The sequence below is a fragment of the Streptomyces sp. NPDC043854 genome (assembly GCF_056436005.1).
On record NZ_JBWKDK010000016.1, the window covers coordinates 110,079 to 159,407 of the forward strand.

General features: G+C 71.9%; 41 protein-coding genes and 5 pseudogenes (1 of these 46 cut by a window edge). 23 read left to right on the plus strand and 23 right to left on the minus strand.

The features are described 5' to 3' along the window. Positions 1–77: the 3' portion of a hypothetical protein gene (locus tag AC068A_RS16955; RefSeq protein ID WP_478585589.1), read on the plus strand. The gene continues 334 nt to the left of window position 1, outside the view; only the last 77 of its 411 coding nucleotides appear in the window; its start codon lies beyond the left edge, outside the window; the stop codon is at positions 75–77. Positions 78–102: 25 nt separating this feature from the next. Beyond that, positions 103–1,332, plus strand: coding sequence for a serine/threonine-protein kinase (locus AC068A_RS16960; protein WP_478585591.1), 1,230 nt, complete (start codon positions 103–105; stop codon positions 1,330–1,332). A 76-nt stretch (positions 1,333–1,408) separates the two neighbouring features. On the opposite strand, the pseudogene AC068A_RS16965 reads toward AC068A_RS16960, so the two are convergent. Both AC068A_RS16965 and AC068A_RS16970 read right to left on the minus strand, forming a co-directional pair. Further along, positions 1,409–1,648: pseudogene (locus AC068A_RS16965) on the minus strand (helix-turn-helix domain-containing protein); the annotation flags it as partial. A 77-nt stretch (positions 1,649–1,725) separates the two neighbouring features. Beyond that, complete coding sequence (locus AC068A_RS16970; RefSeq protein WP_478585593.1) at positions 1,726–2,667, minus strand: MerR family transcriptional regulator; 942 nt, start codon at positions 2,665–2,667, stop codon at positions 1,726–1,728. Between the two features lie 227 nt (positions 2,668–2,894). On the opposite strand from AC068A_RS16970, the gene AC068A_RS16975 reads away from it, so the two are divergent. The 3 genes from AC068A_RS16975 to AC068A_RS16985 all read left to right on the plus strand — a co-directional run bounded on the left by AC068A_RS16975 (position 2,895) and on the right by AC068A_RS16985 (position 7,290). Further along, entirely contained in the window at positions 2,895–4,532 is a 1,638-nt protein-coding gene (locus AC068A_RS16975) for a carboxylesterase/lipase family protein (protein WP_478585595.1), read from the plus strand. A 500-nt stretch (positions 4,533–5,032) separates the two neighbouring features. Continuing rightward, positions 5,033–5,515, plus strand: a complete 483-nt coding sequence (locus tag AC068A_RS16980; protein WP_478585597.1) for a DedA family protein — start codon at positions 5,033–5,035, stop codon at positions 5,513–5,515. Between the two features lie 818 nt (positions 5,516–6,333). Next, complete coding sequence (locus AC068A_RS16985; protein WP_478585599.1) at positions 6,334–7,290, plus strand: hypothetical protein; 957 nt, start codon at positions 6,334–6,336, stop codon at positions 7,288–7,290. Between the two features lie 270 nt (positions 7,291–7,560). On the opposite strand, the gene AC068A_RS16990 is transcribed toward AC068A_RS16985, so the two are convergent. The 4 genes from AC068A_RS16990 to AC068A_RS17005 all read right to left on the minus strand — a co-directional run bounded on the left by AC068A_RS16990 (position 7,561) and on the right by AC068A_RS17005 (position 10,852). Next, the gene (locus AC068A_RS16990; protein WP_478585601.1) at positions 7,561–8,874 is read right to left on the minus strand and encodes an NlpC/P60 family protein; all 1,314 of its coding nucleotides are present in this window, start codon (positions 8,872–8,874) and stop codon (positions 7,561–7,563) included. A gap of 117 nt (positions 8,875–8,991) precedes the next feature. Next, positions 8,992–10,242, minus strand: coding sequence for an aggregation-promoting factor C-terminal-like domain-containing protein (locus AC068A_RS16995; protein WP_478585603.1), 1,251 nt, complete (start codon positions 10,240–10,242; stop codon positions 8,992–8,994). A gap of 116 nt (positions 10,243–10,358) precedes the next feature. Then, positions 10,359–10,634 carry a hypothetical protein gene (locus AC068A_RS17000; protein WP_478585605.1) on the minus strand — a complete coding sequence of 92 codons (276 nt, stop codon included), beginning with the start codon at positions 10,632–10,634 and terminating at the stop codon, positions 10,359–10,361. A gap of 5 nt (positions 10,635–10,639) precedes the next feature. Then, a complete protein-coding gene (locus tag AC068A_RS17005; protein WP_478585607.1) occupies positions 10,640–10,852 on the minus strand; it encodes a hypothetical protein in 213 nt (70 codons plus the stop codon). A gap of 264 nt (positions 10,853–11,116) precedes the next feature. Between AC068A_RS17005 and AC068A_RS17010 the strand changes: the two genes are divergently transcribed. Then, on the plus strand, positions 11,117–12,103 hold the full coding sequence (locus tag AC068A_RS17010; protein ID WP_478585609.1) for a LuxR C-terminal-related transcriptional regulator: 987 nt from the start codon (positions 11,117–11,119) through the stop codon (positions 12,101–12,103). A gap of 212 nt (positions 12,104–12,315) precedes the next feature. After that, a pseudogene (locus tag AC068A_RS17015) lies at positions 12,316–12,456 on the plus strand (IS5 family transposase); the annotation flags it as partial. Between the two features lie 56 nt (positions 12,457–12,512). Here the strand turns inward: AC068A_RS17015 and AC068A_RS17020 are convergent. After that, a complete protein-coding gene (locus AC068A_RS17020; protein ID WP_478585611.1) occupies positions 12,513–12,788 on the minus strand; it encodes an isoamylase early set domain-containing protein in 276 nt (91 codons plus the stop codon). A gap of 602 nt (positions 12,789–13,390) precedes the next feature. Next, a complete protein-coding gene (locus AC068A_RS17025; RefSeq protein WP_478585613.1) occupies positions 13,391–15,790 on the minus strand; it encodes a hypothetical protein in 2,400 nt (799 codons plus the stop codon). A gap of 334 nt (positions 15,791–16,124) precedes the next feature. Between AC068A_RS17025 and AC068A_RS17030 the strand changes: the two genes are divergently transcribed. Beyond that, on the plus strand, positions 16,125–16,553 hold the full coding sequence (locus AC068A_RS17030; protein ID WP_478585615.1) for a hypothetical protein: 429 nt from the start codon (positions 16,125–16,127) through the stop codon (positions 16,551–16,553). Between the two features lie 631 nt (positions 16,554–17,184). Further along, on the plus strand, positions 17,185–17,631 hold the full coding sequence (locus AC068A_RS17035) for a hypothetical protein (RefSeq protein ID WP_478585617.1): 447 nt from the start codon (positions 17,185–17,187) through the stop codon (positions 17,629–17,631). Between the two features lie 505 nt (positions 17,632–18,136). Here AC068A_RS17035 and AC068A_RS17040 read toward each other — a convergent pair. Further along, entirely contained in the window at positions 18,137–18,646 is a 510-nt protein-coding gene (locus AC068A_RS17040; RefSeq protein ID WP_478585619.1) for a F0F1 ATP synthase subunit B family protein, read from the minus strand. Between the two features lie 348 nt (positions 18,647–18,994). On the opposite strand from AC068A_RS17040, the gene AC068A_RS17045 reads away from it, so the two are divergent. The 5 genes from AC068A_RS17045 (at position 18,995) to AC068A_RS17065 (ending at position 23,997) form a co-directional block, all read left to right on the plus strand. Next, the gene (locus tag AC068A_RS17045) at positions 18,995–19,879 is read left to right on the plus strand and encodes an RNA polymerase sigma-70 factor (protein WP_478585621.1); all 885 of its coding nucleotides are present in this window, start codon (positions 18,995–18,997) and stop codon (positions 19,877–19,879) included. Between the two features lie 105 nt (positions 19,880–19,984). Further along, on the plus strand, positions 19,985–20,884 hold the full coding sequence (locus AC068A_RS17050) for an NAD-dependent epimerase/dehydratase family protein (protein ID WP_478585623.1): 900 nt from the start codon (positions 19,985–19,987) through the stop codon (positions 20,882–20,884). Positions 20,885–21,012: 128 nt separating this feature from the next. Then, positions 21,013–22,287, plus strand: coding sequence for a hypothetical protein (locus AC068A_RS17055; RefSeq protein ID WP_478585625.1), 1,275 nt, complete (start codon positions 21,013–21,015; stop codon positions 22,285–22,287). Positions 22,288–22,659: 372 nt separating this feature from the next. Beyond that, positions 22,660–23,169 (plus strand): hypothetical protein, encoded by a 510-nt coding sequence (locus AC068A_RS17060; RefSeq protein WP_478585626.1) that lies wholly within the window; start codon positions 22,660–22,662, stop codon positions 23,167–23,169. Positions 23,170–23,310: 141 nt separating this feature from the next. Continuing rightward, on the plus strand, positions 23,311–23,997 hold the full coding sequence (locus AC068A_RS17065) for a hypothetical protein (protein ID WP_478585628.1): 687 nt from the start codon (positions 23,311–23,313) through the stop codon (positions 23,995–23,997). 384 nt (positions 23,998–24,381) lie between these two features. Here the strand turns inward: AC068A_RS17065 and AC068A_RS17070 are convergent, their stop codons facing one another. From AC068A_RS17070 to AC068A_RS17080, 3 genes are all read right to left on the minus strand, one after another. Next, the gene (locus AC068A_RS17070) at positions 24,382–24,672 is read right to left on the minus strand and encodes a hypothetical protein (protein ID WP_478585630.1); all 291 of its coding nucleotides are present in this window, start codon (positions 24,670–24,672) and stop codon (positions 24,382–24,384) included. A 234-nt stretch (positions 24,673–24,906) separates the two neighbouring features. Beyond that, on the minus strand, positions 24,907–25,509 hold the full coding sequence (locus AC068A_RS17075) for a DUF2867 domain-containing protein (RefSeq protein ID WP_478585675.1): 603 nt from the start codon (positions 25,507–25,509) through the stop codon (positions 24,907–24,909). Positions 25,510–25,611: 102 nt separating this feature from the next. Next, on the minus strand, positions 25,612–26,409 hold the full coding sequence (locus AC068A_RS17080) for an MOSC domain-containing protein (protein ID WP_478585632.1): 798 nt from the start codon (positions 26,407–26,409) through the stop codon (positions 25,612–25,614). Between the two features lie 405 nt (positions 26,410–26,814). Between AC068A_RS17080 and AC068A_RS17085 the strand changes: the two are divergent. Then, positions 26,815–27,574: pseudogene (locus AC068A_RS17085) on the plus strand (DUF2268 domain-containing putative Zn-dependent protease); the annotation flags it as partial. 276 nt (positions 27,575–27,850) lie between these two features. Here AC068A_RS17085 and AC068A_RS17090 read toward each other — a convergent pair. Continuing rightward, complete coding sequence (locus AC068A_RS17090) at positions 27,851–28,432, minus strand: TetR/AcrR family transcriptional regulator (protein ID WP_478585634.1); 582 nt, start codon at positions 28,430–28,432, stop codon at positions 27,851–27,853. A 61-nt stretch (positions 28,433–28,493) separates the two neighbouring features. On the opposite strand from AC068A_RS17090, the gene AC068A_RS17095 reads away from it, so the two are divergent. The 3 genes from AC068A_RS17095 to AC068A_RS17105 all read left to right on the plus strand — a co-directional run bounded on the left by AC068A_RS17095 (position 28,494) and on the right by AC068A_RS17105 (position 31,716). Then, positions 28,494–29,027 (plus strand): SRPBCC family protein, encoded by a 534-nt coding sequence (locus AC068A_RS17095; RefSeq protein ID WP_478585636.1) that lies wholly within the window; start codon positions 28,494–28,496, stop codon positions 29,025–29,027. 725 nt (positions 29,028–29,752) lie between these two features. Then, a complete protein-coding gene (locus tag AC068A_RS17100; RefSeq protein ID WP_478585638.1) occupies positions 29,753–30,625 on the plus strand; it encodes an SAM-dependent methyltransferase in 873 nt (290 codons plus the stop codon). Next, the gene (locus AC068A_RS17105) at positions 30,622–31,716 is read left to right on the plus strand and encodes a terpene synthase family protein (RefSeq protein ID WP_478585640.1); all 1,095 of its coding nucleotides are present in this window, start codon (positions 30,622–30,624) and stop codon (positions 31,714–31,716) included. The genes AC068A_RS17100 and AC068A_RS17105 overlap by 4 nt, the downstream gene beginning before the upstream one ends. 56 nt (positions 31,717–31,772) lie before the next feature. On the opposite strand, the gene AC068A_RS17110 is transcribed toward AC068A_RS17105, so the two are convergent. The 5 genes from AC068A_RS17110 to AC068A_RS17130 are packed head-to-tail and all read right to left on the minus strand — an operon-like array spanning position 31,773 to position 36,096. Then, entirely contained in the window at positions 31,773–33,176 is a 1,404-nt protein-coding gene (locus AC068A_RS17110) for a cytochrome P450 (RefSeq protein WP_478585642.1), read from the minus strand. Beyond that, positions 33,173–33,793, minus strand: coding sequence for a GTP-binding protein (locus tag AC068A_RS17115; RefSeq protein WP_478585644.1), 621 nt, complete (start codon positions 33,791–33,793; stop codon positions 33,173–33,175). Before AC068A_RS17115 ends, AC068A_RS17110 begins: the two co-directional genes overlap by 4 nt. After that, positions 33,774–34,133 carry a DUF742 domain-containing protein gene (locus AC068A_RS17120; RefSeq protein ID WP_478585646.1) on the minus strand — a complete coding sequence of 120 codons (360 nt, stop codon included), beginning with the start codon at positions 34,131–34,133 and terminating at the stop codon, positions 33,774–33,776. Before AC068A_RS17120 ends, AC068A_RS17115 begins: the two co-directional genes overlap by 20 nt. After that, positions 34,130–34,534: a roadblock/LC7 domain-containing protein gene (locus AC068A_RS17125; RefSeq protein ID WP_478585648.1), complete on the minus strand. Its 405-nt coding sequence runs from the start codon at positions 34,532–34,534 to the stop codon at positions 34,130–34,132. The genes AC068A_RS17120 and AC068A_RS17125 overlap by 4 nt, the downstream gene beginning before the upstream one ends. Then, on the minus strand, positions 34,534–36,096 hold the full coding sequence (locus AC068A_RS17130; RefSeq protein WP_478585650.1) for an ATP-binding protein: 1,563 nt from the start codon (positions 36,094–36,096) through the stop codon (positions 34,534–34,536). The genes AC068A_RS17125 and AC068A_RS17130 overlap by 1 nt, the downstream gene beginning before the upstream one ends. Before the next feature lie 518 nt (positions 36,097–36,614). Here AC068A_RS17130 and AC068A_RS17135 point away from each other — a divergent pair. After that, positions 36,615–36,743 carry a hypothetical protein gene (locus AC068A_RS17135; protein WP_478585652.1) on the plus strand — a complete coding sequence of 43 codons (129 nt, stop codon included), beginning with the start codon at positions 36,615–36,617 and terminating at the stop codon, positions 36,741–36,743. Positions 36,744–36,814: 71 nt separating this feature from the next. Then, complete coding sequence (locus AC068A_RS17140; RefSeq protein ID WP_478585654.1) at positions 36,815–37,144, plus strand: hypothetical protein; 330 nt, start codon at positions 36,815–36,817, stop codon at positions 37,142–37,144. Positions 37,145–37,477: 333 nt separating this feature from the next. On the opposite strand, the gene AC068A_RS17145 is transcribed toward AC068A_RS17140, so the two are convergent. From AC068A_RS17145 to AC068A_RS17155, 3 genes are all read right to left on the minus strand, one after another. After that, positions 37,478–38,656, minus strand: coding sequence for a cytochrome P450 family protein (locus AC068A_RS17145; protein WP_478585656.1), 1,179 nt, complete (start codon positions 38,654–38,656; stop codon positions 37,478–37,480). Positions 38,657–38,862: 206 nt separating this feature from the next. Further along, entirely contained in the window at positions 38,863–39,372 is a 510-nt protein-coding gene (locus AC068A_RS17150; RefSeq protein ID WP_478585658.1) for a hypothetical protein, read from the minus strand. Between the two features lie 561 nt (positions 39,373–39,933). Next, entirely contained in the window at positions 39,934–40,098 is a 165-nt protein-coding gene (locus AC068A_RS17155; RefSeq protein WP_478585660.1) for a hypothetical protein, read from the minus strand. Between the two features lie 316 nt (positions 40,099–40,414). Between AC068A_RS17155 and AC068A_RS17160 the strand changes: the two genes are divergently transcribed. Further along, on the plus strand, positions 40,415–42,958 hold the full coding sequence (locus AC068A_RS17160) for a LuxR C-terminal-related transcriptional regulator (RefSeq protein ID WP_478585662.1): 2,544 nt from the start codon (positions 40,415–40,417) through the stop codon (positions 42,956–42,958). Between the two features lie 123 nt (positions 42,959–43,081). Here the strand turns inward: AC068A_RS17160 and AC068A_RS17165 are convergent. Beyond that, a pseudogene (locus AC068A_RS17165) lies at positions 43,082–43,501 on the minus strand (alpha/beta fold hydrolase); the annotation flags it as partial. Between the two features lie 249 nt (positions 43,502–43,750). Then, a pseudogene (locus AC068A_RS17170) lies at positions 43,751–45,277 on the minus strand (LuxR C-terminal-related transcriptional regulator); the annotation flags it as partial. A 496-nt stretch (positions 45,278–45,773) separates the two neighbouring features. Between AC068A_RS17170 and AC068A_RS17175 the strand changes: the two are divergent. Together AC068A_RS17175 and AC068A_RS17180 are read left to right on the plus strand one after the other, a co-directional pair. Continuing rightward, positions 45,774–46,460: a thioesterase II family protein gene (locus tag AC068A_RS17175; RefSeq protein WP_478585664.1), complete on the plus strand. Its 687-nt coding sequence runs from the start codon at positions 45,774–45,776 to the stop codon at positions 46,458–46,460. Positions 46,461–47,038: 578 nt separating this feature from the next. Then, positions 47,039–49,222 carry a BTAD domain-containing putative transcriptional regulator gene (locus AC068A_RS17180; RefSeq protein ID WP_478585666.1) on the plus strand — a complete coding sequence of 728 codons (2,184 nt, stop codon included), beginning with the start codon at positions 47,039–47,041 and terminating at the stop codon, positions 49,220–49,222. The last annotated feature ends 107 nt before the right edge of the window (positions 49,223–49,329 follow it).

Here is a 49,329-nt window from a genome sequence, read left to right on the forward strand (position 1 = left end):
CCGCCACCTCCGACAAGGGCGCGGTGCAGGTCACGACCGGTGCCGACACCGTGGTGATCACGCTCGCCGACGCCTGACGGTCGGTCGGCGTACGCTTCCCGCATGCAGGCAGGGGGGATGCTCGCCGATCGGTACCGGCTGCTGGCGCCGGTGGCCCGGGGGGCTCAGGGCGTTGTGTGGCGGGCCGTGGACGTGCGTGCCGGGACCGAGGTCGCCGTGAAGGTGTACGGCGGCGCCGACGTCGAGTCGTTGCTGCGGATCGTGTGCGAGCAGTCCGTGCGCATCGGGCATCCGCACGTCCTCGCCCCGCTCGACTGGTTCGTGCGTGAGGGGGAGTCGTGGTCGGTGCTGCCGTTGGTGCGCGGCGGCACGCTGGCCGGGTTGCTTGCCGACTACGGTGAACTGCCGCCCGCTGTCGGACTGTTGGTTGCCGAGCAGTTGATGGATGCCCTGGCGGCCGTCCATGCGGCCGGGCTGGTGCATCGTGATGTGAAGCCGTCGAACATCCTGCTGGCGGCGACCGGCGCGGGTCGCCCGCACGCGCTGCTGACCGATTTCGGGGTCGCCCGGGTGCTTCCGCATCTGCAACTGACCTCGCCGGCACTGGTGGTGGGGACGGCGGACTATCTGGCCCCCGAGGTCCGGGCCGGGGCGGACAGCTCCCCCGCCCAGGACGTCTACGCCGCCGGGCTGGTCCTCCGTGACCTCGGTGCATCCCCGGCGCTGGTGGCCGCGATGGTGGCGGAGCGGCCGGAGGAACGGCCCTCTGCCGTGGCGGCCCGCGAGGAGATCGCCGCGGCCCGGCGGGCCCTGGGGCCCGAGCAGTGGCCGGTGATCTGGGCGGACGAACCGTTCCTCATCCCTGATCAGCTGGCCGAGTCGGTGGCCCAGGTCCCGGTCTCGACCTGTCCTCCGGTCCCGGTCCCGGTCCCCGCCACGGTCCCACCCCCAACCCCGGCCCTGCCGCCGGTCCCCGCCCCGCCGCTGGCCCCCGCCCCCTCCGGCAGGAGGGCGTACGAGGCCCGGGCCGCCCTGCTGGTCGCCGCTGCTGCGGCGGCCGTGGTGGCGTGCCTCGCGGCGCTGGTGATCGGCGACGACGGTGAGGACGACGACGACTCCGACGAGGGCCGTCCCGGCCTCCACACCCCGTCTGCAACGGCCCCCGGCGACCTCGTCCTCGGCCCACCGAACCCGGCCGGCCCGACCGCCTTCACCCCCTGCCCGGCGGAGCGGCACCTGACGGTCGAGTTCAGCCCCGAGGGCTACTTCCTCCGCTGCGCGCACGTACCCGGCACCACGCGCTACGAGTGGACCCCGAAGAAGCGCGGCTGAAGTCGGCCGCCGACTCCGAATCGGGGCTGCACCACGACTGTTTCCGCTACTACGGCCCCGAGACCGCCCGCTACCTGCGGTTCAGACCGTGTCGGACCGGGATCCGGTGGACCGTCGAGGCGGGCAGGCCCAGGATCGGGCCGATGCGGGCCAGTCCGGCCTCGCCCTCGGCCCGCCGGCGGCGGACCCGCTTGTGGGCGGTGGGCCGCGATGTGCCCATCCCGGCCGCCACATGCGCGACAGGACGACCGGCCAGGACACGTTCGACCAGGATCCGCCTGCCGTGAACGGTCAGCTGGGCATTACGGCGGGACACGAAGACCTCCGTGCGTGGTGCAGCTCAGACACCTCCACCACACCGGAGGTCTTCGCCGTGATCAAGACCTGCCGGCGTTAACACCGCTCGTGGTCAATACGCCTGGGTGTACTGCCGGCGATCGAGATCGACAGCCCGTCGGTCAGCCATCGATGGGCTACCGTCATGTTCAGGACGCGCCCGGCCGTCGCAGTGCCAACCAGGGCCCAGTACCGCTCCAGGCGGGGGTCGAAGCCGGATGACCGCGACACCAGTCCGTGCAGGTATGCGCGGAAGGCGGGGGTGTCCGACTCCCGCCGGGCCCGTGCGTGGGCGGACACGAACGCGTCCACCGCGGCCCCGGCGCCGGGCGGCAGCCCTTGGGCCAGGGCGGCTGCCGTCAGGGCGGCGGCCTCGTCGATCTCCGCGTAGAAGGCCGGTCCGTCCCTCATCTCTTCGTCGTGGTCCTGGGTCCAGCGGGTGAAACTGGGCGTGGAGATGAGCAGGTGCAGCTCGGCGTAGGCCAGGGCCGTAGCGGGGACGGGGTCCTGCGGCGGGGCCGGGGCCAGCATTGCGATCATGATGTCGAGCCGGTGCTTGGGCATGGCCGCGGACAGCTCGCGGTACCAGTGATCGGTGAGCGTGCGATGCGCCTCCGGGAGCCGCTGCACGCGGGAGAGTATCTCCAGACGCCGGAGCCGTTCCTCGCCCGGGCAGTCGTCCAGGGACTTGAGCGTGGCTTCGCGCCACCGCAGTTCGGTCAGTCGTTCCTGCACCGCTTCGAGCTCGGTTGCCACCAGCTCGCCGAGCGTGCACTCGCCCGTGACCACCTGCGTGATGGTCGCGATCGGGGTGTCCAGCGCCCGCAGGCGTCTGATGAGCCGGATCCGCTCCCACGCCTCGGGGCCGTAGCGCCGATGGCCGCCGGTGCTCCGGGCGGCCACGGGCAGCAGACCGCTGTCGGAGTAGTAGCGGAGCGTCTTGACGGGAACACCCGTTCCGGCCGCGAGCTCACCGATGCTCCATGTGTCTTGCGTCACAGTCCCTTGAACCTCCAGTGCGCGGGAGGTTCTAGCGTATTGATCACTGACGGCGTCGGTCCGCACCGTTCTCGCAGCTCAGACCTCGTTCCGGCCTGACCGGACCGGTGCGGGCGCGTGCGGCCCGGTACGGCCCGTCCCAGCCGTCCCCGACCCAAGAACGGTGGGTACGTATGTCCCCGACCATGACAGCACCGCGTCCATGCCGAAGAGCCGGACTCCGCGTGGTGCTCTTCCCCTTGCTGTGCGCGGTGGCACTGCTCGCGGCCACCGCCGTACCCGCGGCCCACGCACGCCCCGGTTCCGCTGACCCCGCCAGGCAGGGCGGTACCGTCGTGCGGACCGACCAGGGCCTGGTACGGGGTGTGGCGCACGGCTCGTACACCACCTTCGACGGCATTCCCTACGCCGCGCCGCCGACGGGACCGCTGCGCTGGCGTGCCCCCGTGCCCGCCGCCACATGGCAGGGTGTCCGGGACGCGACGAGCCCGGCTCAACGCTGTGTGCAGATGCCGACACCCGGTGCGGGCGGGGTCGTCGGCTCTGAGGACTGCCTCTACCTCAACGTCACGGTGCCGGCGACGAAGCCGGCCGGGAAGAAGCGGCCCGTGCTGGTGTGGATGCACGGCGGTGCGTTCCTGGGCGGTTCCGGCAGTGACTACAGCGCCGAACGACTGGCGGTCCGGGGTGACACCGTCGTCGTCACGGTCAACTACCGGTTGGGGATCTTCGGCTACTTCGGCCACTCCGGATTGGGCGCCGCCCCGCCGTTCGGCCTGGCGGACCAGCAGGCCGCCCTGCACTGGGTGCGGGCGAACGCCGCGCGTTTCGGCGGCGATCCGGGCAGTGTCACGCTGTTCGGTGAGTCCGCGGGCGCCCTCAGCATCTGTGCACACCTCACCTCGCCGACGGCCGCCGGACTCTTCCAGCGGGCCGTCCTCCAGAGCGGTTCCTGCCTCACGTCCTTCCCGCGCGGCGCGCTCGGGCCCGGGACACCGGCGTACGAGCCGTTCGCCCCACAGGCCGACGTCCAGGCGGCCGGAGCGGAAGCCGCCCGGCAACTGGGCTGCACGGCGGGCGGCGGGGACGAGGTGCTGGCGTGCCTGCGCGGGCAGAGCGCGGATCGTCTCGCCACCGCGCAGCTGATGCAGTCCTTCAACCGGCCCGCCTTCGGCAACGGGCTGCTGCCCGTGGCACCGGACCAGGCGTTGGCGTCGGGACGCTTCCACCGCGTGCCGGTCATCCTGGGCACCAACCACGACGAGATGCGGATGTTCGTCGGCCTGTCGCTCGCCGCGTTCCCGATCCGCACCGAGAGCGACTACCGCGCCCGTCTGACGGACGCCTTCGGGCCGGCGGCCCCGGCCGTCGAGGCGCGGTATCCGGCAGCACGCCACCCCTCCCCCGCACTGGCCTGGGCCGCGGTGCTGACCGATCGGTCCTTCACGTGCACCACGCTGGCAGCCGGCCGGGCCATCGCGGCGCATGCCCCCGGCCTCCCCCTCTACGGCTACGAGTTCAACGATTCCGACGCACCCGTCCTCGCCGGTCTGCCGGCGAACCCGGGCTTCCCCTACGGTGCGGCCCACGGCTTCGAGATGCCGTTCCTGTTCCCGTCCTTTCCCACCGAGCGACCGCTGACCGACAGCCAGCGCGCCCTGTCGGACCGGATGGTCGGCTACTGGACGAGCTTCGCGCGCACCGGCAACCCGAACACCGCCGGTGCCCCGCTCTGGCCCGCCCTCCGCCCTTCGTCACCTCCCGCGCCGTCGGTGCAGTCGTTGGTTCCGGGACCAGGCGGGATCCGCCCCGTCGACGCGTACTCCGCGCACGAATGCTCCTTCTGGGACCGCCTGCCCCAGTGAGCCCCAGACGGGCGCCGAGGCCGCGGGCCGACGGGAGCAAGCCAGGGGACGCGAAGCCGTACGGACCAGGCGGGCGGGGCAACGGGCTCTTCCGACCGCCTCCCTCCCGCGGGCGGCAGAGTCGGCCCCGCGTCGCTGCCAGGGGGGGCGGCGAGGGAGTGATCAGCCAGAGCGAGGCCCCTGCCGCACCGGCAGGGGCCTACGCTGTTGGTGGGCCGACCAGATTCACTGACCGCGCCTGCCGTTCCTCGGGTAGCCCGGCGCCCTGTATCCACCGTATGCACGTTCGGTTAGGCTGACCTTGCCTGGCGTGCGGACCCGGGCGTGCAGAGTCGGGTCCCGGTGCCGCAGGTGGGAACCCAGAGGACGGAACGGGCAGAGGCAGGGCGCAGGTGAGAGACGGTGATCGGGCTTGTGCGCGTCGTTCGCCCGCTCGGGCGGGACGCCCATGCGGGTGACGGGGGACGCGGGTTCCGGCCCGGTGCCCGGGACGAGGCGTCGTGAATAAGATCGTGCTCACGGCCGGAGCCCTGTACGTGATCGTCCTGCTCCGCGCCGGAGGGACGTTCGCCGTCGGGTGGCTCGCCGGCGCCGGTGCCCGGCGCAGCAGGTTCGCCGGGCGGATCTCCTCGGCGAAGTTCGGGCGCGCCGAGCGGGCGATCCAGCGGTGGGGCGCGCCGGTGGTGGCCGTCTCGTTCCTCACCGTCGGTTTCCAGACCGCCGCCAACTTCCTCGCGGGCAGCATGCGCATGCCGTTGCCGCGCTACCTCCCCGCCCTGTTCGTGGGCGGAGCGGCCTGGGCGCTGATCTACGCGACCGCGGGGCTCGGCGTGCTCGAAGTGCTGGGAAGGCTCTTCGCCGAGCGGACGGCCCTCGGGGTGTCCGCCGTGGCCGTCCTCCTCCTCGCGGTGTGCGGGGTGGTGGTGTACCGCAGAAGAAGGGCGGCCCAGTCCTCCGGCGACACCGTGGCCGAGGAATCGTGAGCCCGCCCCGCGGGGGCAGGTGCCGCGGCGGGCGAGACGTACGCACGGCCCCAGCTCCCCTCGGACGGGAGCCGTAGGGCGAGGTCGTGCGCTCATGGACCGCCCCCCGAGGCAGTGCGGGGGCGGCCGGCGGCCACTTCGACGAAGCGGATCACGGCGTCGCAGCGGGGGGTTTCAGGCGAGCCACGGAGCGGCAACCCCACATCGGCCCAGTTTTGGCAGGCGGCCTGCAGGGCGTCGGCGACCAGCTCGGTTCGCAGGTGGTCGGCAGTGGCCCAGCCGACGACGCGACGGGAGGCGATGTCACTGCACAGCAGCAGCCTCGGCCGTCGAGGATGCCGTGGCAGCAGGCATGAAGGTCAGCGATGGAGGAAACGTTTCCTTCGACTTCTCCAAGGTCGACGGGGCCGAAGCCCAGGCGATCAGACACGATCCGGATCTCCCCGAGGCGGAACGCTCCTGGGCCCGCCGCATCCACGACGCCGTCGCCGTCTTCGACGAGGCGGACCAGGGCGTCAAGCTCGCCCTGACCAACGCGGTGACAGACGCCGACTTCCGCGACGGCACCTTCAACGGCTTCAACGGAAGCCGCCCGTACCCCTTCCCTCCGGGAGGCGATCAAGGCCGAGAGCATGCCCAAGGACCGGGCGAAGATCGGCGACTGGTGGCGCAGCCTGGACCCGGTGACGCGGGGCATCCTCCTGTAGGAGCGCGGGGACGAGCTCCGCAAGGCGGGCATCTACACGCCGGCGTACCAGTGGAGAGCGCCGGACGCGGGCGCGGGTCCGTTCGGCGTGGAGGAGCCGGGCCTGCACGACATGTATCTGCTCGACAAAGCAGAGATGATCACGGCCAGCGGTGACTTCATCGGGAACACCGTGGCTTCGCGCAACCTGGCCCACTACCTGGACGGCAGCGGCACGCTGCTGGAACTCGACATCGACCGGGCCTTGAGCGAGGACCCCGCGATGCGGGCCGATGTCCAACGGGACATCCAGAAGAATCAGGATGAGTGGAAGCGGGAGGCTCTGGCCGCCTTCGAGGAGGCCGGTTGGTGCGCCCGTCTCGATTCCCGTGGAGTACCGGGCGCCCGGACCTCCTCTCGAGACGGGCCCGAACTTCAAGAACCGGGACTGGTATCTGGGTGTCGGCGTCATCAGCGGGTGGTTTCCGGCGAGGTGTCCGTCGTTCCGGGCGCGGACGGAAAGCCGAAGATCAGCATGGACTATCAGGTCAACATCTACGACCGGTACAACTGGGACGGCAGCAAGTCGACCCCGATCGGGCCGGTGGATGTCAAGGACTCGGAGATGGCGCGGCTCCACACCGTCGGCTGGATGCCGGAGCCGAAGGACAACCGGTCTGTGGCGCCGCAGTGGCTGGAAGGGGGGGGCAAGGAAGCGGCCGCGTCCCTGCGCGTGCAGATTCCGGTGGACGCCCAGGACGTGAAAGGGGCGGGAGTGGACGGCTGGGATGCCGACAGCTACCTGCTGTCCTTCACCGTGCCGCACGCCGAGGCCGAGGCGATCGCCGCCGATCTTCGCCTGGACCAGCCGCTGAAGTATCACCCTCCGCTGCCGCCGAGGGAGTACCCGTCCCCGGTGTCGTTCGAGCACCTGGGTCTGCCCAGTCCCGACACCGTACCGAGCGCGCGCACGGGCAGCGTCTGCCCGCCGTGCATCGGGGACACGCGCAGGTCGATGCTCCAGAGCATCGGCATCACCCTCCAGGACCTGGGAGGCGGGATCACCCGCGTCTACCTCGGGGGGCAGTGAGCGAGCTCGGCCGGTCGTCGGCCTGATGGCGAAGGCCTCGATCTGGTGGAGCGGACCGTATGGCGCGTGTACTGCGACACCGTCCAGTTGCAGGTGCCGTGCGGTCGGCGGGCAGGCAGCGGCCCCGGGCGGGGTAGGTGATCCGCTGCGGCGCTCGCGATCGGTGGTCTCGTCTTCGTCGGCAGCATCAGGCGCGCGCCGAAGCCACCACGGGCAACGAGGTCACAGCCCAGGGGCTGTGACCTCGTCACTGGCACTGCTGTTGCGGTTCTAGCCGTTGACGACCTTGTCGTAGCGCAGGGCGACGTAGCCGGAGGCCGCGTGGCCGGCGATGCGGCCGTCCGAACCGCCGTTGAGGTAGTCCTGGCCGCGCATCATGTCGTCGGACGGGTTGGACTCGTGAATGTACGAGAACTTGCCGGCGGCCTTGTCGATCCACCTCTCGAAGAGCACCACGTGGCCGTCCTGGGTGTTCAGCGCGTCGCCGGGCTGGAGGTCGGACTTGGAGATGGTGGTGCTGACGTTCGGGAGGCTGTAGGTCGTGTAGCTGCTGTTGGCGTGCCACGCCATGGAGATGAAGCCGGAGCAGTCGGTGCGGTAGGTGTGGTCACCGTCGGGGTCGGTGGCGTAAGCGCTCTGGCTGTAGGGGATGTCGCGGTTCAGCCAGTTCACGGCGCGGCTCATGATCTCGCTGCGGGCGATCTGCCCGCCCTGGCTGGAGGGCGTGGGGGTGGGGGGCGCCGGCGGCTGGTAGGTGCAGTCGTTGGCGAAGGCGGAGAGCAGGCTCTGGGTCCAGCCGCTCGCGTCGACCGGGTCGTCGGAGTGGTAGGCGATGTCGCTGCCCTTGCCGTCGGTGGGGTCTGCGTCGTGGTACCAGTACATGCCGCCGTTCGTGCGGCCGTAGTAGAGGCCGCCGCCGGGCGAGACGAGGCTGTCGACCGCCGACCAGCCGTCGCTCTTGAGGTCCGAGCGCTCCCAGTCCCCGACACCGTTGATCTGGTAGGAGACGAGCTTGCCCTCGGCGGTGGTGGCGATGAGGACGTCGTCGCCCGCCGCGGCGAGGGTCTTGAGGACGAAGCCCTCGTCGATCACCACGTGCTTGGCGATGTGCGCCGGTCCGGAGGGCTTGGCCTGGGAGACGTTGTAGCGGTGGAGCTGGCCGGCGACCGTGCCGTAGAGGTGGCCGGCGCCGTCGTAGGTCATCTTGTCGAAGGTCCAGCCGCTCTCCCAGATCCTGGTGACTCCGGCCAGGGCCAGGGCGTTGTCGTTGGTCTGGATGTCGACGCGGTACAGCTCGCCGGCGGTCGAGGTCACGAGGACGGTGTTGAAGTTCAGGGTGGCCATCGCCTTGGGTGTGAAGCCGAGGTTCGTGCCGATCAGCGTCTTGACCCGGTCGCCGGTGTTGGGGGATATCGCCGTGTAGGTGAGGCGTCCGTCTGGGAGGGTGCCGTAGATGGACACGTTGCCGCCGCAGATGGCGGCGGCCTGGGCCGGCGTCGCCGAGCTGAGGGTGACCAGGCCGAGGGACGTGGCGGCCAGGGCGAGGGTGGCGGTGAAGCGGAGCTTGCGGGACGACGAGAGCATGGGTTCTCCGTTTTCGGGCAGCCCTGACGTACTCGCGTCGGGCTGAGGGAAGGAGGGGAAGGGAGGGAAGAGGGGAGGGGAGGTGAGGGGAGGGGAAGCCTGGGCGTGGGCGGCGGCTCAGTACCAGTTGTTGTTCAGGAAGTGGTTCCAGGCGCCGCAGGGCGTGCCGTACCGGCCGTCGATGTAGGACAGGCCCCACTTGATCTGGGTGATGGGGTTCGTGCGCCAGTCGTCGCCGAAGGCGTCCATCTTGGAGCCGGGCAGGGCCTGGGGGATGCCGTAGGCGGTGGAGTTCGGGTTGTCCGCCCAGTAGCGCCAGCCGCTCTCCTTGTCCCACAGCTGCTCCAGGCAGTTCCACTGGGTGGAGCTGTTCCAGGCGCCGCCGTCGTGCTTGTTCATCAGGTCGCGGCCGGCCGCCTTCACCGCGGCGATGTCCCTGCCGTCGAGCGGATCGGCGGTGGTGGTGCAGCTGAACGTCTCCGGCTGGGCGGAGAGCAGCTTCTGCGTCCAGCCACCGGTGTTGACGGGTGTGTCGTTGTGATAGGCGATGTCGCTGCCGGTGCCGTCGGCCGGGTTGGCGTCCTTGTACCAGTACATGGCGCCCGTGGTTTCGATCCGGCCGTAGTAGAGGCCGCCGCCGGGCGAGACGATCTGGTCGAAGGCGGACCAGCCCGAGGACTTGAGGTCGTCCCGGTCCCACGAGCCATCGCTGTTGATCTTGTAGGAGTAGAGCGCGCCGGTCGAGGTGGTGGCGAGCAGCCGGTCATCGCCGGCCGCGGTGAGGGTCTTCAGGACGAAACCGCTGCCCATCTCCTTGCGCTGGCCGATGTGTGCCGAGCCGGTCGGCTTGGGCTGTGAGACCAGGTACTGGAGGAGGACGCCCCCGGCCGTGCCGTACAAGTGGCCGTGTCCGTCGTAGGTGAGCTTGTCGTGGGTCCAGCCGCTGTCGAAGAGCTTGACGGGCGGACGCTCCAGGACGAGGGACGTGTTGTTGGTGAGCACGTCGAGGCGGTAGAGCGCGCCGGTGGTCGACGTGACGAGGATGGTGTTGAAGTTGAGGGTGGCCATCGCTCTCGGCTCGAAGCCCAGGTCCACTCCGACCAACACCTTCTTCAACTCGCCCGTGGCGGGCGTGATGGTGCTGAAGGTGAGGCGGCCGTCCGGGAGGATGCCGTAGATCGAGGCGGATCCGCTGCAGGTCGTCGCCGCCTGTGCCGCAGGGGCGGCGGCAACCGATGCGGCGGTGAGGAGTCCGGCTCCGAGGGCACTGGACAGGACGGCGACTGCGGTCTTGCGGGCAGCCTGACTGAGGGTGGTGGTCACTGCGTTCCCCCTAGGAACGTTCGCTTGCGGGGCCGTGGACGGCATCGGTCGCCGGCGGTGGGCGGGAGGGGGTGGGAGGGGGTGGATCGTGGGCGCGGGTGGTGGGGGCGTTGCTCGGCCTGCGTTCCCGTGTGGGGTGCGTGGTACGTGTTGAGCTGCCGTCAGCGACCTGGTGTGGGCGTGCTGTAGCCGTGGGCGCGCAGAGGCGTCCGGGCAAGGTCGAGGATGGCGTGGGCCTGGTCGAGAGCGGCGGCTTCCGAGGCGGCACGCAGGAAGAGGTAGACGTCCACGCCGTCGTCCGAGGCCTTGGTCCGCACGTGCTCGAGTCCGTGCGCCGCGGGTGCGTGGGCCCAGATGAGATCGGAGAGGAGCGCGAGCACGGTGTCGCGGTTGGGGCCGTGGCGCGGGCCCTCAAGGGAAGCCCGGATGACGCGCACGCCTGTCAGTCCCAGTTGATGCTGTCGGTCGAGGACTTCGGTGCCGTGTCCCAGTTGATGCTGGGGTCGGCGGAGGCGCTGATGCGGTGGTTCGCGGCGGAGGCAGCCATCGAGGAGGTGGCGACCGCGCCGATGCCGGCGCCGGCGCAGAGGACGGTGGAGACGGCGGCGGCAGCGGCGAAGCGGGCGGTGCGGGCGGTGCGGGCGGTGCGGAACATGGTTCCCCCAGGATCGAGAGTCGGGAAGCGAGGCGTTCGGTGCTGCGTGCTGCGCGCTGTTCCGGACCGTCCTTGCGGCTCTGGCCTGAGTCGGGGACTTCCGCCCCGCCGTTCCGGTGATCACAATGCTGCTGTCCCTGTTGCCTGCGGGGAAGGGGTTCCAACTGTCACCAAGTGGTCTGGCACCTTGGTGACAGACCCCGTTTACGATCACGGACACGGCGCTCGTGGCGGGGGCCGGAGTACAGCTGGGGGGCTGGGGGCATGCTGCAAGCACTGGGGCTCGGGGCGGATGTGGAAGCCGTGTACCGGGGGATGCTCGCCGACCCGTCGGGAGGGATCGCCGAACTGAGCGCCCGCCTCGGCCTCACGCAGGCGCAGGTCCGCGAGAGCCTGGACCGGCTCGTCGACCTCGACCTGCTCAGACCGTCACGGGACAGCCCCGGTGCACTCCGGGCGGTGCGGCCCGAACTGGGCCTGGAACTGCTGCTTCGCCGCCAGGAGGAGGAACTCGTCCGACAGCAGCAGGAGTTGGCCCGCAGCAAGGCGGCTGCGGCTCAGGTGGTCTCCGAGTTCGCGGAGCTCCGTCCGAACACCGAGGTCGACGGCGCGGAACGGCTGGTGGGGATGGACGCCATCCAGAACCGACTTGAGCAGCTCGCCCACGGGCTGGTCCGGGAATGCCTGGCGATCTTGCCGGGCAGCGCACTGTCGGAGGCCAGCTTGGAGGCTTCCCGCCCGCTGGACCAACGCGCGCTGGCCCGCGGCATCGAGATGCGCTCGGTGTACCAGGACAGCGCCCGCAACGATCCGGCAACGCTGGCCTATGCCAGGTGGCTGACCGAACAGGGCGGCCAGGTGCGCACCAGCCCGCTGCTTCCGCCGCGCCTCCTGGTGTTCGACCGCACTGTCGCAGTCGTTCCCATCGACCCTGACAACTCCCGCCTGGGCGCTCTGTGCACCAGCGCGCCCGGGATCGTCGCCTCCCTGATCACCCTCTTCGAAAAGACGTGGAACTCCGCGGTCCCTCTCGGGGCGGACCGCCCCCGCACCACCGACACGCACCCCACAGCAGCCGAACTCGAACTGTTGAAACTCCTGGCCTCGGGCATGACCGACGAGGCGGCGAGCAAACGTCTCGGAGTATCGCTGCGCACCGTCAGACGGCAAATGGCCGCGCTGATGGAACGCCTCCACGCCACCAGCCGCTTCGAGGCCGGCCTCAAGGCGGCACGGCAGGGCTGGCTCTGATCGTCGCGCGGTCGGCGCATGAAACAAGGGCCTCTTGGCAGCTCGGGGTTGCGATCCCAACCGAGTATTACCAGGAGGCCCTGTTGTTACGGGCGTCGTTGCCGGTGCTGGCGTGGCCGGAGGGCCGGGGCGGCCGTCTCGAGGGCTATTGCCACCGTGTGATGCCGGACGCGGTCCGCTACGTGGTCGGAAAACGGTGTCGACCGGCTGCGGACCGCGTGCGGGTGAAGGAGGACCGCGACGTGGACCCGACGGCGGCGGTCGTGGATTCGCAGTCGGTGCGGGCCGCGGCGAACGTCCCGCGCTCGACGTCCGGGTGGGACGGCGGGAAGAAGGTGGGTGGGCGCAAACGGGCACCTGGTTTCACGGCCCGGCAGGCCACGCACAGCGGGTTTCGCCGTGGTGTGGGTCAGGTGTGGAGGAGGCTGTTGGTGCCGTCGTGGTGGTCGGCGTCGGTGTCGTCGAACCAGTAGTCGCCGGCGGCGAGGTAGCGGAAGGAGTGGGTGGTGTGCGCGGGGAAGGTGACGGTGGCCTCGCGTGTGCCGTCGCCACGAGGCTGGAGGGGGTGGGCGGCGGGGTTCCAGTGGTTGAAGTCCCCGACGACGCTGACGGGCCCGACCGGGGTGTGCTCGGGCAAGACGAAGGTGATCCGGACGCGGCTCTTGAGCCGCTTGCGTTCGAGCACCGGGGAACTCCAGCCGTGGAACGTGTGGGGGCTGGTACATCGTCGGCCCCGCCGCCAACGCAGCGCTGTCGTACGCGCCCGATCGGCAAGTGGCCGTCACCCGGCAGGTGGCCGCACTGTCGGCCATCTGGCCGCCGGCGCCAGGCGCAGTGACCGGCGGCCGTCCCTTGGCGCCACCACGCGCCGCAAGGGGCTGGCGAAGCAGGCGCGGCTGCGGATGCGGTGGCGGGGCGGGGTTCGACCGCTGGCGCTTCGCCGGGCCGTCCGCGCACAGCACAGCCGTTCTGTGCTCTGGAACTCACACCCGGTCGGTCGGCACCGGCCGAGGCCCCGGCGACCGCTGCGGCCGGCACTGAACGCGCCCGATGCCTCCTGCAGCAACCACCCGCGCTCGGCCGGGCGTTTCGCCTTCGACCGTGCTCCCTCGACCTTCGCCGCCACCGTAGCCTCGATCCCGCGGGCCGCCGCGATGCCCTCGGTCCGCATCGGCTCGTGGCCCGGCCGGTCCTGAAGCACGTACAGGCTCGCTGCTGGACGGGCAGGAACGGTGCAGGCCCTCGCCCGGGGAGGGCGAGGGCCTGCAAGGGTTTCGTCGACCGGCGTTACGTCGTGTAGTAGCCGGCGACGTCTGCGATGAGGTCCACCGAACCGGCGTTGTTGTAGAAGTTCACCTTCCCGTTCACGACCGGGACGATGACGAGGTTCGGGACAGTCTGACCCGCGACGAAGTTCAGGTTCGACGCACTCGTGCGCGTCGTACCGTCCGGATAGACCGACACATGGCTCGCCGTAGTCGGTTCCGTCGCCGTGACGTTCAAGACCACGGCCGTGACACCGGTTGCAGGGATACCGGCCGTGCCGGTGACCGGCAGCGTCACCGTTCCGCCCTGGCCCACCTTCGCCTTCGGCACACCCAAACCGATACGGCTGTCCATCAACCGGGTCGGCGCGACCGGCTTGTACGTGGAACCCGAACCGTCCGTCGTGTAGTAGCCCGCCACATCAGCGATCAGATCCACCGAACCGGCGTTGTTGTAGAAGCTCACCTTCCCGTTCACGACCGGGACGACGACAAGATTCGGGACGGTCTGACCCGCGACGAAGTTCAGGTTCGACGCACTCGTGCGCGTCGTACCGTCCGGATAGACCGACACATGGCTCGCCGTAGTGGGTTCCGTCGCCGTGACGTTCAAGACCACGGCCGTGACACCGGTCCCAGGGATACCCGCGGTGCCCGTGACCGGCAGCGTCACCGTTCCGCCCTGGCCCACCTTCGCCTTCGGCACACCCAAACCGATACGGCTGTCCATCAACCGCGTCGGCGCGACCGGCTTGTACGTGCCCTGGCCGGAGGTCGCGGGCGGCGCCACCGTCAGCGTGCCGCGCGGGTACTGGACGCCGAGCGCGCTGACGCTGATGTTCCAGTTGCCGGCGGGGGCCGTGCGCAGGTCGACGGTCGCCTTCAGCGTGCGGGCGTCGTCGGAGACCGAGACGGTCGTGGCCGTCAGCGGTGCCGGGCCGCCGGTCAGCCGGACGGTGGTGTCCATGCCCAGCGCCGTTCCCGTCACGGTGAGGGTGGCGACCGTTCCGCTCTGCGCGGTGTTCGGCGTGACCGTGCCGACGGACACGTTCTCGGAGCCGCAGGGGGCGGTGGTGCAGACGAGCTGGGCGCGGTACGCCGTACGGGCGGCGGCGTCCGGGAGCGCGAGGACGAACAGGCTCTGGCCGGCGGCCTGGCAGTTGTACGGGGACGAGTGGCCCGTACACAGGTTGCGCCCGGAGTCGGAATAGAGCTCGGGCTCCGGGATGTGCGCCCCGCCGTCCGTGGTGGTGATGTCCACCTTGAACTGGTCGTCGGAGGTGCTCGGCAGGGCGGCGCACACGCCGGTGCGGTCCTCGGTGAGCGTGCCGGTCAGCGGGCCGTACCCGTACGCGACCGAGCCGGCCCGAGTGCATTCGGGCGCGGGCCCGGCGGCCGTGGCGATCCGCCAGGCGTCGAGGCGGTAGGAGGCGGGCAGGGACCAGTTCTGCGGGACCTGGGTGACGACCTGGTAGCCGGTGGAGCCGCTGGGCGTGCACTCCCAGGTCTTCTGGTAGCAGGCGATGCGGCCGCTGTCGTCCATGACCAGCGTGTGCGTGGAGTCGTGGGTGTCCCGGACGTCGACCCGCAGCCGGTCGGTGGCGGCGGCCGTGGTGATGCGGTGGCAGCGCAGGGTGCCGTTCTGGCCGGACGTGCCGGTCGTGGCCGGGGCGCCGACCGCCGTCGCGGCGGAGGTGGTGCATCCGCGGGCCGTGGCGGTGACGTCCCGGCGGTCCAGGGTGTGGCTGCGCGGGGCGTCCTGGCCCTGCAGGAGGAGCGTGTACGCCTTGCCGGCGGTGAAGGCGCAGCTGGTGAGGCCGTCCGTGCGGAGCTGCTGGCCCGCGGCGGGGTGGTCGTAGCAGGAGGGCCCGTTGCCGTCGGTGTCGACCACGCGGAGCGTGTACTGCGGGAACAGCTCCGAGTCCTCCGGGAGGCCGTAGCGGATCCGGAGGAGCTCGGCCGTGGAGTGGGCGTCGGCCGGGATGGTCAGGCAGTGGGAGAAGACGCCGTTGCCGGTCTCGAGCCGCACGGCCGCCGCGTCGTCGGCGAAGCTTCCGGCGGGCAGGACCTGGCAGTCCTTCTGGAGGATGTCCGTTCGGACGAAGTGGACGCCGTACGGGCCGGTCTCCTCGGCGTCACCGGCGCGGACCAGCGCACGGAACGGTGCCGTTCCGGTCAGGGCGCACTCGCCGCGGCTGAGGTCGCCGGCGGTGCACTGTGCGGTGCCGTTCCGGTCGACGAGCTCGACCTGGACGGTGACGCCCGCGCCGCCGAGCGAGGTGAGGGCGGCGATCCGAGCGCCCTGCGGGCTCGGCAGCTCCAGGCAGTGCGTCTGTCCGGCGGTGGTGAACGTACCTGCGTACCGCCCCTCGGGGGCGCTGACGCAGTCCTCGGCGGCCGGCGCGGCCTGAGCGGCGCTCACGGGCAGGAGCAGTGCGGCGAGGAAAGCCAGCAGGCAGGTCAATACGGTGGAAATCGGGCGTCTTGTGGACACCCATGGCGTTGGCATGAGCCCCCCAGGGTGATGTGCGTCGAGCGATGGTCGCACACCGGTACGACGGGCTCGGAGGCGTGGTGGAGGCCAGTCCATGTCGTGCGGATCACGGGTGCTTGGTGCCGTTCTGTATGGCATCGGGCAGCACGGCGGCGGTTTCCGCAAGGCATCGCGCCCCCAGGTCAAGCTGCACCGGTCCCGCTGAGCGCAGCACCGACACGGTCAACTCTGCTGCCTCGCTTCCCTCAAGGGTGGGCCGCCGGTGGCAGGTCCGGGCGCGCCGCGGTGGGAGAGCTCGCCCGGCTGTTTCGCGGTGGCCGTCGGCTGCCGACCTGATGTCGCCGAGCAGCCGGTCAAGGCGACCGCCGCCGGCGTGCTGACCGCGGCCTTCACCGCCACGCCGGTCCTGCCGGCCTCGGACAGCCCGACCGAGCGCATCTCCCCGCTGACGAACGCGGTGGGCGCGGTCCTGAACGTCACCGCGACCGACACCACCGGCCCGGGCTTCCTGACGGCGTACGCCTTCGGCGGCACCCTCCCCGGCGCCAGCAGCCTCAACACGCTCCCCGGCACCACCGTCCCCAACCACGTGACCACCCCGGTCGGATCAGGCAGGGTCAGCGTCTTCAACAGCTGGGGCGGCAGCAATCACGTCATCGCCGACCTCCTCGGCTACTTCACCCAGCCGTAGACCCGCCGGCCACACGCAGCACACCCCGCCGCCCCGGCCCCCGCACGTCGTGTGCGGGGGCCGGGGCGGCGGTGCGTGGCCGGCCACCGGGCGGCCAGGCCGGCAGCACCTCGGGCGCGTGCGGCGGCTCGGCGCTGCAACGCGGGCGGGGCTGGCCGTCACTGCGGTCCTGGCGCTGGCCGGATGCAGCGCCGACGGGGAAGGGGCGCCCAAGCCGACGGTGCCGGGCTCGTCGGCGGCGTCCGGGGCTGCGAAGGGCCTTCCACCACCACACCCTTCAACCCGGCCAAACCAGACGACCGGATCAGAGCCGCCTCGGCCGCCGCCACCCGGCATGGGCCCGGGTGGAACCGGAACAGCTGCAGCGGCCGAGGCCTGGTGTGCCGGTCAGAAGGCGCGCGGTCCGTTGTCGGTGGCCCGCAGATCCACGTCCTCGTCTGGAGTTCACAGTCCGGCAGCAGAACGGCGTGCGCCTCGCCCCAGCCAGTAGCTTGTATCTGCCATGTGGCCTTTCCACAGCCGCCTCTGGGCGTCGGCCTGGTGGTGGCGCCAGGAGGAAGGCCGAAACATGCCTCTCACGAGGCGCAACCATCAGCGAGACTGCCTCCGACTGTCTCCTTCATGAGCAGGGGTGATCATGCGCATTGCACGTTTGGCATTCTCCGCCGGTAGTGCCGCAACAGGTCTGGCCCTGACACTGCTCGCCGCAGCTCCGGCGAGTGCCTCCGCGAACTGGACCGTCTACACGAAGCCGTCCGTGCCCAAAGGAGGGTACGGCAGCGCAAACGCGTACCTGAGCGGTGAGTTCTTTTTCCTCAGGGTCTGCGACAAGGGGCCAACGGATGGTTACCGCGCCGTTGGCAGCTTGTCCAAAGACGGAACTTCGTGGAAAGTGACGCGTCACGCCGCGGGCGGCACCGGTTCCTGTGTCGGTGGCGCCGAAGACGGCTGGACCAGCGGCTTCCTACCCCAGCCGTTCCGCGGTAACTACACGCTGAGGGTCTGCCTGCGAGACGGCGCGGGTGGTACGGACTTCAACTGCAACGACACGAGGTTCTACTACGACGGCTCGGCCTGACAGGCCCTGTGTCGGCTCACCGAACGTGCGAGGAACCGTCGCCGTGGCGCAGGTCTACGCATCGGCCCGTCGTCAGGCCAGCCAGCCAGCGAGCCGGCCGGTGCCCTATGCACCCACCGTGCCTTGCACGAAGCGCCTAAGGTGCGCACGCACGGCGTCGGGCTGCTCCAACCAGGGCTCGTGCCCAGCGCCCTCGATCCGCGTCAGAGGAAGATCGAGCCGCAGCGCGAGTGATTCAAGAGCCGACACAGGGCGCGGATCGTCGGCCCCACCGAGGAGCTCCGCTCGCGCGGGCAGGCACGCGTGCAGCCGGGTAGCGGGGTGGCGTGGGCAAGCCCGCCGTCCAGGGGCGGCTTGCCCGGGCTGCTCTTGGGCTTGCCCGGAGCTACCGGCGGGTCCCGATTCCGTGTCTGACCCGGCCCCGTCCCGCCCCAGGCGCAGCCACACCGCGCCCGCGGCCCCGCGTGGGTGCTGGGTGCGGGCGAAGCAGGGCCGGGCGGCGCACTCATTTCGTGGGGGTGGACTCTGCATCGACGTCGGCAAAGAACGCGTCAGCTATGACGCGGTTGCGCTCGACGTCGGCAAGCGGCTCGCCGAGGATGCGGCCGGCAAGCTCGGTGGCCAACTCGAGTACCCCCTCGCGAAGCTCGGCCTCGGCAATGACCCGGTCCGCCTCGAGCTGCGCAGAGGAAGCAGCGACCAGTTCGTCGCGCACCTTCTGGCCCTCTGCACGAACGGCGGCGAGCAGCGCCGCACCCTCCTCTTGCGCCGCCTGCCGGATCCGCGAGGCTTCGTGGCGGGCGGCGCTCAACTCAGCCTGGTACTCGGCACGAACGCGCTGCGCCTCGAGCTGTACTTCCTCAGCCCGTTTCAGCGTGCCCTCGGTGGCGGCCTCTCGCTCCGCAAGGGTCCGCCCAATCCGGGGCAGCAGGACCTTTGCCATGATTGCGAAGACCGACAGGAAGCAGAGCAGGCCGAGTATGAGCTCTATGAGATTCGGCTTCAGGGGTCCCATGATCTGATCGTAGGGACGGCTTGGGCGTTTGCTGGGCGAAGAGGAATCCATGACCGGAAATCTTCAGCTCAACGCCGGATTTGAGTTGTCGTCGGATCCGCTCTGCCGGATCCAGATGCCGGCGAACTCCCGGTCCGCAGCTACAGGGAAGGCGCCGGCCGCCTTCCGGCGAGGCGTTCAGGCCCTCCCGCAGTACATCGCCCGCGAAGGCCAGCACCGCGTCCCCCGCGGCCAGGCAGAGGAGATCACGACGACAGCCGCGCCGGTGGCGGCTCGCACGCCTGACCGGCCCGTCCGCCGGGGCGGCGGGCTCTTGCCGGCCGGTCGAGGCATTGGCACGATGCGCCGGTGATCACCGAGAACGCGCCCGGGCCCGGGCAGGACCCCTTCACCGAGCACCGACGCCTGCTGTTCGCCACCGCCTACCGGATGACCGGCACGGTCACCGACGCGGAGGACATCGTCCAGGACGCCTGGCTGACCTGGCACAAGGCGGACCGCTCCGACGTGCGCAACCCGCGGGCCTACCTCGTCCGCACCGTGACGAACCTGGCCCTGAACCGGCTCACCTCGGCGCGCGCCACCCGGGAGCAGTACGTCGGCCCTTGGTTGCCGGAACCTCTCCTGACCTCGCCCGACGTCGCCGAGGAGAGCGAGATGGCCGAGAGCGTCTCGACCGCGATGCTGGTCGTCCTGGAGACCCTGGCTCCTGTGGAACGCGCCGTGTTCGTCCTGCGCGAGGTGTTCGGCTACTCGTACGCCGAGATCGGCGGCTTCATCGACCGCCCCGAGGCGACGGTCCGGCAGATCGGCCACCGGGCCCGCAACCACGTCCGGTCCCGCCGGCCCCGCTTCGACACCGACAGCGCGCAGCGGGAGGAGGTCACCGCCCGGTTCATGACCGCCTGCGCCGGCGGCGACCTGAATTCCGTCATGGAGCTCCTCGCCCCCGACGTCACCGCCTGGTCGGACGGCGGCGGCAAGGTCACCGCCGCCATCCGCCCGCTGCACGGTCCCGCCAACGTCGCCCGCTGGCTGCTGGGCGTCATGGCCAAGCCCAGGATGGCCACCGCCACCGTCGCCACCGCCGTCGTCAACGGCGAGCTCGGCATCCTCTGCCTGATGGGCGGCGCCCCCATCGGCGCGCTCACCTTCGACCTGGAGGACGGCCGACTGCGAAACCTGCGGTTCCAGTTCAACCCGGACAAGCTGAGCGGGCTGCGAACACCGTGACGCGGATCACCCCGGCCGGGGCGGGTGGGGTGTCACGTACGTGGCGGCCCCGTTGTCGTCTGGTCGTACCCGTGAGGCCGTGAGGCCCGTCCCAGGAGGTTGACGATGAGAGTCCTGCTCGCCGGAGCGACCGGTGCCATCGGCCGTCCGCTGACCCGCGCCCTGATCCGCGGCGGGCACGAGGTGCTGGCACTCGCGCGGACGGACGGCTCCGCCGCGGCCGTGCGCGCCCTCGGCGCCGAGCCCGTACGCGCCGACGTGCTGGACCGGGACGGCCTGCTGCGCGCCGTGGACGGTCTGGCGGCGGACGCGGTGATCCACCAGCTGACCGCGCTCAAGGCGCCCAAGCGGAGGCTGACCGCGGATGACCCCAGCAACGTGCTGCGCGGGCGCGGCACGACGAACCTGCTGGAGGCGGCCGGTGCCCTCGGGGCGGGCCGGTTCCTCACCCAGTCCCTCGTCCTCGGCTACGGCTACCGGGACCATGGCGACCGGTTCCTCACCGAGGAGGACCCGTTCGGCGTCCTCGGCGACTCCGTCGCCGACCACGTGGTCACCGGCCTCCTGGAGGCCGAGGGGCGACTCTTCGCCGCGGGTCACGTGGCGGGGACCGCACTGCGGTACGGGGTCTTTTACGGTCCGGGGACCTGGTTCGACCCCACCCCGGGGAGCCGGGCCATGCCCGTCCCGCTGGGCGGGGGCGGCGTGGTGCCGTGGGTCCATGTCGAGGACGCCGCCGAGGCCACCGTCGCGGCCTTGGAGCACGGACGGGCGGGCGAGGCGTACAACATCGTCGACGACCGGCCGTCCCACTGGGGCGAGCTCGCCGCGGCGCGCGGCGGCCGCCGGATCCTGCTTCCCGGGTGGGCGCTGCGGCTGATGGTCCCGTACCTCGGCGAGCTCATGCTGAAGACCCGGCTGCGGGTCTCCCACGCGAAGGCGACCCGCGAACTCGGCTGGATCCCCCGGTACCCGGACCACCGGGCGGGCATGCGCGCCGCCTGAACCGCCCACCCACTCACCCTCCTGATTTTTTGATCTTTCCAGGGCAACCCGTCGGGCCCGGCGTCGGTCGTACAGGGGTCGGGGGTGCTGGAACGCCTGACCCATATGACACGAGGGGGACCATCTTGATGAGGTCGAACCACACGCGCATCACGGCCGCGCGGCAGATCGGGGCGGCACTGGCTGCCGGCGCGCTGGTACTGGGCGCCGCGGCCGTTGCCCAGGCAGCGCCGTCGCCGAGCCCGGCGATCCCGGACACCGCGGCCGGGAAGCAGAACCAGAAGGGGCCCAAGGGCTCCCCGGACCAGTACAGCGGCCTCGCGACCTCCGAGGAACTCCTCGACACCACGGTCGAGAACGGCCAGAAGCAGAGCCTCCGCCTCGGCTTCACGGTCATCGGCGACAAGCCCGTCGAGGGGGCGGAGCTGGGCGTCCACCTGCCGCCCGGCCTGGAGCTGAATCCTCAGGAGCGGCCGTCGAACTGCGAACACTTCAAAGTCGACCCGGTGCGGGACTACCGCGACGAATACCTGTTCTGCAGCTTCACCGGCACCTTCGAGCCGGGCAAGTACTACCGGATCGACACGGGGCTGAACGTCACCGCGGCCCCGGAGCTGTGGCGTGACCTCTTCTACGTCAGCTGGACCCCGGGCGGCAGGCCGATCTACAAGCCGGGGCAGGGCGGGGTCAAGGGAACCGCCGCCGCCGTCAAGGTCGTGCCGTCCGAGCCGTTCAAGGCCTGGCATGGCTGGGGCCGCGAGGTGAGGGTCGAGAACCCCGCCAATCAGCCCGACTTCACCGTCGACGGGGCCACCGGCAGCGGCCCGGCCGGCGGCCAGGTGCTGCTCAACCCGGGCTGGCAGATCAAGGGCACCGGTTCGGTCGCTGACACGGCCGCCGACGGCAAGGTGGTGGAGACCGAGTTCGTGCTGCCGCCGGGCATCAGCTTCGTCGGCGGCCGCCCGGGTCCGGAGGGGCGCCGGGTGTTCGGCGGGACCGGCGGCTCGGTGAAGGGGGTCTTCAAGATCGAGCCGTGGGTCAAGCCGGGCACCTACCTGGGCGAGTACCGGTACAAGGCCGACCGCGGTCCCGGCCAGCTCAAGATCGCCGACATCGACCGGGACCTCAGCAACAACGCGGCCAAGCTCACCATCACCGTGACCCCGGCCGACAAGACGCAGCCCAGCCCGTCGACGTCCGCCTCCGCCTCGGCCACGCCGTCGCCCTCGGCCTCCGCGAGCACCACCCCGAACACCGGCACCACCCCGGGCCCGTACGGCGGTACGGGCGGCAACCTGGCCAACACCGGATCCACCGCACTGACCGCGGGCGGGCTCGCCGTCGCGGCCGTGACGCTCGGCGGAGCGCTGTACGCCGTAGCCCGGCGCCGTCGTTCCGCCTGAACCGGCGACGCCGTGATCAGCGTTAGCGGGCGCGATAGCCGTTAGCGGGATCCTGGGGGGCGGTTCAGCGCCCCCCACAGGACAACTCCGCCTACCGGGGGCGGACCACGGTGGGCATCCGCCGGCCCGGACCCCGTTCCCGAGCCTGGCCGCCACCCGCCCCTGCAAGCACGGGCGGGAGCGGCCCGGCAAGCTCCACCTCTACCGCGGTGACGGCGAGGGCGGTTTCAAGACCGGCAGCACCCGGATCGGCACCGGCTGGACCGGCTACAACCCCGCTGGCGTAGTCACTCCGCACCACGCACCGAGCCCGGTCATGGCGGCTGTGCGGGCGGAGATGCAGGCCCTGATCGACAAACTGGAGCATTGGCCGTGACCGGCATCGAATTCCTGACCTCCTTCATCACGACCGGACGCCTGCACGGCATCGGCATCGGCATCGGTTCCACCCTCGGCGAAGTCGACCGGGCCCTGCAGCACCCCTGCGTCGATGTCGTCGGCGAGGGCGGCGCCTCGCTGCGCCGCGACTACGGATTCGTCGAGTTCTACTTCAACCCCGGGGAGGAGTGGGTGATGTCCGGCGGGTCGATCGAGCTGCACCGCCTCGCGAACGCCCCCGAGCTGGCGGCGCGGTGGAGCCGGAGCACCGGCGTCGAGTTCGCCCCGTACACCGCCTGGGCGGATGTACGGGAGGCGCTCTCCGGCGTCCCTCCGGTCCTGGAGTTCACCGTCACCGACCAGGGTGGCTTCCTGGAGTACCGGGCGGAGGCGTCCTGTGTCTCCGTCCTCGTCGTGGACGACGAGGAGGAGGAAAGGGGCTACCACGCGGGGCACGGGGACGTGTGGAGCGTCAGCCTGTGGGCGCCCGTACGGGCGAACTGACGCCAGCGCCCACGCGACGTGAAGGTGCCCCGGGCCGGGGCACCGCTGGCTCAGACCGGCAAACCAGACACAGCCCCCGGCGTGGCCGCCTGTCGCGAGCGCGAGCGCCGGCTACCGGCGGAGGCCAGCGATGATGGGGCCATGACGACGCCGATCACCAGCATGGATCTCACCGGTTTCACCGAACGGGAACCGGGGGTGTGGACCGACGCGCGCGGGCTCGTGCTCTCGGTCCACTTCTTCGGCCTGGAGCCGGACCTGCCCGCGCCCCTGGAGGCCGCCGACCGGCTCCAGCACGGCCTCGCCCGGTCCGTTTCGGCAGCCGGGGCGGGCCTCATCGAGGCCGTCATCGGGGAGGTGGACACGCTTCCCGCGGTCCGCCAGCTGGTCAAGGTCCCGCGGCCGCACGGCCGCGGCCAGGTCTTCCTGGCCTCCTGGACCGTGCCGAGAGCGGAGTGCAGCACGGTCGTGAAGATCCAGGCCGGCGAGGGCCCGGTCACCGGCATACGGGAGGCGACGGTCCTCGCCGAGGTGGGCCCGGAGCGGTACTTCACGCCCCACCCGTACGGCCCGGACATCACCGGCGGACTGCCGTACCACGTCGGCGACCACGAGGAGTGGGACGCACGCTTCCCCGACCACCCGCTGACACTGGTCCGCGCCGAGCTGAACCGGATCGCGCCCGACGTGACCCTCCACGCATCGTTCAAGGACCTTCCCCCGTTCGGCCACCCCGGCCTCGCGCAGCCGCGCCCCACTCCCCCGACCAGCGGCCGGGCGCGCTCCACCTCCCGTCGCTGGTTCCGCCGCGGCCGCGGACAAGCCTGAGCCGTGAGGACTCGCGCCCAGGTGGCAGGCCACCACCCCACCCGCGAGTCGGCGCTGCGCGAGCGCCGTGGCGGGGACCGGCGGCGGGCCATCGGCGCGGGGCCCGAACGACGGCTGGTGTTCATCGACCGGCTCCTGGTCACGCTGGTCCACCTGTGGCTGGGGCTGCCGCACGGTGTGCTGGCGGAGCTGTACGGGTGGACCGCGCCACTGTCTCCCCCTCGATTCGTGAGGTTCGCCCGCTGCTCGCGGCCCGCGGTTTCGCATCTTCTGGAACGGCTCCCACCGGCCGGGAGCGGGCCGGCACCGTGGGTGTCGCCGACCCCCCTCGCGGCGGCTGCCTACGGGGCGACGCGCGTCAGGCCTCGACTGACAGCGAGCCCGTCAGTCCTCGACTGGCAGCGGGACGTGGCCTGCCGCCTTCTGCACCGCGGCCTCCAGCTCGCCGCGGTCCAGACCCATCGTCTCCGCGTAGTAGGTCAGGTAGTCCTGCAGCGGCTCCCAGACCTCACGCCAGTCTTCCCACGCGTCCCGCCAGGCCACCTGCTGCTCGTCGGTCTTCTCCTGAACGTCGCTGAGTTCCTCCTGAAGGCGTTTCACCTGGGCATGCGCTGCGTCGTTCGCTTCCTGCAGCTCGACCAGTTCGTCCATATAGTCAGATAGTTCGATTTCCATTCCGGAATCTTAAGCGGCAAGTCCCGCCTGGCCAGCAGCGCCGCAAACCGCTGGGCCGCTGGGCCGCTGGCATCCGCACCGCTTCACGACGCTGCCGTCCCACGGAAGTCGGCCCGCCCCGCCCCATCCGCATACCTCGCACACCACGGAATACAGCCACCGATCCACGTCATCAGGACTTCACGGAGATTCACCCCGACAAGCCGAAGTCAGTAGCGATCCGCCGGACACTCCTCAGGTCGCGGGCGTGGGGTTCTGGGGTGGGTCGGCTCGCCACTCGGATGCGATGCCTCGCATCAGCGGCGGGTACACGAGCAGGTGCCGGAACGGCGCGATCGCGGCCATGTAAGCCTTCCCGAACAGGCCGTTCGGCTTCACCAGCACGGCCATCTGGCCGCGGTAGCCGCCAGCTCCGTCTGGGACCCAGCTCATGTGCATCACCCCGTGCATGGTCCGGTTGCTCATCTCCGACGCCCACTCGTTGTCCGTCAGGTAGATCGAGCGGAAGGGCAGGCGGTTGAACTCGGGTCCGAACGGACCCTCACGCAGATCGGCCGGCAGCCGGTCGCGCAGCGTCGGCACCCGAGCGCCGACTCCGGAGTCGGGGTTGTCCCAGCCGAGTAGCTTCCCGAGTTTCCAGCGGATCGCGAAGAGCGTGCGGGCGACCCAGGACGGGTTGTCCGACGTGTCGCCCATGGTTGTCTGCCGCACCAGGTGCGGGAAGTCGTCGGGGCCTCCGGGCGTCGGCAGCGCCCACACGTCATAGAGGCGGAAGTCGGGCGTGATCTCGTGGACACGCCAGGGCCTGGAGGTGTGCGCGGAGTTCGGGAGTTTCATTTCGTGGACCTCCATCTGCAGATTTTCGATTTTATTGCGCCGCAAGATGACCTCGACGGACCCGCCCGCCGTCGCGGGCGCTGATGCAACGCCGTACGGAACCTAGACCTTGGCAGGTACCTCCCAAGCGGTGACGGCCAGTTCGTCGCCCACGGCCAGTTCGCCGGCCTGCAGCACCGAATATTTCGCGCCGAAGGCCACACCCCCTTCTGATGCGCCCCGGTAGGAGGCGAGTGTGCGCAGAGGTTCCGGCCCGGTCCTGCTGCCGGTCATCTGATCGACAAGGGTGACGGCGCAGCGGATGGCGAGCTTGGCAAACCCCAGTTCGGCGCTGCCGATCACGGTCCGCCGGGCTTGGTCCTCCAGGTGCGGCTCATCCCATCCGTCCACCACGACATTGGGGCGGAAGCGGCTCATCGGCACTGCCGTGCCGCCCGCTGCAGCGATCCGCTCATTGAGGGCGTTGAGGGTGGCCCGGGAGATGATGGGGACGGGACTGCTGTCGGCGTAGCCGGATGTTCCAGAGGTGAGGCCCTCGGTGGCCAACCCTCCCGCGGCCAGCAGAAACACCCCACTGCACACCGACGCTACCCGGCGAGCCGTGGCTCCGGCGGCGGCGATCCAGCCCACCAGTACCCGGTGCGACCGGGCCCTGTCGACCCCGCTGCCGCCCATCACCACCAGGGTGTCGATCCCGTCGGGGTCCAGATCACCGATGCCGTGGTCGGCGTGTATCCGCAAGCCGCCGTCCGACCGCACCAGCCCCCGCGCAGGGCCCACGATCTCGCAGACGTAACCGGGACGGAGCCGACCCGCCTGCTGGAATACCTCGAGCGGTCCGGCGAGGTCGAGTGACTGGAACCTCTCGAAGACCACGAACACGATGCGCTGTCGATCCACCACTTCAGCCTGCGGCCCTCATCCAAGCGACGTCAACGACACCCATCCCACACTTCGTGCCATCACCCGCCGACCCGGTGCGCCGGCTGCTGTCCTGCCCTGTCTCCAAGGATCCGATGCCCGTCCCACGTGGAACGGCGAGACGTGCGGGAGCCTTCGCTGCCGCTCGACCAGCGACGAGGGCGCCGACGCCGGTGGTACGAGACGGTGACAGCGGCGAGCAACGGTCCCCAAAGGACCAGCGGCTGGTAGATGATGCCCACCACAAGGCGTCCGGTGGCGGTCATGTCGGTGTGCGGGTGGGTCCACCACCAGGGCATGGTGGCCCACATGAAGGTCAGGGCCACTGCGCCGAGGGCTGCCGGGACCGTGGCAGCCAGGGGGTGTACGGGGCGGCCGCCGATCAGCGACCTCGTGCAGCTGCACCGGACCGGGAGCGGCTTCCCGCTCGACCACGACGACCCCCGCCCTGGCGGAGGCCGTCCACCGGATGCGGGACGCGGGCGTGTGGGCCCGCGTCGAGGACTGCCTCGGCGCGGCGCGAGAGCGCCTCGGTGCCGCCGCACCCGGTGCCGCGACCGCCTCGAACGTGCACGTCGTCCTGGGGCTCGGCGACCCCGACGACGAGCACCTCACGGTCCGCAGCGCCGGCTACCTCGGCACGGGCGGCATTCCGGGCGCCATTCACCTCATGGTGTGGCCCACCGAGACCAGCCTGGCGAAGATCGGCCACGCCGCCGCGCACGAGCTCCACCACAACGTGCGGTACGCCAACGTGGTCTGGGACCCCGCGGCGGTGACCGTCGGCGAGCAGGTGGTGGCCGAGGGGCTGGCGGAGGCCTTCGTCCGGGAACTGGCGGGCGAGGAGGCCATGGGACCGTGGGCGACGGCCCTGTCGGGTGCCGAGCTGGACGAGGCGTACGAGAAGGTCACGGCAGGCATCGACGTGGCCGGGATGCACCGGCTGCCCCCGTACGTGTACGGCGACGCGACGGCCCGGCTCATGGGGGCCGAGCCCGTCGGGCTGCCGGACTTCGCCGGGTACGCGGTCGGGCTGCGGATCGTGGACGCCCATTTGGCGGCCACGGGCCTGACGGCCGCCGAGAGCGTCGCGCTGCCGGCCCGCGAGATCCTCGCCAACGCCGGTGTTCCCACAACAGCGTGACGGGCCGTGAGGGGGCGGCGTGGCGGGCTGCCGGGTACAGACCTCGCGACTGTCGGTCAGCCGACACAAGCTAGGAGCACGAACGCTTCTTCCCCGTGTGGCTGCGCTAAGCGGCCTCGGGGAAGTGGGTCACGCCCCCGCGCCGCCCACTTCCCCGAGGCCGCTTAGTTCGCTCTACCTGATTGTGCCGTTGGGAATCTGCGTGATCGTCTTCGGTTGTAGGCGCGCGACATGCACGCAGCCGTCCGGTGTGCGGTGGTCGGCCGTGTCGGCCGCCTATGCCAGCAGCGCGGCCGTGCACCGCTCGACGAGGTCCTCGGCGTGCGGCGGCAGCGGGGTGCCCGCGCGCAGGTGGCGGCGGACCACGGCCAGCGGCATGTCGACCAGGGCCAGGACGACGGTGTCCCGGCCCTGGTCGTCGGTGACCCCCAGGGCTGCGGCGAGGTCGCGCAGGGAGGCGAAGACCTGCGCGTTGCCGGAGTCTGCGCGGCGGATGTGTTCCTCGGACCATTCCGCGCGGCCGAAGTCGGCGGCGCCGTAGAGGAGGACGGCGGCTTCCGCGGGGTGTGCGCGGCTCCAGCCCACCACGTGGCGGGCGGCCGCGCGTGCCGCCCGCCGCGGGTCGCCCTCGCCCTTCAGGGCGGCGTGGTAGCCGTCCTGGAAGCGCTCGACGGTGCGCAGCCACACCTCCGCCAGGAGTGCCGTACGTCCGGCGAAGCGGTGGTAGACCGAGCCGCTGGGAGCGCCCACGGCCTGGGCGACCGCCGACATGGTCACGGCGGCGGGTCCGCCGACGGCAGCGAGGCGGACGGCGGCGTCGAGGAGCCGGCCGGTGTCGAAACGGGGTGGTCGCGCCATGAATCAGAGACTACCCTCCAATTAATTGGAGAATGGTCTCCAATACTGAGGGGAGGACCCGATGGGCGTCTACAACGTGCACGAGCGTCTGCTGGCCGCCGAGGAGAGTGAAGTGAGCGCTCTGGTCGACAGCCTGGCGAGCGGAGACGGCGACCGGTTGTGGCCCGGCCGCGACTGGTCTCCCATGGAGTTCGACCGCCCCCTGGGTGTCGGCGCGGTGGGCGGCCACGGTCCGGTGCGCTACACCGTCTCCGGATACGTGCCCGGGCGTTGGATCCGCTTCGAGTTCACCGGGCCGAAGGGCTTCCACGGCTTCCACGAACTGGCCGTGCTGCCGGCCGGCCCGGAGCACACCCGGCTGCACCACACCATCTCCATGCGCACCAGGGGACTGGCCCGGATCACCTGGCCGCTGGCCTTCCGCCCGATGCACGACGCCTGTCTGGAGGACGCCTTGGACCGTGCCGAACTCGCCTGTACGGGACGGGTCGCGCGCCCCGCCCGCTGGTCGCCGTACGTCCGGTTCCTCCACGCCCTGGCGGCCCGCGCCGTACCGGGGCGCCGCCCGGCGGACACCGGCCCCGTGGGCGTTTGAGGGCCAGGGCCCAGTCTGCGACGCCGTCAGAGGACCGGGGTGCCTCCGGAGCCCGACCGGGGGATCCAAACGGCCGCGGCCACACCCGACCCGGCTGACGCCCTTTGTGATCCAACGCTGCGGCACAGCTGCCTGAGGGGCGGGCGCGCTTCGTGGCCCGCCCGGTCCTCGTCCCGGCCTGCCCCGCGGAGCACTGGTCGACAGGCCTCGGACTGCCTGCTCTCGTTGCGGCGACCTGGGCTGCGCCGTACGCCGAAGCCGTATGGCGGCGGGGCGGGTTGACACTCCGTCGGCGGTACCCGCCGGTCCGGTCCACTCGTCAAACCCGGTGAACGCCGGCGCGGCTGCGGCGCCGACGTCGTCGACGGCCCTCACCCCTTGGGGTGATTCCGGCGCCAACCCGCGCACAGGCCGCCGTTCTGCAACGCGTGGGCGCCGGTGGAGTTCTCCAGGAAGGACACCGGCCGCTGGAAGACCGCCCGGCACTTCCGACACCGCCTTCGACGGCGTACCGGCGGGCGGCCGGCAGCGCCCGGCGGGCTGACGCGCCACCGCCGAGGTGCCACGATGACCCCTGCTCCACGTACGCGCCGGGGCATGCGCCGTCGCAGCGGCACCCACTCCCCGGCGGCCCTCCACACAAGGGAAGGACGTCACAGATGAGCATTACCCCCCTCACATCTCCTATAGGCGGCGACGGGTCTTCTTTAGGCGGCGACCGGGGAATGGGCCGGGACGAACGTCGGGTACAGCTCTACTACTGCCGCAAGACGCAGGACATCCTCCACAAATACGGCCCCGGGCCGCGCGTGCACTTCCACGTCGGTCTGTTCGCATCGGGGGAACACCCCCGCACCACCGTCCCGCAGGACACGCTCAAGCAGCGCCTCATCGACGCCCAGGAGGCGATCGTCGACCACGCCGCCCGCTCCTGGGGCGCGTACGAGAAGCCGCCCCGCCGAATCCTCGACATAGGCTGCGGCCTCGGAGGGGCCGCCCTGTACTGGGCGCAGCAGCACGGGGCCGAGGTCACCGGCCTGACCATCGTGGCGGAGCACGTACCGGTCGTCGAACTCCTCGCCCGGCAGGCGGGGGTCGGCCGGCGGGTCACGCCGGTCCTGCAGGACGTGCACGGCCTGGACGAGCGCCGACGGTACGACGCTGCCTACGCCCTGGAGAGCAGCGGCTACACCGACCGGGCACGGCTCTTCGAGGTCGTCGCCCGGGCGCTGAAGGCCGGCGGATGGTTCGGGATCCAGGAGCACTTCGTCTGCCGGCCGGAGTGGCTCGACTTCGTCGACGGCTATTACCGGACCCGGCTGGGGCCGCTGGAGGAGTACCTCGCGGCGGCCCGGGAGGCAGGCTTCGAGCTGGTGGGGAACGAGGACGTCACCGACCCGGTGGCGGAGTTCTGGGTGCAGTCGATGGCGTGGAACACGGCCGAACTCGACCGGCTGGAAGCGGGCGGGGGGCCCGCCGCCTGGAGCCCGGAGCGGCTGCGCGAGTCGACGGTGGCCCACAGCAAGCTCTTCCGGCTCTGGCGCGACCACGCGATGGAGACACGGCTGCTCCTCTTCCAACGGGGAGCCGGGCGGTGACCCGGCCGCCGCGCCCCTCGCGCCTCGGGGACCGGCTGCCCGCCTTCTACTGCCCGCTGGAGCGTGATCTCCTGCACCCCGAGGCGAAGCAGTTGGAGGCCCGGGCGGTGGAGTGGCTGGATGCGTTCGGCATCTATCCGGATCCGGTCGAACGGGCGTGGGGTCTGGCCACTCACAGCGCCGACTTCTCCTGCCGCATCGTACCGGAGGGGGACCCGGAGACCCTGCTGCTGTTCATCGAGTGGAACTACTGGGCCAATGCCGTCGACGACTGGCAGGACTCGGGCAGCGGCGGGGCGGGCACGGCCGCCGTCACCGAGCACGGCCTGCGGCTGCTGCGGACCATCGAGGACCCCGACGCGGCTCTGCTGCCGGACGCTCCCATGACCCGCGCGTTGGACGACCTGGTCCGCCGCAGCCACGCTCGGCTGAGCCCCTTCCAGTTGCACAGGTTCGTCGGGGGCACCCGCGACTGGCTGCTGGGGGCGGCTTGGCAGTCCGCCCAGGCCGAGGCCGGAACCATGCCGTCGCTGAACGACTTCGCGGCCATGGGCTCGCTGGCGAACGGCACGCGGTTCTCACTGACCTGGTCGGACGCCGCCCGGGACGTCCGCCTGCCGGCGGACGTGCTCTGTTCACCCGCCCTGTCGGCGCTGACCGATGCGGCGGGTTTCATCGTCAGCGCCGACAACGACCTGTTCTCGTACGACAAGGACGACCACCTCGATCCGCCGGAGGTGAACCTGGTCAACGTCATCGCCCACGAGGAGGACTGCTCCCCCGCCGAGGCCGTGCCGCGCGCGGTGGCCCTGCGGGACCGGGTGATGGACCTCTTCGTCGCTCTGCGGGACCGGTTGGCACCGGGTGCGGACCCGCACCTGGCCCGCCATCTGGAAGGACTGGGCCGGTACGTGGCGGGCAGCATCGCGTGGCAGAGCCGCGCGCCCCGGTACGCCAGTCCCCGCAACCGGTACGCACTGCCGTTGGACGAGGCGCGGTTCGCCCTGCGGTACGCCGACGGGCCGAGCGGTGCCGGGACGGAACCGCCGCTGCCGGCCCTCGCCCGCTGGTGGCGGCACCTGGACCCCTGAAACGGGCAGGGCCCCGGCCACAGGTGTGGCCGGGGCCCTGCCGCAACGGCCGTCCCTCAGCGGGATCCCAGCAGGCGGCGCCACCAGGCCGACAGTCTCCCCCGCCCGGCCCGGACGGGGCGGCGGGGTGCCGGAACCGGGGCTGCGGCCGACACCGGCGGGTACACCGCCGGACGGCCGGACGGCTCCTCCGGGTGCGGGGTGCGGGGAGGGCGCGGGGTGAACCGTACGGGCAGGGACAGCAGGTGGCGCGACATCAGCGTCCCCCGCCACCGCAACTCGCCCTCCGGAACGGCGAGTTCGATGTCGGGCAGTCGGTCCAGCAGCACTTCGATGCCGGTGTCGGCGATGGCGCGGCCGATGTCCTGGCCCGGGCATTCGTGCGGCCCGCTGCTGAACGCCAGGTGCGAGCGATTGCCCCGCACGGAGGTCTCGGGGTCGGGGCGGATGCTCGGATCCGCGTTGGCGGCAGCCAGGCCGAGCAGGAGCATGTCGCCGGCTTTGATCTGGCGGCCGCCCAGCACCGTGTCCCCGGTGGCCCAGCGTCCGATCACCGCGTTGATCGGCGGATCGTCCCACAGGACCTGCTCGATGGCGTCGGGCAGGGTCATGTGGCCGCCGGAGAGGCTGGCCCGGAACCGCTGGTCGGTCAGCACCGTGCGGAGCGTGTTGGCGATCAGGTTGGCGGTGGTCTCGTATGCCGCGATCAGGACGACGCGCAGGTGCATGAGCACCTCGGTGTCACTGAGGTCCGCCGGGTGGGCCAGCAGCCAGGTGGCGAGGTCGCGGCCCGGGTGGATCTTCCTCTCCCGTACCAGCTGCTCCAGCGTCTCGGTGACGTAGCGGTCGCTCTGCAGGGCCGTCTCGGTCCCCTGCAGCATGTCGCGGGCCGCGTTCACCAGGCGGGGTCCGTGCTCGTCGGGTGCCCCGACGAGCTGGGTCATCACCAGCATGGGGAGCTGGTCGGAGAAAGCGGATACCAGGTCGGCCTGGCCGACTCCGGCGATCTGGTCGACGAGCTGGTTCGCGAAGCGGGTCACGTAGCGGCGGATGCCCCGCTTGTCGAAGCGTTCCAGACCCTGCACCACGGCCGAGCGCAGCCGCTCGTGGGTCGGGCCGTCGGTGAAGTTGCACACCGGTACCCAGGTGACCATGGGGCCCAGCGGGGTGTCGGGGGGTACGCGGCCTTCGAGCATGTCACGCCAGCCGCGCGGGTCGCGGGCGAACCGGGATGCGGTGCGCGCCACGTCCAGGTTCTCCCGGTGCCCGAGGACCAGCCATGCGGGGAGGTCGCCGCTGACCAGCACGGGGGCCACCGGCCCGTACTCGGCCCGCAGTTTCTCGTACAGTCCCATGGGGTCGGCTTCCGCCTCCGGCCCGTGCAGCCGGTACAGGCTGCCGGGCAGGTCACCGGCGGCATGGGCCGGGCACTGGGGCGGCGGGGTGGGGTGGGTGTTCACATTGCCTCCGGGGTTGCTGCCTGGGCGTGCAGGTAGCGCATGAGGGTCAACAGGACGTCGCGGGACGAGTCCCGCCGGCGTGCGTCGCAGTCGAGGACGGGGACGTGAGGGGGCAGATCGAGGGCTTGGCGGATCTCGTCGAGTGAATGCCGGGGGGCGTCGGGGAAGGAGTTGACGGCCACGACGAACGGCAGGCCCCATTCCTCCAGTCGACCGATCACGTCGAAGCTGTTCGCCAGTCGCCTGGTGTCCAGGAGCACGACGGCTCCGAGCGCTCCCTCGAACAGGCCGCGCCACAGGAACCAGAACCGCTCCTGACCGGGCGTTCCGAACAGGTAGAGGACGAGTTCGTCGTTGATGCCGATGCGGCCGAAGTCCATGGCCACGGTCGTGGTGGTCTTGCCGGCGATGCCGCTGGTGTCGTCGATGCCGATGCCGGCTCGGGTCATGGTCTCTTCGGTCGTCAGGGGTTTGATGTCGCTGACCGCACCGACCATCGTCGTCTTTCCGACCCCGAACCCACCGACGATGACGACCTTGACAGCGGCCTTCACCGTCTGCTTGAGCGGGTCCACGCTCCGCGCCGAGGCGGACGGGTCAGAGCTTCTGAAGTCCATTGATCACAGCCTCGAGCAGAGCCGGGTCGGGGAGCTGAGCGGCGGGGACGGGTGGGCGTACGCGAACGCGCTTGGCGGCCAGCAGGTCCCCCACCAGCACGGTCACCGCGCTCACGGGGAGACCGGCGTACGCCGAGAGCTCCGCCAGTGACAGGGGTGCCTGGCACAGCCGCAGGATCGCGGCGTGCTCGGGCTGCAGTTCGGGCCGGGGGGGTGCGGTGGCGACGACGAGGGTCACGAGGTCGAGGTGCGCCTCGAGGGACGGTTCGCTGCGCCCCCCGGTGATGACGTAGAGCCGTTCCGGGCCGCCGTCCTCCCAGTCAGCGGATGGTCCACTCACGTGACCTGCCCGTCATGACGGGGCGGACTGCCCAGGTGTTCTCCCATCCGCTTGACCAGGTTGCGCATCTGCGCGCCCATGAGCCCCGCATCGACGCCCTCGTCGGCGAGGACGGCCAGGTAGGAGCCGTCACCGGCGGCCATGAGGTAGAAGAACCCGCCGTCCATTTCGATCACGACCATCCGCATGCGGCCCTCGGAGTACGGGAACTCCGCGGCGACTGCCGTGGCAAGGCTCTGCAGACCCGCGCAGGCCGCTGCCAGCCGGTCGGCCGTGTCCGTGTCGGCGCCGTACTGGGCCACGCACAGGCCGTCCGCGGAGAGCACGATCACGTGCCGCGTCTGCGGAACTCCGGCGGCCAGGTCGTTGAGCATCCAGTCCAGGCTGCTTCGCTGTGTCATCACGATTGCATACGTCCCTTCGTCACTGAGCCCGAGTCCGCCGCGTCCCCGCCCTGGCCGGCCTGGCCGGTCTGGCCCGACAGGCCGCTGTGGAACGCCTCCAGCCACATACCGGGGCCAGCGCCCGGGGCGGTCTGCGAACCGGTGGCCGGCGGCGCCTCGGGGGCGGTGACGCGGTCCTTGCGGCGGCGCTGCGGCAGTCCGCCGGCGGTTCGTCCGCCGGCAGTTCGTCCGGAGACGGGCGGGGCCGTGACGGGCGCAGCCGGACCCGGCCGGGGCGCCGAGCCGGGTTCGGGCACGGGAGCACGGCGCGGCACGGCGTGTTCGGTGGGGTACTCGCGGGCGGCAGGCGTGGCCCGCGGACCCGAGGAGGAGCCGATGCCGTGGGCGACGCCGGTGGCGGCCGAGGCCGTGGTGACCAGGTGCTGCGGTACGACGACCACGGCTCGCACGCCACCGTACGCGGAGGAACGCAGGGACACCTGAAAGCCGTACGCCTGCGCCAGACGGCCGACGACGGCCAGGCCGAGCCGGGGTGTCTCGCCCAGGTCGTTGAGGTCGATGCCCGTCTGCGCCCGCGCGAGCATGTTCTCGGCCCGCTTGCGGGCCTCCTCGCTCATGTTGACTCCGCCGTCCTCGATCTCCACGGCGACGCCCGACTGCACCTCCACGGCCGTCAGGTGAACGCGCGTGTGCGGCGGCGAGTAGCGGGTGGCGTTGTCCAAGAGCTCTGCGAGGACGTGGATCAGGGGCTCCACCACGGGGCCGATGATGGCGACCTCGGCGACGGAGTGCAGTTCCACCCGCTGGTAGTCCATGATCCGGGACATCGCGCCGCGCAGGACGCTGTACAGCGTGACGGCCCGGCTCCACTGGCGGCCGGGCCGGGCCCCGCCGAGGACCGAGATGGAGTCGGCAAGGCGGCCGATCAGGGCAGCTCCGTGGTCCAGGCGCAGCAGGTCGCCGAAGACGTCGGGGTTCCGGCCGTGCCGGTCCTCCATCTCCCGCATTTCGTACGCCTGCTGGTGGACGAGGGCCTGCACGCGGCGGGCGAGGTTGACGAAGGCCCGCTGGGCGGAGTCGCGCAGACTTTCCTCGTTGTCGACGGCTTCGACGGCGGCGGCCACCACGGCCTGGAGCGCGGATCTGAACCGGGGGGTGAGGGCGGGATCGTCGTCCCACTGGGTGACGTGACCGTCGCGTCCGCCCAGTGAGCTCAGTACCTCTTCGGGCAACTCGCCCCGGCGCAGGCGTTGGATCGCCTCGGTCATCACCGCCTCGGCCAGGTGCACGGCCGCGGCCTCCTGCCGGGAGGTGACGTGCCGGAGGGCGGCGACCTCGACGTGCCGCGCCGCGAGCGCACGACCGCGTCGCAGCGCCTCGCCGACGGCCCCGGCGGTGCAGGTCGCCGCCCCGGCGATCCAGACGGTGAGGAGGCCGTCCGGTGAGGCCGCGAGGGCCCCGGTCAGGCAGACGCCGGCAAGTCCGGAGATCGCGAGCAGCGTCCAACGTGTACCCGGCGCAGAGCGGGGAGCTCCAGGTGGATAGGTTTCTTGCGCCATCAGTCCTCGAACCATCGAAAGAGCGGATCTTATGACAGGTGGCGGGAGCATAACGGCGTCGAACTGCAGTGACTGGCGCTTTCGCGGGAGCACCACACCGTGGGGTCAGAAATTCGAACGCATTTCTGGAAGAATTCGAGCAGCCGTGGGCGTGATCAGTAATGGACGGGCAGGGGGTATCGCCGCCCGCTTCCTCCGAAGCACGCACCGTACGGATCCGAAACCCAGTGGCCGGCCGGCTGTCGGCCGCCGGCGGCGACGCGAGCGCTTCCGCGAAGACACCGCCCCGCCCCCGATCCGCAGCCCGGGACGTACACGGACATCAAGCTCACGTCGGGCTACCACCTGAAGTTCGCCGACGTCCCCTACTCCTGCGGCTTCGGAAGCTGCGAATTCGCACCTTCGGCGCCAAACTCGCACGGCTCGACAGCAGCTCCGACGGCTCTCTCCGGGCTTGTCGCCAGGAGACCCGCTTCGCCACCCGCATCCCCACCGAGGCATTTTCGAAGGGAGTTCGCATGTGCGTAAAAACAAACAACGGGACCATCGCGGTGATCCCCTACAAGGGCAGCTCGCCGAAGGGCGACCCCAGCACGTACACCACCCTGGACGTCACGGTCTGGACGGGAGCGGACCGCAAGGACTGACAGGAACGCGCACGACACAGTGGTGGGCCTCCCTGAATACTGTCCCATCGGGAGAAGGAGGAGGGGAGGTCATGGCACTCGCCAGAAAGGGCTCGCGGCGCATAGGCGTCGACGGCGTCACCTACAGATGGACGGTCCGTGGACGGGCGACCTACGCCCGCGCTCTGGCCTGGCGACCACTCGCCTACGCGGTCGAACACGACGAGACGCCGGGCACCACATTGGTGGTCACCACGAATCAGCCCCACCCGAGCAACTGGCTTGGTCTCCCCGCTCGCGCCGTCCTTCCCGCCGCGGTGGCCGCCGCGGTCCGCATGGCCCGAGCCAGAGGCTGGACACCCGAGAAGCCCGGCCCGCCCTTCCACCTCGACCAGTCCGAAGGGTTCACGCCTGCCAACTGAGCGGCAATGGAGCGAGCTGCATCAGGTGCCACCCACCGCCGCCCTGCCACCGTGGCCCCGCTGCCCGGTGGGCGTGGCTCCTGGACGGACGTACCCGCGGACGCGCTGCAACCGTCCATGCCGAGGATGCCGGCTGGCCGCCGAGCGGGCGCGGCCGCTGACCACCATGCAGGCGCTGGACGCCCTGGCGCGGGCCGGGACTTCGTATTCCGAGCAGGTACTGAAGGGACCGAACTTCGGAACTGCTTCGATCTGTTGGTCGGGGTGAACCGGCGGAGAGCACCAGCACCCCCGGCCCGTTCGCGCGCCAAGTCGGGTGTCGGTCGGCACGCCTTACTCGGCGTCGTAGCGGACCGGAAGTGAGGTCAGCCCGCGGGCGCGCAGTGACCGGCGCCAGTGGGGAGCGGGGCCTGCGGGTTCGAGGGTGGGGTAGCGCTCCAGGAGGGCGGCGAGGGCGATCTCGGTTTCGGCGCGGGCCAGGGGGGCGCCGAGGCAGTAGTGGATGCCGTGGCCGAGCGCGACGTGGCCGGCGGTGTCGCGGTCGAAGTCGAGGACGTCGGGGCGGGAGAAGCGTGCCGGGTCGCGGTTGGCCGCGGACAGGGACAGCAGGACGGTCTCCCCTGCCGGGATCGTGACGCCTGCGATGGTGACGTCCTCGGTCGGGAAGCGGCGGATGGCGAGGAGGGCGGGGCCTTCGTACCGTGCGAGTTCCTCGACGGCGGCCGGGAGCCGGGAGGGGTCCTTGCGGAGCAGGTCCAGGTGCTCGGGGTGCGCAAGGAGGGTGTGGATGGCGTTGCCGATGAGCTGGACGGTGTTCTCGTATCCGGCGAAGAGGATGAGGAAGGCGAGGGACATCAGCTCGTCTTCGCTGAGGCGGTCCCCGTCGCCGTCCCGGACCGCGATCAGGTCGGACAGCAGGTCGTCGGCGGGCCGGCTCCGCTTGTGCGCCATGAGTTCGGTGAAGAATCCGAGCATCGCCACCACCGCTTCCTTCGCGTCCTGCGGCCGGTTCGGGTCCGGGACGACGAGGGCGTCGGTCCAGGTGCGGAAGTCGAGGCGGCGGTCTTCGGGAATGCCGAGCAGGTCGCAGATGACGGTGATCGGCAGGGGGGCTGCGTAGGCGGCCACCAGATCCGCGGTTCCGGCCGGGCCGAGAGCGTCGAGAAGGCGGTCCGCCGTTGCGCGGATGGGCGTGCGGAGCTGTTCGGTTCGGCGCGGGGTGAAGGCGCGGCCGACGAGCTTGCGGATGCGGGTGTGGTCCGGCGGGTCCATGTTGAGCAGGTTCGCGTCGAGGGCGGGGGGCAGGGCGAAGCCGCGGTAGCTGCCCTCGGCGGCGTTGGTCTTGTCCAGGGACAGTCGGGGGTCGGCGAGGGCGGCCCGTACGTCGTCGTAGCGCGTGATGAGCCATGCCGGTGTGCCGTCGGTGCCCGTGATGCGGCACACGGGTGCGGTGTGCCGCAGCCGCTCGTAGACGGAGTACGGGTGTTCCAGCAGTTCGCCCTGAAGATCCATGAGGCAACCCTAGGACGTGCACGGGATCGTCCTCGAGGCTGGGCTCCGCACGGGCGAACGTCCGGATTCCGTGGGGTCGTCGGGCAGTGAGAGCACGCCCACCGGCCATCCCCTTGCCTTTCGTGCTCGCGCCTCCCCTGTGATCGTCTGCGCAGGCCCTGGTGGTGATCGGCTGGACGCCGATGGCTCCGGCCTCCGGGCGGTGGTCAGGCCGTTCGGCGAGGGCGCGCAGAACGTCGCGGGCGTCGCCGGCTCGCAGATGCCTCCGGAGCGGCCTGCGGGGAGGAGAACCCGCCCGGAACGACTGCGGGAGCCTGCGCGGTGGCAGGCGCAGGGATGGCCGCGGCCGGGGCCGGGCGCTGTGCCCGGCCGAGGACGGAGGTGTGCGGGATGAGGGGAGCGCAGGCCTGGCACACCTCGGCCAGCGTCCAGACCTGTCCCACGGCCGGGTTGTGGACCAGAACCAGGAGTGTGGAGCCGCTGCACAGGGCGCGGGTGTCGTGCAGTGCGCACTGGGTGGCCCGGCAGGCGCAGGCCGCATGGGGGCGGACAACGGCCAGGCGGGCGTGGGCCTTGGCGTGCTCCGCGGCGAAGCGCTTCAGGGCCGCGGTGTCCTTGGAGCGGGGCGGCATGCGGCAGGCTTCGGTGCTGCAGGTGACGGTGGCGCTGTGGTCGGAGTGGCCGGTGAGGCGGACCGTCCAGGTCCGGCCGGGCACGCGTGATCCGGGCGTAGGGGTCAAGTTCAGGTCCGATCATCATGATTCAGGTAGGTGAGTCGCACCGCCGCGGTGCTGGTCGCGGCGAGGGTGGACTTCGCGGGGCCGTCCGGCCCGGTCAGAATCTCCGAACAGCACTGGGCTGGGGCGAAACGGTCATCGGACAGCCTCAGGGCGTGGGGTCTTTGTCGCATGTGCCCGCAGGCTCTGTCAATGCCGCGCACTTGCTCGTCCGGGCGGCATCGTCCGACCGGCCGCACCGAGGCTCCGGCTTGAGCCGAGGGCGGATGCCGGCCGGAACCCCTCGAGCGAGTCGGCTGCGCAGCCTGGGGCGGGCGGTTCGGGTGCGGGCCGACGGGATTCGAACCCGCGGGGCCGACAGCCAGGTCCGGCGATCGGCCACTAGTCCCGGGCACCAGGGACCTCCGGTGTCCGGGATCGCAATGGACCGCTCTGCCACAGCCCCGCACCCTGCGGGACCGCGCGGTCCCGCTGCTGCGGAGTCTAGTGCGGTGACCGGCCGGTGATGGACGGGGGGTTGGTGGTGGGCGGTGTTCGGGCTCAGGTCGCGGGCCGGCGGACGGCCAGGGCCGCGAGGTTGGAGGCCTCGGCCTTGGCGGAGAAGGTGATGACCTCTGCGGGCGCGGCTGCGGCGTCGGGGTCGAAGCCCTTGTGGCCGCTGCCGAACCGGCTGCCGAACCGGCTGCGGGAGCGGGCGCCGCTCACCGTCGTCTGACGCTGAGTACGGGTGGCGGGTTTCCCACCCTAAAGGATCTTGGTTCGGCCCGATGTTCGTAGGATGGGACGAACTCCCCGCGGGGAGGGGGGACCTGCCCAGGGACACGCGCCGGAGGACAGCACGCAGTGCGAGACGTGAAGGGCCGACTGCTCGGGCGGTACCGGGAATCGGAGGCGCTGGACCGCCTGCTGCGTGAGGTGCGCGACGGCCACAGAAGGGTGCTGGTACTGCGCGGCCAGGCGGGCATCGGCAAAATCGGCGCTGCTCGACCATGTGGCGGCACGGGCGGGGCAGATGCGCATCGTGCGTACGGAGGGGGCCGAAGCCGAGTCCGACTTCGCGTACTCGGGCCTGCAACGCCTGTGCGCTCCGCTGCTGTCGCATCTCGGCGGGCTGCCGCACGTGCAGCAGGACGCGCTGCGGATCGCTTTCGGCCTGAGTGCCGGCCCGCCGCCGGAGCTGCTGCTGCTCGGAATGGCGGTCCTCGGCCTGTTCGCCGAGGCCGCGGCCGAGTCCCCGCTGGTGTGCCTGGTCGACGACGCGCAGTGGCTGGATCTGATGTCCCTTCGGATCCTGGCGTTCGCCGGCCGCCGGCTGGACGCCGAGTCGGTGGCGCTGATCTTCGCCGAACGAGCCGATGAGGTTGACGAAGCCGACGGGGCCCTTTCCGGTCTGCCGGACCTTCCCGTGCGGGGGTTGGCCGATGCCGACGCCCGGGCCCTGCTCGACGATGCGCTGCCCGGGCCGATCGACGCGCGCGTGCGGGACCGGATCGTCGCCGAGACCGGCGGCAATCCGCTCGCGCTGCTCGAACTGCCCCGAGGGCTGTCGCCGACGGAGCTGGCGTTCGGCTTCGGCGGGCCCGGAGCCGCTCCGCTGGCAACCCGGGTCGAGGAGGGTTTCCGCCGGCGTGTCGACGCGCTGCCCGCGGACACCCGCACATTGTTGCTGCTCGCGGCCGTCGAGCCGGTCGGCGACGAGCTGCTGCTGTGGCGTGCCCTGCGCATGCTCGGCATCGGGCCCGACGCCGCGGCCCCGGCCGAGACCGCCGGGCTGCTCACGTGGGGTGCCCCGGTCCGATTCCGGCATCCGCTGGTCCGCTCGGCCGTCTGGCGGACCGCCGACGGCGCCGCGCTGCGCGCGGTGCACGGCGCGCTCGCCGAGGCCACCGACGCCGAACGCGACCCCGACCGGCGCGCCTGGCACCAGGCGCACTCGACGGTCGGGCCCAACGAGCGGGTGGCCGCCTCGCTGGAGCGTTCGGCCGACCGGGCCCTGGCGCGAGGCGGCAGGGCGGCGGCCGCCGCGTTCCTGGAACGCGCCGCGGCTCTCAGCCCCGACCCGAAGGAACGGGCACGGCGGGCGCTGGCGGCCGCGGGGGCCCATCTCGACGCGGCCGCGCCGGCCCGCGTGCCCGACCTGCTCGCCGCCGCCGAGCTGGGGCCACTGGACCAGCTGCAGCAGGCCGACGCGGCCCGGCTGCGGGCCAGGGCCTCGTACATGACCAACCCCGGGCTCGGCGCGGTACAGCCCCTGCTCGCGGCGGCGGGCAGGTTCAGGGAGCTCGACCCGGCCGCCGCGCGGGAGACCTGCCTCTCGGCGTTCGGCGCGGCCATGTGGGCCGGCCGGCTAGACGAGGGCGGGCTGGGGCGGGCCGCCGAGGCCGCCCGCGACCTCCCGCCCGGGGACGACACGGCGGGGGCCTTCCTGCGCGCACTGGTCACGTGGACCGTCGACGGGCCCGTCGCGGCCTTCCCGCTGCTGGCGCGTGCACTGCGCTGCTTCAGCGACGATGACGGTCTGGCCGGCCTGTGGCCGGCCGCGAACGCGGCCGTGGAGCTGGGCGACCTCCAGGCGTGGCTGGACATCACGGACCGGGCCGTCCGCTTCGCCCGGACGACGGGCGCACTGTCGATCCTCTCGACGGCGTTGCCCTACCAGGCCGCCTCGCTGTGCTACACGGGGCGTTTGTCGGAGGCCTGGGATCTGCTGGCCGGGGCCGCGGCCGCCGAGGAAGCCACGGGCTTGGCGACGCGCGCGGCCACGACGGCCCTGATCGGCGCGTACCAGGGGCGGCAGCGTTCGGCTCTGGAACTGGTCGAGGCCACGGAGCGGGATGGCGAGCAGCGCGGCCTGGGCCGGCTGATCGGCATGGCGGCGTGTGCGCGGGCGGTGCTCCACAACGGCCTGGGCAACTATCCGTTGGCGAAGGAAGCCGCGCTCCGCGGCCTGGAGTATCAGGACCTCGTCGTACACCACTGGACGGCCGGCGAGCTGGTCGAGGCCGCGACCCGGGCGGGCGATGCGGCCGTGGCGGCACAGGCCCGCGAACGGCTGGCCGCGTGGAGCCGGGCCGGCACGCCCTGGGCACTCGGCGCACACGCGGTCGCCGACGCGCTCGCCGGAGCACCCGAGCGGGCCGAAGACCGTTACCGCGAGGCGATCGACCACTTCGGCCGGGGCGGGCTCGGCGTGTACGAGGCCCGGAGCCGGCTGCTGTTCGGAGAATGGCTGCGCCGCCGGAACAGGCGGGCCGAAGCCCGCCTCGAGCTGCGGGCGGCGCACGAGGCGTCCGCGACGATGGGCATGGAGGCGTTCGCGGAACGGGCCCGGCGGGAACTGCTCGCCACGGGCGAGACCGTCCGCAGGCGGACCGTCGGCGCGCCGGTCCTGACACCGCAGGAGACCCGGATCGCCCGGCTCGTGGTCGGCGGACATTCGAACGCGGAGATCGGCGCGCAGCTGTTCCTCAGCCCCCGCACGGTCGAGTGGCACCTGCGCAAGATGTTCGCCAAGCTGGGGGTCTCATCCCGCCGGGAGCTCGACGGCGTCCTCCCCGGCCGATGACCGCCGAACCCGCCGAACCCGTCGAACGCCTACGGAAGCACGGCGTGATGCGGCAGCCCGCCCGTCACAGGCCCAGATCCACTGCCAGGCAGGAGAAGCGCACCCCAGGCTCTCGGGGTCGTGGACATCGACCGCCCGGGTCGGGGGCGGCGCCGGTCTCTCCTCGACCGACAGGAAGCTGGTGGTGCCGTGGCCGCGCAGGTACGGCACGATCACCCGGTAGCCGGCGGCGGCCAGAAGCGGGGCCACATCGACGTAGCTGTGGATGTCGTACGGCCAGCCGTGCAGGCAGATGACCACGGGGCCGTGCCGGGGGCCGGCCTCGGCGTAGCCGACGTCGAGCACGCCGGCGCGGGCCTGCTTGAGGTCGGTGAACGCGGTGTGCGTGCCCGGGGCGATGGCCGGGATGACCGGGGCGGGGCGGCCGGGCCGCTCCGGTCTGCCGGAGGCGGCCCCGACAGCCGCGGGCGCGGCGCCGAGGGACACGGCCGTGGCGCCCGCGCCGAGACCGACCGCCTTGGTGAACGTACGCCTGCTGATCACGTCTGGTCCTCCTAGAAACCTGCTGACGCTCCACTGTCGTTCCGGCCCCCGTCGGAGCGCATCTGTCACATGACGCCGAGACACGCGGAACGTCAGCCGGTCCGCATGCAGTCATCCGACTGTTGTCGCCGCGCCGGCGGCCAACGACGCTTGAAGGGCTGCCATGGGGGCGGCGGTGGTTCGTCGTACGCAATCGGAAGGCCTGGCCGTGATGCGAACTCCCGTGGTCCTCATCCACGGTGCGTGGTTTCACGGTTCGTGCCGGAGGGCCTGGTGGAACGGTTCACCTCGCGGGACCTCCTCGGTCCGGGTCAGGGCGTCGCGGAGCCCCGCCCTGGTGGTGATGCCCAGCTTGGGGAAGACGCGGTACAGGTGCGAACCGACGGTGCGCGGCGACAGGTGCATCCGCTTGCCGATCTCCTTGTTGGTCAGGCCGCCGGCTGCCAGATCGGCGATCCGGCGTTCCTGCCAGGTCAACGGAGCCTGCTTCGGCGTCGGTGCACGCGGTGGGGCCTGGGCGGCACGCAGTTCGGCCCGGGCCCGCTCGGCCCAGCCGGCTGCGCCGAGCCGCTCGAACGCCTCGGCCGCCGGGACGAGGAACTTCCCTGCCGCCGCCCGGCCTTGGACATGGCGCACCCGTATGCCGTGTGCCAGCCGGATCCGGGCCAGCTCGAACGGGAAGCGGGCGGCGTCGGGGTGCGATTCGGCGCGCGCGAACATCTCGGCCGCCTCCGGCTCGCCGTCAGCGGTCATCGCCAGGGCGCCATGGGTGACCAGCGCCAGGCGGGGTGACACCTCCGGCAGTCCGGCGTCGCGCGCGGCGAGGGCGTGGGCCCGGGCCTGCTCGGCGCGTCCGGTGTGCCGGGCGGCCTCGACGAGGTCGAGCAGGGTGCGCGGGGCCTGATACGTGTAGGGCTTGAAGGTGCCCGGCGGCGTGATGCCGATGGCGTACAGGTACGCGGCCTCGTAGTCGCCGGCGCTCAGCGCGGCGGCCGCGCCGGCGGCGTCGGCGATCTGGGTGAGGAACCCCAGTCCGCGTGGTCGCGCCCAGGCGTCCACCTCGGCCTGCAGGTCCCGCGCCCGCCCGGCCTGCCCGCGCACCGCCGCGAGCTGGGCCAGGTACGCGCGGCTCTGGGCGGCGAACAGTTGGTGTCCGTGCCCGGCCGCCAGGTCCAGGACACGCTGTCCGGTGCCCTCGGCCTCGTCCCATTCGCCGACCGCCATCTGGTCGAGCATGATCAGGTGCAGCATGACCATGCCGCTGGCCACGGCCCCGGTCTCCAGCTCGCGGTCCACGACGCGCCGCAGATGGGGGCGGTACCGGCTCAGGAGGTCGAGGTGGTACGCGGCCACGGCCAGGCGCGTGACCTCCCAGGGCTCCTGGCCCGGCAGGTTCGCGGTGGCCCGTTCGACCGCCCCGGCGCATCCGGTGCCGTGCCGGATCACGTCGCTCCAGGCGGCGCTGTAGATCCGGGTGCGTGCGGTGACGAGGTCGCCCAGGGAGGCGAGGAGCCCGTGGGTGCGTTCCCAGGTCGCGCGTTCCCCGGCGTACTGACTGATCGCCAGCAGGAGGGTCACCAGCCGGGTGAGGACTTCGTCGGGCCCGGTGGTCCCGCTCTCCCGCAGCTGCTCGACCGCGGCCATGACCTGCCCGTGGGTGGAGCGGACGTCTCCGTCCTGGTAGAACGCCTGGTAGGCGGAGGCCAGGACCGCGGCCGGCGACTCTGCCTCCCCGGGGTTGAGGCCGGACAGGACGAGCCGCTGCGCCTGGCCGAGAGGCAGGACAGGGAACCAACGAGGCTCCTGTGCCAATGGGTTGTGACTTCGAACACCTCCCTCAACGGCGCGGGAGCCTCGTGCGTTGCGGGCCCTGCCGCCGTCGCCCGATCAGTGGCCACGCGGAAAAAGCCCGGTACCGCCAGAGGTTCCGCGGCCAGGGCGAACCGCAGGTGGTGCACGGTGGCCAGGACCCGTTCGGGGGAAGGAGAGCCGGGGCGGGCGGCCGCGCTGGGGGATACCGCCACCGCTGCGCCGATGTGGTCCGTGTGTGCGCGCCGATCGGTGCGACCCCGCTCGCGCTCCCGCCCCACGCCGGGGATTTGTGCGCGGTGTGTGCGCCGCTTGAGCGGCGCGACGGATGATGGGGGCGGCCCGGGCCCACCGAGGGGACGGAAGAGAGCGTGGAAGGCGGGTAACGAGCGTGGACAGCGAGTGGCTTCGCAGATTTGCTCCTCCCGGAGGGGGCTCCGCGTCGCCCGGCCGAGCCACGCTGGTGTGTTTCCCCCACGCGGGCGGCGCGGCCAGCGCCTTCGTCCCGCTGTCCCGCGCGCTCGGCCCCGGCGTGGAGGTGCTGGCCGTCCAGTACCCCGGCCGTCAGGACCGCAGGCACGAGCCGCCGATCGACGACATCACGAGGCTCGCCGACGCGCTGGCCACGGAGATACGGCGCGAACTGCCGGGGCCATACGCCTTCTTCGGGCACAGCATGGGTGCCGTCCTCGCCTACGAGACCGCCCGGGAGCTGCGGGAGCGGGGGGACGGCGGGCCGACGCGGCTGTTCCTGTCCGGCCGGCGTGCCCCGACCCTCGACCCCAGCCCGCACGACCGGCTGTTCACCGACGCCGACGTGCTGGCGGCGGTGCGGCGGCTCGGCGGGACGGCTCCGGCGGTGCTGGACGATCCGGAGCTCCGGGAGATGGCCATGCCCGCGCTGCGCGCCGACTACCGGGCCGTCGGGCGGTACGCGTGGCGGCCCGGCCCGCCGCTGGACATACCGCTCAGCGTCTACGTCGGCGACAGCGACCCGGTGGTGACGGTGGAACAGGCTTCCGCCTGGTGTGACTTCACCACCGCGAGCAGCACGGTGAAGGTCTTCCCCGGCGGGCACTTCTACCTCGACCGGCACCTGCCGGCCATCGCCGGGGCGGTGACCGGTGCCCTGACCGGCTCCCTGCGGTGAGCCGCCGGTAGGCCAGGGCGTCCGGCCGCGAGCCGCCGGACCGTGTGAAGGGCGAGGGGGCTCCGGTCGCCGTCGTCCTTCGTCGCGTTGCCCCGGGGCCGGCTCCGTCGCCCCCGCTCCTGGTCGACGCGGTCCCGGCGCGGCCGGGCCCCGTCCGCCGGCCCGTTTCGGACGACGGCGCCGTCGTCGTCGCCCCTCCCCGGGGCCTTTCCCGCCGTCCCCCGCCCCGCCCGGCCGGAGAACGGCGACGGCGGACGCCCGGGAGCGCAGGCGATCGTATACACCGGCCGGAGGATCCCGTCGGCGGTGACCGTTCCGACAAGCGGTTTCCTCGACGCTGTCGGCAGATTCCGCGGCGTACGCGCGGCCGTGGGAGCCTCGGCCTCAGGCCGTTCCGTCGTCTTGGCCGAGATTTGTGCAAGCCTCAACCAAGATCTCGCATTCTGATCAATGGATCTTGGCGGCCAGGTGGCGCAGCGGAAGCACAGGGCACCTCCCGCCGAGACAGCGGGACTGGTACGGACTGGTACGGGTTGCGAAAGTGGGGGGATTCGATGCAGTTTCGGTTACTCGGTCCGATGGAAGTGCTGGACGACGGCAGGCCGGTGGGGCTCGGCGGCGCGAAGCAGCGTGCCACGCTCGGCTTCCTCCTGCTCCATCCGAACAAGGTGGTGCCGACGAGCCGGCTCCTGAATGCCCTGTGGGGGGCGGAGGACGCCCCGGTGACGGCGCGCAAGATCCTGCAGAACGCGGTCTACGGACTGCGCGGGGCGCTGTCCTCCGCCTGCGGGACGAGCGGTCAGGCGGCCGCCCTGCTGACCCAGCCACCCGGCTACATGATGCGGGTCGACCCTGGCCACGTGGATCTCCACCGCTTCCACGACCTGGTCGGCCGGGGCCGGGACCGGCTGGCCGCGGGAGCCCCGGAATCCGCGGTCACCGTGCTGCGCGACGCGCTGGCGCTGTGGCGCGGGCCCGCCCTCGCCGACCTGGTGGAGAAGGGCGTCGAGTGGCCCGAGCTGGCGGCGGTCGAGGCCGCCCGCCTCGACGCGATGGAGGACTACGCCGAGGCGCAGCTGGCCTGCGGGAGGCACCACGAGATCCTCACGGAGCTGGAGGCGATGGTGCGGGCCGAACCGCTCCGGGAGCGCGCCTGCGGTCAGCTGATGGTCGCCTTGTACCGGTGCGGCCGACAGGCGGACGCGCTCGCCGTCTACAGCCGCGTACGGGCCGTCCTCGTCGAGAACCTGGGGCTGGAACCGGGGCACGGTCTCCAGGCTCTGCAGCAGCGGATCCTCACCCAGGACCCCACGCTCGTCCTGTGCAGCTCGCCGGCCCCGCTCATCCTCGACCGGCCGGCGAACGGCGACGCCGGCACGCGGGCCGCCCCCGCCGCCGTACCCGTCGCCGCCCGGGCGGGGCGCCCCGCGGGCGGCGGCCCGGACGCGCACACGCGGCGCAAGCCCGGCACCGAGCGCCGCCAGGTCTGTGCCGTCTCCGTGCGGACCCGTATCGCGCCTTCCCTCGGCAGCGGCGGCGACCAGGAGCTCGACGACCTCCTCGACGGTGCCGAACTGCTGGTCAGGGAGCAGATCGAGCGCTTCGGCGGTACGGTGACGGCCTCCATCGGCTCCGTGCTCGTGGGCCTGTTCGGGCTCGACGACCCGCACGAGGACGACGCGCACCGGGCCGTGCTCGCGGCCCTCGCGATCCGTGACGTCCTCGTCGTCGCGGCCGAGGCGGGGCCCGGGACGGAGCGCTCGACGGTGCAGGCCACCGTCACCACGGGCGAGGTGCTGCTGCGCCGGCGCGGCCGGAACGCGGTGCCGGCCGTCGTCGGCGAGTTCCTCGACGAGGCCCAGGAACTGCTGTGCGGGGTGCCGGCGGGCGAGGTGCGGGTCGACGACGCCGTCCGGCTCGCGAGCGAGCACGCCGTCCGCTATCAGCGTTCCGACACACCGGGACCGTACTGGTCCGCCATGGGTGCGAAGGCGGACACGGGTCCCGACGGCACCGGGCTCGGCGAGCTCTCCGTCGAACTGGACGTGCTGCGCGGCCTGGTGAAGCGCACCCGGCAGCGGGCCGTGCCCCACCTGGTCACGGTGATCGGCGAGGCCGGCACCGGGAAGAGCCGGCTGCTGCACGAGCTGAGCCGCTCGGTCGCCGAACCGCACGACGGGCCGCTCGTCCTGGCAGCGTGCGCCACGCAGGACCCCGATCGCTCCCCGCTGACGCTCCCCGGCCTGCTCCTCGCCTCCTACTGCGGCATCGGGCCCGAGGACGACCCGGCCGCCGCGTACGCGGCCCTGCGGCGCGAGGTCCACGCCCTGTACTTCTCCGACCCGGCGGCCGGCGAACGCCTCGCCCGCCTGCGGGCCCTTCTCGCGCCCGCCGGCTCCCCCGCCCTCGGCGAGGTGTGCCGCCCGGCCGAAGTCCTGGAGGCCTGGCGGGACTTCCTCCGGCTCGCCGTGCAGCGCCGCCCCCTCGTGCTGTGCCTCGACGACCTGCACCTCGCCCCGGACATGACCCTGGACGCGGTCGAGGACCTGGTCGAGTCCACGGGCGAGGGACCGCTGTTCGTGATCTCCTGCGCCCGGCCGGAGCTCCTGACCCGCCGTCCCTCCTGGGCCGGCGGCAAGAGCCACGCCCTGACGGTCACCCTGGACCGGCCCGAGCGGATCACCAACGAGCAGCTGGTGGAGTTCCTGCTGTCGGCGGTGCGCAACGAGGGACTGCAGCGGCTGAGCGGCACCTGCGGCTGAACGGCCGTGCGCCGCGGTGGGGGGGGGGGGGGGGGGGGGGGGGGGGGGGGGGGGGGGGGGGGGGGGGGGGGGGGGGGGGGGGGGGGGGGGGGGGGGGGGGGGGGGGG

Excerpts from the sequence above, each read along its gene's own strand:
- AC068A_RS16960 (WP_478585591.1), top strand. The coding sequence starts at position 103 with ATGCAGGCAGGGGGGATGCTCGCCGATCGGTACCGGCTGCTGGCGCCG.
- AC068A_RS16985 (WP_478585599.1), top strand. The coding sequence starts at position 6,334 with ATGTATCTGCTCGACAAAGCAGAGATGATCACGGCCAGCGGTGACTTC.
- AC068A_RS16990 (WP_478585601.1), bottom strand. The coding sequence starts at position 8,874 with ATGCTCTCGTCGTCCCGCAAGCTCCGCTTCACCGCCACCCTCGCCCTG.
- AC068A_RS16995 (WP_478585603.1), bottom strand. The coding sequence starts at position 10,242 with ATGCCGTCCACGGCCCCGCAAGCGAACGTTCCTAGGGGGAACGCAGTG.
- AC068A_RS17005 (WP_478585607.1), bottom strand. The coding sequence starts at position 10,852 with ATGTTCCGCACCGCCCGCACCGCCCGCACCGCCCGCTTCGCCGCTGCC.
- AC068A_RS17010 (WP_478585609.1), top strand. The coding sequence starts at position 11,117 with ATGCTGCAAGCACTGGGGCTCGGGGCGGATGTGGAAGCCGTGTACCGG.
- AC068A_RS17040 (WP_478585619.1), bottom strand. The coding sequence starts at position 18,646 with ATGGGACCCCTGAAGCCGAATCTCATAGAGCTCATACTCGGCCTGCTC.
- AC068A_RS17050 (WP_478585623.1), top strand. The coding sequence starts at position 19,985 with ATGAGAGTCCTGCTCGCCGGAGCGACCGGTGCCATCGGCCGTCCGCTG.
- AC068A_RS17055 (WP_478585625.1), top strand. The coding sequence starts at position 21,013 with ATGAGGTCGAACCACACGCGCATCACGGCCGCGCGGCAGATCGGGGCG.
- AC068A_RS17065 (WP_478585628.1), top strand. The coding sequence starts at position 23,311 with ATGACGACGCCGATCACCAGCATGGATCTCACCGGTTTCACCGAACGG.
- AC068A_RS17070 (WP_478585630.1), bottom strand. The coding sequence starts at position 24,672 with ATGGAAATCGAACTATCTGACTATATGGACGAACTGGTCGAGCTGCAG.
- AC068A_RS17075 (WP_478585675.1), bottom strand. The coding sequence starts at position 25,509 with ATGAAACTCCCGAACTCCGCGCACACCTCCAGGCCCTGGCGTGTCCAC.
- AC068A_RS17090 (WP_478585634.1), bottom strand. The coding sequence starts at position 28,432 with ATGGCGCGACCACCCCGTTTCGACACCGGCCGGCTCCTCGACGCCGCC.
- AC068A_RS17095 (WP_478585636.1), top strand. The coding sequence starts at position 28,494 with ATGGGCGTCTACAACGTGCACGAGCGTCTGCTGGCCGCCGAGGAGAGT.
- AC068A_RS17100 (WP_478585638.1), top strand. The coding sequence starts at position 29,753 with ATGGGCCGGGACGAACGTCGGGTACAGCTCTACTACTGCCGCAAGACG.
- AC068A_RS17115 (WP_478585644.1), bottom strand. The coding sequence starts at position 33,793 with ATGGACTTCAGAAGCTCTGACCCGTCCGCCTCGGCGCGGAGCGTGGAC.
- AC068A_RS17125 (WP_478585648.1), bottom strand. The coding sequence starts at position 34,534 with ATGACACAGCGAAGCAGCCTGGACTGGATGCTCAACGACCTGGCCGCC.
- AC068A_RS17130 (WP_478585650.1), bottom strand. The coding sequence starts at position 36,096 with ATGGCGCAAGAAACCTATCCACCTGGAGCTCCCCGCTCTGCGCCGGGT.
- AC068A_RS17135 (WP_478585652.1), top strand. The coding sequence starts at position 36,615 with ATGTGCGTAAAAACAAACAACGGGACCATCGCGGTGATCCCCTACAAG.
- AC068A_RS17140 (WP_478585654.1), top strand. The coding sequence starts at position 36,815 with ATGGCACTCGCCAGAAAGGGCTCGCGGCGCATAGGCGTCGACGGCGTC.
- AC068A_RS17145 (WP_478585656.1), bottom strand. The coding sequence starts at position 38,656 with ATGGATCTTCAGGGCGAACTGCTGGAACACCCGTACTCCGTCTACGAG.
- AC068A_RS17180 (WP_478585666.1), top strand. The coding sequence starts at position 47,039 with ATGGAAGTGCTGGACGACGGCAGGCCGGTGGGGCTCGGCGGCGCGAAG.